Annotated in this window: 55 protein-coding genes and 1 pseudogene (2 of these 56 running past the window's edge); 23 read left to right on the plus strand and 33 right to left on the minus strand. The window is 59.9% G+C overall.

The features are described from left to right. Both IEX75_RS22790 and IEX75_RS22795 read right to left on the minus strand, forming a co-directional pair. On the minus strand, positions 1–372 hold the beginning of the coding sequence (locus IEX75_RS22790; RefSeq protein WP_188798116.1) for an MFS transporter. 966 nt of this gene lie to the left of the window's left edge; 372 of the gene's 1,338 nt are visible here — the first part of the coding sequence; its start codon is at positions 370–372; its stop codon lies beyond the left edge, outside the window. Positions 373–632: 260 nt separating this feature from the next. Then, positions 633–890, minus strand: a complete 258-nt coding sequence (locus IEX75_RS22795) for an XAC0095 family protein (RefSeq protein WP_188798118.1) — start codon at positions 888–890, stop codon at positions 633–635. A gap of 78 nt (positions 891–968) precedes the next feature. On the opposite strand from IEX75_RS22795, the gene IEX75_RS22800 reads away from it, so the two are divergent. The 9 genes from IEX75_RS22800 to IEX75_RS22840 all read left to right on the plus strand — a co-directional run bounded on the left by IEX75_RS22800 (position 969) and on the right by IEX75_RS22840 (position 10,261). Then, on the plus strand, positions 969–1,568 hold the full coding sequence (locus IEX75_RS22800) for a restriction endonuclease subunit S domain-containing protein (protein WP_229721041.1): 600 nt from the start codon (positions 969–971) through the stop codon (positions 1,566–1,568). Positions 1,569–1,583: 15 nt separating this feature from the next. Continuing rightward, positions 1,584–3,092: a type I restriction-modification system subunit M gene (locus tag IEX75_RS22805; protein ID WP_188798120.1), complete on the plus strand. Its 1,509-nt coding sequence runs from the start codon at positions 1,584–1,586 to the stop codon at positions 3,090–3,092. Then, positions 3,085–3,375: a hypothetical protein gene (locus IEX75_RS22810; protein ID WP_188798122.1), complete on the plus strand. Its 291-nt coding sequence runs from the start codon at positions 3,085–3,087 to the stop codon at positions 3,373–3,375. The genes IEX75_RS22805 and IEX75_RS22810 overlap by 8 nt, the downstream gene beginning before the upstream one ends. Before the next feature lie 16 nt (positions 3,376–3,391). After that, a complete protein-coding gene (locus IEX75_RS22815; RefSeq protein ID WP_188798124.1) occupies positions 3,392–4,108 on the plus strand; it encodes a hypothetical protein in 717 nt (238 codons plus the stop codon). Continuing rightward, a complete protein-coding gene (locus IEX75_RS22820) occupies positions 4,105–5,190 on the plus strand; it encodes a virulence RhuM family protein (protein WP_188798125.1) in 1,086 nt (361 codons plus the stop codon). The genes IEX75_RS22815 and IEX75_RS22820 overlap by 4 nt, the downstream gene beginning before the upstream one ends. 178 nt (positions 5,191–5,368) lie before the next feature. Beyond that, the gene (locus IEX75_RS22825) at positions 5,369–8,665 is read left to right on the plus strand and encodes a type I restriction endonuclease subunit R (RefSeq protein WP_188798127.1); all 3,297 of its coding nucleotides are present in this window, start codon (positions 5,369–5,371) and stop codon (positions 8,663–8,665) included. Then, positions 8,662–9,411, plus strand: coding sequence for a M48 family metallopeptidase (locus IEX75_RS22830; protein WP_188798129.1), 750 nt, complete (start codon positions 8,662–8,664; stop codon positions 9,409–9,411). The genes IEX75_RS22825 and IEX75_RS22830 overlap by 4 nt, the downstream gene beginning before the upstream one ends. 76 nt (positions 9,412–9,487) lie before the next feature. Beyond that, the gene (locus IEX75_RS22835) at positions 9,488–9,757 is read left to right on the plus strand and encodes a hypothetical protein (protein ID WP_188798131.1); all 270 of its coding nucleotides are present in this window, start codon (positions 9,488–9,490) and stop codon (positions 9,755–9,757) included. A gap of 48 nt (positions 9,758–9,805) precedes the next feature. After that, positions 9,806–10,261, plus strand: a complete 456-nt coding sequence (locus IEX75_RS22840; RefSeq protein ID WP_188798133.1) for a GNAT family N-acetyltransferase — start codon at positions 9,806–9,808, stop codon at positions 10,259–10,261. An 88-nt stretch (positions 10,262–10,349) separates the two neighbouring features. Here IEX75_RS22840 and IEX75_RS22845 read toward each other — a convergent pair whose 3' ends face one another. The 6 genes from IEX75_RS22845 to IEX75_RS22870 are packed head-to-tail and all read right to left on the minus strand — an operon-like array spanning position 10,350 to position 18,502. Beyond that, positions 10,350–12,827 carry a TonB-dependent receptor gene (locus IEX75_RS22845; RefSeq protein ID WP_188798136.1) on the minus strand — a complete coding sequence of 826 codons (2,478 nt, stop codon included), beginning with the start codon at positions 12,825–12,827 and terminating at the stop codon, positions 10,350–10,352. A gap of 49 nt (positions 12,828–12,876) precedes the next feature. Further along, on the minus strand, positions 12,877–14,055 hold the full coding sequence (locus tag IEX75_RS22850) for an MFS transporter (RefSeq protein WP_188798138.1): 1,179 nt from the start codon (positions 14,053–14,055) through the stop codon (positions 12,877–12,879). Positions 14,056–14,104: 49 nt separating this feature from the next. After that, entirely contained in the window at positions 14,105–14,737 is a 633-nt protein-coding gene (locus IEX75_RS22855; RefSeq protein WP_188798141.1) for a class II aldolase/adducin family protein, read from the minus strand. Positions 14,738–14,742: 5 nt separating this feature from the next. Further along, the gene (locus IEX75_RS22860) at positions 14,743–16,215 is read right to left on the minus strand and encodes an aspartate aminotransferase family protein (protein WP_188798143.1); all 1,473 of its coding nucleotides are present in this window, start codon (positions 16,213–16,215) and stop codon (positions 14,743–14,745) included. Next, on the minus strand, positions 16,212–16,877 hold the full coding sequence (locus tag IEX75_RS22865) for a class II aldolase/adducin family protein (protein ID WP_188798145.1): 666 nt from the start codon (positions 16,875–16,877) through the stop codon (positions 16,212–16,214). Before IEX75_RS22865 ends, IEX75_RS22860 begins: the two co-directional genes overlap by 4 nt. Further along, on the minus strand, positions 16,874–18,502 hold the full coding sequence (locus IEX75_RS22870) for a xylulokinase (protein ID WP_188798147.1): 1,629 nt from the start codon (positions 18,500–18,502) through the stop codon (positions 16,874–16,876). Before IEX75_RS22870 ends, IEX75_RS22865 begins: the two co-directional genes overlap by 4 nt. 115 nt (positions 18,503–18,617) lie before the next feature. Between IEX75_RS22870 and IEX75_RS22875 the strand changes: the two genes are divergently transcribed. Further along, complete coding sequence (locus IEX75_RS22875; RefSeq protein ID WP_188798149.1) at positions 18,618–19,268, plus strand: TetR/AcrR family transcriptional regulator; 651 nt, start codon at positions 18,618–18,620, stop codon at positions 19,266–19,268. Positions 19,269–19,467: 199 nt separating this feature from the next. Here the strand turns inward: IEX75_RS22875 and IEX75_RS22880 are convergent, their stop codons facing one another. The 5 genes from IEX75_RS22880 to IEX75_RS22900 all read right to left on the minus strand — a co-directional run bounded on the left by IEX75_RS22880 (position 19,468) and on the right by IEX75_RS22900 (position 22,974). Further along, complete coding sequence (locus IEX75_RS22880) at positions 19,468–20,277, minus strand: class I SAM-dependent methyltransferase (RefSeq protein WP_188798151.1); 810 nt, start codon at positions 20,275–20,277, stop codon at positions 19,468–19,470. A gap of 429 nt (positions 20,278–20,706) precedes the next feature. Beyond that, positions 20,707–21,048, minus strand: coding sequence for a zinc ribbon domain-containing protein YjdM (locus tag IEX75_RS22885; RefSeq protein ID WP_188798260.1), 342 nt, complete (start codon positions 21,046–21,048; stop codon positions 20,707–20,709). A gap of 500 nt (positions 21,049–21,548) precedes the next feature. Continuing rightward, on the minus strand, positions 21,549–21,908 hold the full coding sequence (locus tag IEX75_RS22890) for a response regulator transcription factor family protein (protein ID WP_188798153.1): 360 nt from the start codon (positions 21,906–21,908) through the stop codon (positions 21,549–21,551). A 69-nt stretch (positions 21,909–21,977) separates the two neighbouring features. Next, complete coding sequence (locus IEX75_RS22895) at positions 21,978–22,781, minus strand: hypothetical protein (protein ID WP_188798155.1); 804 nt, start codon at positions 22,779–22,781, stop codon at positions 21,978–21,980. Next, positions 22,759–22,974 (minus strand): CopG family transcriptional regulator, encoded by a 216-nt coding sequence (locus IEX75_RS22900; RefSeq protein WP_229721042.1) that lies wholly within the window; start codon positions 22,972–22,974, stop codon positions 22,759–22,761. The genes IEX75_RS22895 and IEX75_RS22900 overlap by 23 nt, the downstream gene beginning before the upstream one ends. A 114-nt stretch (positions 22,975–23,088) precedes the next feature. On the opposite strand from IEX75_RS22900, the gene hyfB reads away from it, so the two are divergent. The 7 genes from hyfB to IEX75_RS22935 all read left to right on the plus strand — a co-directional run bounded on the left by hyfB (position 23,089) and on the right by IEX75_RS22935 (position 30,571). Continuing rightward, positions 23,089–25,104 (plus strand): hydrogenase 4 subunit B, encoded by a 2,016-nt coding sequence (gene hyfB / locus IEX75_RS22905; RefSeq protein ID WP_229721043.1) that lies wholly within the window; start codon positions 23,089–23,091, stop codon positions 25,102–25,104. Further along, positions 25,101–26,054, plus strand: coding sequence for a respiratory chain complex I subunit 1 family protein (locus IEX75_RS22910; protein WP_188798157.1), 954 nt, complete (start codon positions 25,101–25,103; stop codon positions 26,052–26,054). Before hyfB ends, IEX75_RS22910 begins: the two co-directional genes overlap by 4 nt. A gap of 3 nt (positions 26,055–26,057) precedes the next feature. Next, positions 26,058–26,723 carry a formate hydrogenlyase gene (locus IEX75_RS22915; RefSeq protein ID WP_188798159.1) on the plus strand — a complete coding sequence of 222 codons (666 nt, stop codon included), beginning with the start codon at positions 26,058–26,060 and terminating at the stop codon, positions 26,721–26,723. 1 nt (position 26,724) lies between these two features. Next, on the plus strand, positions 26,725–28,179 hold the full coding sequence (locus tag IEX75_RS22920; RefSeq protein ID WP_188798162.1) for a hydrogenase 4 subunit F: 1,455 nt from the start codon (positions 26,725–26,727) through the stop codon (positions 28,177–28,179). Between the two features lie 4 nt (positions 28,180–28,183). Further along, positions 28,184–29,728, plus strand: a complete 1,545-nt coding sequence (locus IEX75_RS22925) for a hydrogenase large subunit (protein WP_188798164.1) — start codon at positions 28,184–28,186, stop codon at positions 29,726–29,728. Between the two features lie 7 nt (positions 29,729–29,735). Further along, positions 29,736–30,260, plus strand: coding sequence for an NADH-quinone oxidoreductase subunit B family protein (locus IEX75_RS22930; RefSeq protein ID WP_188798165.1), 525 nt, complete (start codon positions 29,736–29,738; stop codon positions 30,258–30,260). 62 nt (positions 30,261–30,322) lie between these two features. Further along, positions 30,323–30,571, plus strand: a complete 249-nt coding sequence (locus IEX75_RS22935) for a hypothetical protein (RefSeq protein ID WP_188798166.1) — start codon at positions 30,323–30,325, stop codon at positions 30,569–30,571. Between the two features lie 157 nt (positions 30,572–30,728). On the opposite strand, the gene glmS is transcribed toward IEX75_RS22935, so the two are convergent. From glmS to IEX75_RS22960, 5 genes are all read right to left on the minus strand, one after another. Then, a complete protein-coding gene (glmS, locus tag IEX75_RS22940) occupies positions 30,729–32,558 on the minus strand; it encodes a glutamine--fructose-6-phosphate transaminase (isomerizing) (RefSeq protein ID WP_188798167.1) in 1,830 nt (609 codons plus the stop codon). A 202-nt stretch (positions 32,559–32,760) separates the two neighbouring features. Then, positions 32,761–34,131 (minus strand): pyridoxal-phosphate dependent enzyme, encoded by a 1,371-nt coding sequence (locus IEX75_RS22945; RefSeq protein ID WP_188798168.1) that lies wholly within the window; start codon positions 34,129–34,131, stop codon positions 32,761–32,763. Positions 34,132–34,268: 137 nt separating this feature from the next. After that, positions 34,269–34,502, minus strand: coding sequence for an HP1242/YdcH family protein (locus tag IEX75_RS22950; protein WP_188798169.1), 234 nt, complete (start codon positions 34,500–34,502; stop codon positions 34,269–34,271). 311 nt (positions 34,503–34,813) lie between these two features. Beyond that, positions 34,814–35,461, minus strand: a complete 648-nt coding sequence (locus IEX75_RS22955) for a hypothetical protein (protein ID WP_188798170.1) — start codon at positions 35,459–35,461, stop codon at positions 34,814–34,816. Continuing rightward, a complete protein-coding gene (locus tag IEX75_RS22960) occupies positions 35,461–36,153 on the minus strand; it encodes a DUF4398 domain-containing protein (protein WP_188798172.1) in 693 nt (230 codons plus the stop codon). Before IEX75_RS22960 ends, IEX75_RS22955 begins: the two co-directional genes overlap by 1 nt. An 84-nt stretch (positions 36,154–36,237) precedes the next feature. On the opposite strand from IEX75_RS22960, the gene IEX75_RS22965 reads away from it, so the two are divergent. Continuing rightward, positions 36,238–37,353: a PilT/PilU family type 4a pilus ATPase gene (locus tag IEX75_RS22965; protein ID WP_188798174.1), complete on the plus strand. Its 1,116-nt coding sequence runs from the start codon at positions 36,238–36,240 to the stop codon at positions 37,351–37,353. Positions 37,354–37,458: 105 nt separating this feature from the next. On the opposite strand, the gene IEX75_RS22970 is transcribed toward IEX75_RS22965, so the two are convergent. Genes IEX75_RS22970 through grxD form a run of 3 tightly spaced genes read right to left on the minus strand, consistent with a single transcriptional unit; the run spans position 37,459 to position 39,207 of the window. Then, positions 37,459–38,055: a YhgN family NAAT transporter gene (locus IEX75_RS22970; protein ID WP_188798265.1), complete on the minus strand. Its 597-nt coding sequence runs from the start codon at positions 38,053–38,055 to the stop codon at positions 37,459–37,461. A gap of 55 nt (positions 38,056–38,110) precedes the next feature. After that, positions 38,111–38,884 carry an SDR family NAD(P)-dependent oxidoreductase gene (locus tag IEX75_RS22975; RefSeq protein WP_188798176.1) on the minus strand — a complete coding sequence of 258 codons (774 nt, stop codon included), beginning with the start codon at positions 38,882–38,884 and terminating at the stop codon, positions 38,111–38,113. Next, positions 38,881–39,207 (minus strand): Grx4 family monothiol glutaredoxin, encoded by a 327-nt coding sequence (gene grxD / locus IEX75_RS22980; RefSeq protein ID WP_188798178.1) that lies wholly within the window; start codon positions 39,205–39,207, stop codon positions 38,881–38,883. Before grxD ends, IEX75_RS22975 begins: the two co-directional genes overlap by 4 nt. 111 nt (positions 39,208–39,318) lie before the next feature. On the opposite strand from grxD, the gene IEX75_RS22985 reads away from it, so the two are divergent. Continuing rightward, positions 39,319–39,900 (plus strand): superoxide dismutase, encoded by a 582-nt coding sequence (locus IEX75_RS22985; RefSeq protein ID WP_188798180.1) that lies wholly within the window; start codon positions 39,319–39,321, stop codon positions 39,898–39,900. Between the two features lie 172 nt (positions 39,901–40,072). Here IEX75_RS22985 and IEX75_RS22990 read toward each other — a convergent pair whose 3' ends face one another. Next, positions 40,073–41,224 carry a 5-(carboxyamino)imidazole ribonucleotide synthase gene (locus IEX75_RS22990; RefSeq protein WP_188798182.1) on the minus strand — a complete coding sequence of 384 codons (1,152 nt, stop codon included), beginning with the start codon at positions 41,222–41,224 and terminating at the stop codon, positions 40,073–40,075. After that, positions 41,221–41,724 carry a 5-(carboxyamino)imidazole ribonucleotide mutase gene (gene purE / locus IEX75_RS22995; RefSeq protein WP_188798184.1) on the minus strand — a complete coding sequence of 168 codons (504 nt, stop codon included), beginning with the start codon at positions 41,722–41,724 and terminating at the stop codon, positions 41,221–41,223. The genes IEX75_RS22990 and purE overlap by 4 nt, the downstream gene beginning before the upstream one ends. A 67-nt stretch (positions 41,725–41,791) precedes the next feature. Between purE and IEX75_RS23000 the strand changes: the two genes are divergently transcribed. Next, entirely contained in the window at positions 41,792–42,064 is a 273-nt protein-coding gene (locus IEX75_RS23000; RefSeq protein ID WP_188798185.1) for a Trm112 family protein, read from the plus strand. 210 nt (positions 42,065–42,274) lie between these two features. Continuing rightward, positions 42,275–44,581 (plus strand): DUF1631 domain-containing protein, encoded by a 2,307-nt coding sequence (locus IEX75_RS23005; RefSeq protein WP_188798188.1) that lies wholly within the window; start codon positions 42,275–42,277, stop codon positions 44,579–44,581. 137 nt (positions 44,582–44,718) lie between these two features. Here the strand turns inward: IEX75_RS23005 and maiA are convergent, their stop codons facing one another. Then, positions 44,719–45,378: a maleylacetoacetate isomerase gene (gene maiA / locus IEX75_RS23010; RefSeq protein ID WP_188798190.1), complete on the minus strand. Its 660-nt coding sequence runs from the start codon at positions 45,376–45,378 to the stop codon at positions 44,719–44,721. 128 nt (positions 45,379–45,506) lie between these two features. Here maiA and IEX75_RS23015 point away from each other — a divergent pair, with 128 nt between their 5' ends. Then, entirely contained in the window at positions 45,507–46,685 is a 1,179-nt protein-coding gene (locus IEX75_RS23015; protein WP_188798191.1) for a phosphoglycerate kinase, read from the plus strand. 56 nt (positions 46,686–46,741) lie between these two features. Here the strand turns inward: IEX75_RS23015 and IEX75_RS23020 are convergent, their stop codons facing one another. The 8 genes and pseudogenes from IEX75_RS23020 to metF all read right to left on the minus strand — a co-directional run bounded on the left by IEX75_RS23020 (position 46,742) and on the right by metF (position 55,722). After that, positions 46,742–47,335, minus strand: a complete 594-nt coding sequence (locus tag IEX75_RS23020; RefSeq protein WP_188798192.1) for an alpha-ketoglutarate-dependent dioxygenase AlkB — start codon at positions 47,333–47,335, stop codon at positions 46,742–46,744. Between the two features lie 7 nt (positions 47,336–47,342). Then, positions 47,343–50,420 (minus strand): error-prone DNA polymerase, encoded by a 3,078-nt coding sequence (locus IEX75_RS23025; RefSeq protein WP_188798194.1) that lies wholly within the window; start codon positions 50,418–50,420, stop codon positions 47,343–47,345. Further along, on the minus strand, positions 50,417–51,817 hold the full coding sequence (locus IEX75_RS23030) for a Y-family DNA polymerase (protein WP_188798195.1): 1,401 nt from the start codon (positions 51,815–51,817) through the stop codon (positions 50,417–50,419). The genes IEX75_RS23025 and IEX75_RS23030 overlap by 4 nt, the downstream gene beginning before the upstream one ends. A 168-nt stretch (positions 51,818–51,985) precedes the next feature. Further along, positions 51,986–52,585, minus strand: a pseudogene (gene imuA, locus IEX75_RS23035) (translesion DNA synthesis-associated protein ImuA); the annotation flags it as partial. Then, the gene (gene lexA, locus IEX75_RS23040) at positions 52,585–53,205 is read right to left on the minus strand and encodes a transcriptional repressor LexA (RefSeq protein WP_188798197.1); all 621 of its coding nucleotides are present in this window, start codon (positions 53,203–53,205) and stop codon (positions 52,585–52,587) included. The pseudogene imuA and the gene lexA, both read right to left, overlap by 1 nt. A gap of 86 nt (positions 53,206–53,291) precedes the next feature. After that, positions 53,292–54,209, minus strand: a complete 918-nt coding sequence (locus tag IEX75_RS23045) for a branched-chain amino acid transaminase (RefSeq protein ID WP_188798198.1) — start codon at positions 54,207–54,209, stop codon at positions 53,292–53,294. Positions 54,210–54,272: 63 nt separating this feature from the next. Continuing rightward, complete coding sequence (locus IEX75_RS23050) at positions 54,273–54,866, minus strand: DUF4124 domain-containing protein (protein WP_188798199.1); 594 nt, start codon at positions 54,864–54,866, stop codon at positions 54,273–54,275. 31 nt (positions 54,867–54,897) lie between these two features. Then, on the minus strand, positions 54,898–55,722 hold the full coding sequence (gene metF, locus IEX75_RS23055; RefSeq protein WP_188798201.1) for a methylenetetrahydrofolate reductase [NAD(P)H]: 825 nt from the start codon (positions 55,720–55,722) through the stop codon (positions 54,898–54,900). Between the two features lie 210 nt (positions 55,723–55,932). Here metF and IEX75_RS23060 point away from each other — a divergent pair, with 210 nt between their 5' ends. Beyond that, positions 55,933–57,594: an APC family permease gene (locus IEX75_RS23060; RefSeq protein WP_188798203.1), complete on the plus strand. Its 1,662-nt coding sequence runs from the start codon at positions 55,933–55,935 to the stop codon at positions 57,592–57,594. A gap of 17 nt (positions 57,595–57,611) precedes the next feature. Here the strand turns inward: IEX75_RS23060 and IEX75_RS23065 are convergent, their stop codons facing one another. Beyond that, positions 57,612–57,671, minus strand: the 3' end of a protein-coding gene (locus IEX75_RS23065) for a homoserine dehydrogenase family protein (protein WP_188798206.1). 1,023 nt of this gene lie beyond the right edge of the window; 60 of the gene's 1,083 nt are visible here — the last part of the coding sequence; the start codon falls outside the window, past its right edge; it ends in the stop codon at positions 57,612–57,614.

Consider the following 57,671-nt stretch of genomic DNA (forward strand, 5'->3'; position numbering starts at 1 on the left):
GAAGCCCGCCCCCGCGACACCGATAGCCAAGCGAAAGAACAGAAACGTGGCGTAGCTATGCGCAAAGGCAATGCCGAACACCGGCAGCGCACCCATCAGCAACAGCCACGTATAGGTGCGCCGGGGCCCGAAGCGATCGCACAACGGACCGATGATCAGCCGTCCAAACACGGTCACCGCCACCGCGGCGATGCTGATGTTGGCGAGCTGATCCTGGCTCAAATGAAACTCGCCCTTGATCAGCGGCATCAACGGCGCTACCGCAAACCAGGCGAAGAAGCAGACGAAAAACGCCAGCCAACTCAAATGAAACGCACGCATGGATGGCGTGCGCAGACGAAACAGTTCAATCCGCGTAGCTTTGCTCGACATGCCCTACCCCACGCTAAAGACTTGCCCGGCACTGCAAACCCGTCCGTCGCGACAACGCTGATCGGCAGGCCTTTATGCATGACGCGTTGCATCATGCATGCCAGCGGGGTAACTGCCGGTTTTCCTGGGGTTTTTACGTAGGAATTACGCGTTAGGCCACTTCTCCGCGCACCAGTGGAGGGCTAAACGCCGCTTGCTTGCACCGTTGCAGTGCAGCAAGTGGAGCAAGGTGAGGGCGTCGCTGGTGACGCCTCACATACTCAATGCAGCGGAGGGACGTATTTCACGGCGGGCTTGGCCGTGCCCAACACGTCACTGATCTGCATTCCGATCTGCTCGAAAAACCACCCCATCAATTCCTGCCTGATGGAGATGCGCCCGTCGTTTTCGCTTTCGGGGGTCATGCCATAGGTGATCTCTGCCATCAGCCTTAGATGGACGCTGATGCTGGAAAGCTCGCGGAAGCCGTCCTCGGGCAGCAGATAACCGTGCGCTGGCTCTGCGTTGTTATCTTCCATGACTTCCTCTCTTGGTTTCAAAAAAACGCGTCATACATAATGATGCGAATTTAGTTGACGCCCGCGCGAGCGTCAAGCATGATTATTTACATCATGTTGAATGAAGCACAAACAACGTTGGCCCATGTCGCGGAAGTCCGCCTCGGACATCCCTTCCGCGGCGCCATCCCGGAAGTGCCTGATGGCTCAGTCCATGTCGTGCAGATCAGTGACTTGAGCCGAACCGGCCTGAAACATCGCACCGATCTGCTGACCACCGAACTGCCCGGCCGCAAGCAGCCGGACTGGCTGCTCGATCAGGACGTACTCTTCATCGCCCGCGGCGCACATACCTATGCCAGCCTGATCACCGATCCGCCCCCGTGTACGGTGTGCACGCCCCATATCTACATCATCCGCGTCACTCAACCCGATCGCCTGCTGCCGGCCTTCCTCGCCTGGCAGTTGAATCAACCACCGGCGCAGCGCTATTTGCGGCAATCGGCGGAAGGAAGCCGCCAGCTCAGCATTCGGCGCGGCGTGCTTGAACAGACGCCAATCCGCATCCTTCCACTCGCCCAGCAGCATGCAGCCGTCGAACTGGACCGCCTCGCAAACGCCGAGCGCGGCCATCTGGAAACGCTCATCAAAAACCGCGAAACCGAACTCGCGCTGCTGGCCGAGCGCCTGCTTGCGTAACCCCACGGAAAACCCATGAACAACCTCGACATCCGCCAGGACACCATCAACAACGCCGTATGGGCCGCTTGCGACACCTTCCGCGGCACCGTGGATGCCAGCGTGTACAAGGAATACGTGCTGACCATGTTGTTCCTGAAATACGTCTCCGACATGTGGCAGGACCACTACGACGACTACAAGGCCAAATACGGCGACCATCCGGAACTGATCGAGGAAATGCTCAAGACCGAGCGCTTCGTACTGCCGCCGCAAGCCAACTTCTACGCGCTGTACGAGCAGCGCCACCTGCCCGGCAACGGCGAGCGCATCGACAAAGCACTGCATGCCATCGAAGATGCCAACGTCAGCAAATTGCACGACGTATTCCAGGACATCAGCTTCAACGCCAACAAGCTGGGCGAGGAACAACAGAAAAACGACATCCTGCGCCTGCTGCTGGAAGACTTCATCAAACCCGAACTCAACCTGCGCCCCAACCGCGTCGGCCAGCTCGACATCATCGGCAACGCCTACGAATACCTGATCAGCAAATTCGCCGCCGGCGCCGGCAAGAAGGCCGGCGAGTACTACACGCCACCCGAAGTATCCACGCTGATCGCGCGCCTGATGGAGCCCAAGGAAGGCGACGAAATCTGCGACCCCACCTGCGGCTCCGGCTCGCTGCTGATGAAATGCGGACGACTGATCCGCGAACACACCGGCTCGCGCAAATACGCGCTCTCCGGCCAGGAAGCCATCGGCGGCACCTGGGCCATGGCAAAAATGAACATGTTTCTGCACGGCGAGGACAACCACAAGATCGAATGGGGCGACACCCTGCGCAACCCGAAACTGCTGGACGGCAACGGCCTCAAGCATTTCGACATCGTGGTCGCCAATCCGCCGTTCTCGCTTGAAAAGTGGGGCCACGAAAACGCCGACAAGGATCCCTATCACCGCTTCCGCCGCGGCGTGCCACCCCGCACCAAGGGCGACTACGCCTTCATCCTGCACATGATCGAGACCATGAAGCCCAAGACCGGGCGCATGGCCGTGGTCGTACCGCACGGCGTGCTGTTCCGCGGCGCTGCCGAAGGCCGCATCCGCCAACAGCTGATCGACGAAAACCTGCTGGACGTGGTCATCGGCCTGCCGGAAAAACTGTTCTACGGCACCGGCATTCCCGCCGCCATCCTGGTCTTCCGCAAAAAGAAACAGGACGACAACGTACTGTTCATCGACGCCAGCCGCGATTACCAGGACGGCAAGAACCAGAACTACCTGCGCGAGAGCGACCTGCAGCGCATCCAGGACACCGTCAATGCACGCACGAACGTCGACAAGTACGCCTACCTCGCCAGCCCGAAAGACATCGCCGATAACGACTACAACCTCAATATTCCGCGCTACGTCGATACCTTCGAAGAAGAGGAAGAGATCGACCTGATGGCGGTGCGCAAGGAGCGCCAGCAGTTGAAGGCGGAGTTGGTCAAGTTGGAAGAACAGATGGCGGTGTATTTGAAGGAGCTGGGCTATGAATGAGAAACAAGGCCTAGTGGACAGGCACCGCTTCTTTGAAGAGCTTCGCCAAGCGGCCAGTACGAGCAAAACATCATGGTCAGAGCAATCACTGGCCGGCGTGTCGATGTACCAGTCCTGTCACCACGTCACAGCTGTGATCCAACGAACCCCATCGAGCTCTCCGGCACCCGCCGACAACCATTTCGAGGATGTCCTCGATATGGTCAACGGACCCGACTTGACCATTTCGAGGACATCCTCGAAATGGTCGGCATGCCGCCTCAAAAAAGGTCTAGGAATCTGAGACCATGGGGATATCCGTGGCCGAAGCAAAAGCTGTCGTCGCCGAGTTCCGCAGAGAGTATCCTGCGGTCGAGGCCGTTACCTTTGTTGTGAAAGAAACCCAGGAGGACATCTATGGGCCACAAGCCACTAAAGAAAACGTCGGAGTCATCCTCGGCGGCTACTTCCCAGGAACCGTCGACCGAGCAGGTCGTTTTTCTGGAGGACGATGTGATTTACCCGTTGCCTCCCTACATTCTTTATCGGACTTACGACGATCCCTCCATCACGAGCTACTGGGACACTTTGCACTCAACACTTTCACTCCCGAAGAAAAACGAGCAGTCCTGACCGCCATAGCTAATACCCGTTCCCAAGAGGGAATCGCTCCTATCTGGGAGCAGGTCGATAAGAACTACGCTTGTTTCTCAACTCGTTATTCACCAGATGAAGCAGAGCTGCGCAAGGCCGAAGAGGTCTATGCCACCGCGTGCGAATACATCCGCTCAGATCGCCGTACTGATATTGGCGCAGGCTTAAAATCACTACGCGAAACCTGCATCGAACGCACCCGCCCGATGCTGGCTACCGATCTTGCTCGCATTACTGAAATGGTCGCCGAAGGGCTGCGAGACCGCACCCGCTCGCAGCAGACGTTTCCACGCGAACCGAGCGCTCAATTTTTTATGGCAGAGAATACGGAGCGTGTGCTTTTCGGCAAAAAAGGAAGCCATCTCAAGGAATTGAATCAATGACCCAGCGCAAATCCGGCCAGCCACCCAAACTTGCGTCCACCTGCACCGAGACCGCCATACCGACTGGCCAGGGCGAACTGGTCTTGTACGCAACCGATGACGGGGCGGCCCAGTTCTACCTTCGTGCGGAGGGCGAAACCGTTTGGCTGACCCAATTGGAACTGGCCGAGCTATTCCAGACATCTGTCCCCAACATCAATATCCATATAAAAAACGTGCTGGCCGAAGGGGAACTCCAGCCAGGGGCAACTATTAAAGAAGACTTAATAGTTCGCGACGAGGGCAGCCGCCAGATTCGCCGCCCGCTCAAGCTCTACAACCTCGACATGATCCTGGCCATCGGCTACCGCGTGAAATCCCCGCGCAGCACCCAGTTCCGCCAGTGGGCCACCACCCACCTCAAGGAATACCTGGTCAAGGGCTTCGTGCTGGACGACCAGCGCTTGAAAGACCCGGGCAGCTGGGATTACTTCGATGAGCTACTGGAACGCATCCGCGACATCCGCACCTCGGAGAAGCGCTTCTACCAGAAGGTGCGCGACGTCTTCGCCCTGTCGGTGGATTATCGCGATGACGAAGACGCCACCGGCCAGTTCTTTGCCATCGTGCAGAACAAGATGCTGTTCGCTGTTACACAGAAAACCGCCGCGGAGATCGTGGTGGAGCGCGCTGATCCCACCCAGCCCAATATGGCCCTCACCAGTTGGAGCGCCCACCGCATGCGCAAGACGGACGTGATCGCTGCGAAGAACTACCTTACCCAGCCCGAGCTTCAAGCATTGAACCGCATCGCCTCGATGTTTCTGGACTATGCCGAAGACAGGGCCTCACAACGTCAAGACATGCACATGGATGACTGGCGTCAGTACGTGGATCGCTTCGTGGAATTCAATGAACGGCCGCTGCTGAAAAATGCCGGCAGTATCAGTAGCGAGCAGATGCAAAAGATTGCGCACGAACGGTATGAGCTGTTCGATGCCAAGCGCAAGCAAGCCGAGGCGCTAGCAGCGGACGCAGAGGACATCAGGGAATTAGAAGAAATGGACAAAAAAAGTAGCAAGGGAAGCAAGCATGGTTCCTAGAGGCTGGCACACCAAGACGATCGCGGATTTTTGCGAATTTCAGAACGGTAACGCTTTTGGCCCCGACGGCCGAACGATACCTTGAGGCCTTACGCAGCGAAAAATCCTCTCTCATGCAACAACTTCTGACCGGCAAACGCCGCGTCCACATGCCCGTGCAAGCCGAGACCATCCCCGCATGAACGACAGCGCCGCCCCCGACACTCGCGAACAACTCAGCGCGCACATACCCGCGCTGCACCTGCTGGTGAACCTGGGCTGGCGCTATCTGCGCAGCGCTGATGCGCTGGCGCTGCGCAGCAATACGCGCGAAGTGCTGTTGAAACCGCGGCTGATCGAAGCGTTGCAAACCCGCCGCTTTGAGTACAAGGGCAAAAGCTATCTGCTATCCCCCAGCGCCATTGACCAGATCGTGCGCGAACTGTCATCGCTACCGCTGGGCGATGGACTGCCGGCCGCCAACGAGCGCCTGTATCAATTGCTGGCACTGGGCATCACCGTCACCGAGTTCATGCCGGACGGCAAGAAGCATCAGCCCACCATTCCGATCATCGAATGGAAAGAAGCTTCCGCAAACCTTTGGGATATCACTGAAGAATGCGAGGTGCTTTCGGCGCAAGGCACGCATCGCCGTACGCCGGATATCGTGGCCTACGTCAACGGCCTGCCGCTAGTGGTGATCGAAGCCAAGCGTCCGGAGTCGGGGCACGCCGGCAAACCGATGGTCAACGAAGGCATCAGCCAGCACCTACGCAACCAGCGTCAGGATGAAATTCCGCAACTGTATTCGTATGCGCAGCTGTTGCTGGCGATCAGCATGACCGATGGCCGCTACGGCACCACGCTGACGCCGGCCAAGTTCTGGGCACGCTGGCGCGAAGAAGAGTGGGACGACCGACATCTGCACGTCATCAAAAATCAGCCGCTGTCCTCCGAACAACGCACCGCGTTGCTGGCGAACAAACCCGCCTCGCTGCGTCGAGACTGCGAAGCGCTGTGGTCACAACCGATGCTGCCGACGGAGCAGGATCGATTGTTGGCGGGGCTGCTGACTCCCGCTCGCCTGTTGGAATTTCTGCGCGGCTTCGTGCTGTTCGACCGCAAGACCGGCAAGATCGTCGGGCGTTATCAGCAGTTTTTCGGTATTCGCGCCTTAATGGCGCGCATTCGCCAGACGCGTCCGGATGGCGGACGCGAGGGCGGCGTGTTGTGGCATACCACCGGCTCGGGCAAAAGCTTCACCATGGTGTTTCTCACCAAGGCGCTGTTGCTGGATGAGGCGTTGCAGGAATGCCGTGTGGTGGTGGTGACCGATCGCATCGATCTGGAAGCGCAGTTGTCGCGCAACTTCATCACCGGTGGTGCGTTCGGTTCGGCCATCGCGACGAAAAAGGAAGGTGAACGCAGCAAGGCCACCACCGGCCGCGACCTGGCCCGGCGCATTGGCCAAGGCACCGAGCGCATTACCTTCTCGCTGGTGCAGAAATTCAATACGGCTTCCAAGCTGCCGGAATGCCATAACGATTCCGCCGACCTAATCGTGTTGGTGGACGAAGGACATCGCAGCCATGGCGGCGAGACGCATGAACGCATGCGCAAGGCGCTGCCGAAAGCAGCGTACCTCGCCTTTACCGGTACACCACTGCTCAAAAACGAAAAGGCCGCCAACAAATTCGGCCCGATCGTGCACGCCTATTCGATGCAGCGCGCGGTGGAAGATGAAACCGTGGCGCCGCTCTTGTACGAGGAACGCATACCGGAACTGGATATCAACGAGACCGCCGTCAACCGCTGGTTCGACAAGATCACCGCCGGCTTGTCAGAAGCGCAGAGCGCCGATCTGAAAAAGAAGTTCGCCAGCAAGCAGGCCATTTACGGTGCGGCGAACCGCATCGAGCTGATTGCCTGGGACATCGCCACGCATTTCGACCAGAACGTCAAGCAGCTGCAGCCTGGGCTGAAAGGCCAGGTGGCCACCGACAGCAAATGGGACGCGGTGCGCTACCAGCGCGCGCTGGACGAAACCGGCTTGGTGAGCAGTGCCGTGGTGATGTCGCCCCCCGACACTCGCGAGGGCAACAGCCAGGTGGATGAAGACACGCTGCCCGAGGTGCAGAAGTGGTGGAAGCAAACGATCACGGATCGCAAGCGCCATCCTGATAAATACGAGAAGGATGTCATCGAGGATTTCAGCACCGACGGCGAACCCGATCTGCTGATCGTGGTCGACAAGCTGCTGACCGGCTTCGACGAGCCGCGCAATGCCGTGCTCTATATCGACAAGCCACTGAAGGACCACAACCTGATTCAGGCCGTGGCGCGCGTGAATCGCCTGCACGATACGAAACGCTACGGCGTACTGGTGGATTACCGTGGCATTTTGCCGGAGCTGGATACCGCCATCCGTGCCTACCAGGATCTGGAAGCGCAGACCCAGGGTGGTTTCGATGTCGCGGATATCCAGGGGCTGTATCGCTCCTTCAGCACCGAATACAAACGGCTGCCTGCGCTGCACGCCCGGCTATGGTCGTTCTTCAAAGGCGTGGCCAATCGCCATGACACCGAACAATTCCGGCAGATACTCAGCCCGCGATTTGTCCCGGATGGGGAAGGCGGCGAGTACGACGAGCGCCAGAAGTTGCGCGATGATTTCTCCGTCGCCTTGACCGAGTTCGGCTTGTGCTTGCAGACGGCTTTGTCGTCACGCAGCTTCTTCGAGGATGGCCATTTTTCCGAAGACACCATCCGCCAGTACAAGCAGGATTTGAAGCGTCTTTCCGATATACGGCAGATGGTGCGCCGGGATGCCATGGAAACCGTGGATTACAGCGTCTACGAGGAACAGATCCGGCGGCTGGTGGACAAACAGGTGATCGGCAAGGAAATACGCGAGCCGGAAGGGGTTTATGTGGTGCACGAACTCGGCCGAAAAGAAACGCCGGAGGAGTGGTCGGAGGAAAAGACCCGCAACGAAACCGACCTGATCAAGACACGGCTGCGCAAGACGATCGAGCAAGACCTGGCCGACGATCCCTACGCGCAAAAGGTATTTGGCGAACTGCTGCGCCGGGCCATCGCCGAAGCCGAAGCGATGTTCGATCATCCGCTGAAGCAATATGCCTTGTTCAAGAAATTCGAAGCGCAGATGGAATCCGGGCAGGTGCCGGGCGTTCCGCAGCCATTGGAGAACCAGCCCAGGGCGCGGGCGTACTACGGTGTGCTGCGCCTGGTGCTGGGCGACGCCATGGACCCGACCGATGATGCCACGGTCGACCGCTTCGTCAGTCTTGCACTGGATATCGATACGGCCGTGCGCGATGCCGTCGCCGAGAATTCCCTGAATCCTCAAAGCATCGAAGCCGCCATCCACCAAAGCCTGCTGCCGCGCCTGTTCGCCCTGATGGGCCTGGACAATGCCCGTGCTGCGGTCGATCACATCGTACAGGTCGTGCGAACCGAACTCAGTCGCCGATGAAAACGTCGGTGGCGCCCAGCGAACGGCTCGTTCTCGCTTACGGTGACCGCAAGATCGCCTTTGACATACGCCGTTCTGCAGCACGTAAACGACGAAGTATTGCGATCCACGTCGAGCCGGATGGCAAAGTACGGGTCGATGCTCCGATGGATGCAACATCGCCGGCCATCCGAAAAGCACTCACGCGCCGGCTCGGCTGGGTTCATCACCAGCTCACGGACATCGAAAACCGCCGCCGCTGGGTCATGCCCAGGGAATACGTCAGTGGGGAGACCGTTCTCTATCTCGGGCGGCGCTATCGCCTGAAAGTAATTGACGCTGAAGATCACCCGCTTACCCGGCTCCGTGGCGGTTATCTGGAAGTGCATGTGGGCGATCGATCACCATCATGGGTTCGCGACGAACTCGATCGATGGTGTCGCGATCGCGCCAAGCATGTTCTGACAGAGCGGCTCACCAACATGGCAGGTCAGCTGCGATGGGTACGAGAAATCCCGCCCGTGACGATTCGAAGCATGATGCGGCAATGGGGCAGCTGTTCGCCGAAAGGGCGCATCGCCCTCAATGTAGCCTTGATCTGCGCACCCGCCGAGTGCGTGGATTACGTGCTCTTGCACGAACTCTGCCACCTGAAGGTTCGTAGCCACAGAGCGCCGTTCTACCGCCTGCTGGAGGCACACATGCCTGACTGGCGCCGCGTCAAGACACGCCTGGACAATATGGCTGATCAGATACTGAGAAATTAGGATCTATTGACATCGAGCTGCCACCAATACGCAGCGCGTAGGCTGGGGTGCAAACCCTGATATATCCCCACGTTTTTTGCGTTATCCCAGCGAAAAAGCTGGGGTTCAGGTCAATATTGTTTCAGCGCGAACCGTCATTCCGGCGAAGGCCGGAATCCATCGCCAGTACGAAGCATGGATTCCGGCCTTCGCCGGAATGACCACTGGCTTCGAAACAAACTTCATGCAAACCCAGGACTTCTCTGGCATAACGGGGAAAAATGTGGGCATATCTCAGAGTGCAAACCCCAACATTCTCGTCCCGATCAACATGGCGATGTTTGGATTTACACTCAATCTACGCTGAAATCATGTGACCGTATCGCGGTACCGCACCGATGGTTAGAGGGGATGCATGGACATTCGCGTAGACGATCTTTCAAGTGCCTCGACCCAGGCGCTTTTGCATCTACACCTGGCAGGCATGCATTCGAATTCGCCACCCGGGCAAGTGTTCGCACTCGACCTCTCTGGCCTGACGTCACCGAACGTCACGGTGTGGAGCGTGTGGAATGGTGACGACATCTGCGGCATCGGGGCGCTGAAACAGCTCGATGCAAGCTCGGGCGAAATAAAGTCGATGCGCACGCATCCGGATTATCTGCGGCGCGGCGTAGCGGCTGCACTGCTGGAACACATCATCGATGAGGCGCGAGTGCGCGGCTTGCACCGGCTATGCCTGGAAACCGGTAGTGGTCCAGCGTTTGAAGCGGCGCTTTCTCTTTATCGGCGACGCGGCTTCGTTAATGGTGAAGCCTTCTCCGATTATCAAAAGAGCGACTTCAATCAGTTTCTGCATTTGGCGTTATAGCTTCGTGCTCAAACGCACATGTACGGCGACGGCCGTCATTCCCGCTTTCGCGGGAATGACGGCCAAGGAAAAATATCTCGCCAGAATGTTAGAACTTCGCCCTCAACTCCACCCCAAAGGTGCGCGGTGGCGTGATGGTGGCATACGGCGTCCCGAAATCATTGGTGCTGTCATTACCGATGCTGACCACATAGCGCTTGTTGAACATATTGTTGACGTACACGCCAACGCCCCAGCGCTCATCCGGCGTATGCCAATCCAGTCGTGCATCGGTGCGCTGCGTGGCCGTGCCCACACTGAACAACGGTGTGCTCAAACACGTGCCTTGAACACCGGAGTCGGCATTGCAGCGCGTGCGGCCACGGTACGCGTACTGCATGTTGAGTTCCAGGTTGCCGTGGTAGACGTCGAACCAGGTGTAGTCAAAGCCGGCCGTGGCCGAGAAGAACGGTTCGCCGGTCGGCTGGCCATCCAGGCTCACGCCGGAGGTCGAGGTGCCGTGGGTATAGGTGCTGTCGATATACGCGCTGGTGAAGTTCAATCGCAGCGCCTGCACCGGTTGCCACTGCGCTTCGACATCCAAGCCATGCGCATGCTGATCGCTGGTCATCACCGTATAGAACGGCACCCCCGAACCATTGAAGTTCGAGTTGAGCACGGACGACTGCAAATTCGAATAGCGGTAGTAGTAGGCTGACGCGTTGAGCAGCAGGTTGTATTCGGGGAAGACCGCTTTCACGCCGGTTTCGTAGTTCCACACCTTTTCCGGTGCATACAGTGAGCCCACCTGCAGGCTGTTGTAACCGCCCGCCTTGTAACCCTTGGTGGCCGAGATATACGCCATGAGGTCGGGGGTGAACTTGTAGCTCAGCACCGCGCGGGGGCTGAAGTCATGCCAGCTGTGCCGGGTCGCTACCCATTGGCCGACTGCATTGGGAAAGATGATGTTGCTGCCGAAGGCACCCAGCGCCTGCTGGGCTTGCGGCGGAAGGAGATCATAGATGCCGCTGGCGACAAGTGCAGCCACCGTCTGGTCAAACGCCGTCGCCTGACGCGGTGGTGTGTACCAGGTGAAGTCTTTCTGATCTTCGGTATAGCGCAAGCCGGTGGTCAGATCGAGCTGATCGTTGAGGTGCCAGATCACGTCGCCGAAGGCCGCATATGCCTTGAACTTGCCGACGTTGTTGATCTCTTCCCGCCACGGATCGCCCAGCAGGCTATACGGCAACCCGAGGGCCTGCAGGCCTTGGGTAATCTCAGTCAACGGCAAGCCGAGCCCGTCCACGTTCTGCGCCAAGGTATCGAGGCTGCTTGTGTTGGTGTTCACCTGGCTGGTCTGGCGTGCCTGCTCCGAGTAGAAACTGACGCCGGAAACCCAATCCATCAGGTCGTTGTCACCCGCCAGCTTGAACTCCTGGTAGTAGCTGTTGTTGTGCTCGATGTTCGCCGTATCCAGATAGCTGACGACGTGATCGGTGCCGTCGTTGTCTTCGTCGTTGAAAGTGTTGAAGTGACGCCAGGCAGTGGTCGACGTAAAGCTGCCCCAGGAGAACGAGTGATCGACGATCAAGGTCGAGCCATCGAAATGCCGCCATTCGCGCGCCTGGATGGCATCGTTGTAGAGTGGTGCGGTAAGCGGATTCAGATACGTGGCGGGATTGGGCGGATAAGGCGGGCGCTCGTTGGTGTCGCTGGAGAGCGGTATCAGGCCAACGGCCGGGCGTGGCGGCTGATCCAGGCGCTCGTGATCCCACGACCACAGCACGCGCGTATCCGGGGTGATGTTCCAGCGGTACACGACGCGGGTGCCCCAGTCGTCGTTCTTGCCGTAGTGCTGGCCGTTGGCCTGGTCGCGGATCCAGCCGTCGCTCTGGTTGTCGAGCACGCTGATGCGCAGGGCCATGTCCTTGTTGAGCGGGATGTTGACCAGCGCATCCTCATAGCGCTCGCCCTCGTTGCCATAGCGCAGCACCACTTTGCCCTCGAACTTGTCGGTGGGCTCGTTGGTGACGATGGAGATCGCGCCACCTGCTGCATTCCGGCCGAATAGCGTGCCTTGCGGGCCCTTCAGCACTTCGATGCGATCGATGTCGTTGAAGGCGAGCAAGGCGCCACCGGAACGCGCCGCATAAACACCATCGATATACACACCCACGGCCGATTCGGTACCGATGCCGAAGTCGCTGGTGCTGATGCCGCGCAACGAATAGTTGGGCTGCGTCGGTTGACTGCCGTCCACCACCAGGCCCGGTACGAACAACGAGATCTTGCTCAGATCGGTGGCCGCTTGAGTGTTGATCTGCTGCGCGGTGAGGATCTGCAGCGCTATCGGCACCTGTTCCATCTGCTGAGTGCGGCTTTGGGCTGTCACCGTGATGTTGCCGAGCTGCTGGGCTTTGGCGGCATTAGCTGTCTGCTGGCCCGCTTTTTTCGCCGCGGTGGTGTTGCCGGTATCCTGCCCTGTCCCATCGGCCATGGCCGGTGCTGCTGCAAACAACCACAATGCCGCGCCGCCATAAAGCGCATGGCGCAGAGTCGCGGACAACTTACGTGGACGCATCTTCATGTTATCTCCCCTCATCGTGGCATCGCGATGAACGCGCGATGCGTATCGTCTATTTGACGCTCCCCTCACCCGACAAAGCCCCGTGCCTGGAGAGCACACCAAGCTTCACCAACAACACTGCCAGCACGACACATGCCGAAAAACAGGCCGCCAACAGCGGCACATGCCGCACGTCGTTGCCATGCACGGTCAACGACGTCACCAAAGGCCCAAACCCGCTGCCCACCAGCTGTGCCGGCGGCACCAACATGGCAATGCGCCCGCGCGGATCGATATCGAAAGCTAGCCGGATGTGGAACGGCATCTGGAACAGCCACAGGAAGCCGAACACCGCGCACAGCACTGCAAAGGCCAACGTACTGTGCGCAGGCAACCGATACATGGTCATGCCTAGGGCGGCGAGGGCCAGCGCGCTCACGATCAAGGCTTGCGACACTTTTCCCCAGCGCACGCTCAAGGATGCCGCACCACCGCCGACGATCTGCATGATCAGCACGAGTGCTGCAAGCGTGTTGATCGACATGCCGATACCGGCAGCGTTCGCCACCGGCTCGAGATAAGCCCACAGCGCTCCGATGGCGCTCATATGCAGAAAAGGCACCAGCAACGAGAAAAACCCCGTCCATGAAACGATGGATGGCTGGATGTCTTCCGCATGCATGCCCAATTTTGCAGGCAGGTGCGAAGCAACCAACCACGGCAGCACGCAAAGTATGGCAAGCAGCACGAAGGGCTCGCCCCAACCCAGCGACGCGATGGATACCTTGGCGAGCACCAAGGCGGCAGCTGCCTGCACCGCCGTCTGCAGCGTGAGGAAAACACCTGCCAGTCGATCCGGTTTCGGCGAGCGGATGATGATCATCGTCGCGATCCAGAACAAACAGGCTTCGGCAAGCCCGGCCGCAACGCGCCACGCTATGCAGACCAGGTCACCGCGCGCCGTCAACGTCATTAGATTGATGGCGATCAGCAACACACTCGCCACCAGCGCCACCGTGCGAAGGTGATTCAGAGGCAACCATTTCTCGGCGATGATGGTGCCGATGCCCAATGCGAAGATCTCCCCCATGGCCACCATGCCGACGCCTTCCATCGAAATTCTCTGCTGGTCCACCAGCGCTCCCAGCAGCGCCGGCTGCAAGCCGAGCACCAGCAGCGCGACGCAGCCGATGATCAACGCAGCAGCAGTTTCGGAAGACTTGAAGTGCACCGAGACCGATGTATTCATGGATGTGTTCCGCCAAGGCATGTTTGGCATCGCGACATGACGCTCCCCCTCAGTAACCTTTCACTTCTTCCGGCAGTAGTCCTTGCGCGAAACGTTGCGCGGCTCGCTTTTGATCCTTCTTCAACCGTCCGTTGGCAATGTGGCAAACCCACCATGGCAGCGTGTGCAGGGGCATACCTGTCGCCTTGGCGAGTACATAGGCTTTGGCGCATTTCTCCAGCAATTCGGCGTTGAGCACGAGGCGGTGCACGGTGTTGCCGAATACCGAGACGTCGTGCTCGCCGGCCCATACGTTGCCACCGGTCGCAAGAGTTGGCTGCGCACGCGCCTGCAGATCATCGGTGTGATGAAACATCGGCACGACCGTGGCGCCCAGGTGCCTGGCCTGCTCATCAAACAGCTGCGGAAGCTGGCCACCGAAGCTGCCGAGCATGCGCCCGAATACACCGCCTCCTAGCGCAATGGCTCCCACATCGGCGCGTGCGGCGTAAACGGCAGCGTGTCTTGCATGTTCAAGGCTCGGTTGGGTGGATAGCGACACGCGCACCGGTTCGTCGTCCGCTGTGGCGATCAGCATGTCGCCTGCATCGGGCAAGCGGACGGAAACACTGCCACCTGCGCCAAGCAGATGCTTCTCATCCAAGCGTCGCATGGCATCGAGGAGAAGGTTCTCAAGCGCCATGGCTATCACACCAGTTTGAATACGTCTTCGAAACGATTAAGCGCGTCGTCGATCACATCGTCGGTGTCCGCGAGACTGGTGTAGATACGGCTGCCCGCCAAAGTGATCACCCCGTGCGCGGTATAGGCCGCCCCCATTTCCTCCATCATGTGCTTGCGCGCTTTCGCTTCGTTCTTCGCGCGAACGAGCTTGAGCAGGTTGCTGGTATCCAACAGCATCACGCCGGATGTCTGCAGATGCACGATAGAGCCCATGTTGTAGGCAACATAAGGCAGGCCGAAGCGTTCGATGATCTGTTCCAGACCTTGCCGCAAACGATCACCGGCACGGCCTGCCTTCACCGCAGCTTGCGTGCGTTGCATCTCGAGCAGGGCGTAGTAGCCGGCCGCGCATGACAAGGGATTGGCGGTGAGCGTGCCACCCACGAACGCACGCTTGGAGGTGGTGCCGATGCCGCCGACCAGCATCATCATGATGTCGCGCCGACCGCCGATGCCGCCCGCCATGGGGTAGCCGCCGGTAAGGCATTTGCCGAGTATGGTCAGGTCGGGCTTGATGCCGAAATAGCCCTGCGCACCGCCCATGCCGGCGCGAAAACCGGTGACCACTTCATCGAAGATCAGCAGCGCATTGAATTCATCGCACAGCTTGCGTAGCTGGGCATTGAAATCCCGCGTTGCCGGTCTGGTGCCGCTTTCCGGGCCGAACGGCTCCACGATGATGGCCGCCGTGCCGCCGCGCAGGCGGTTCCACATCAGCTTGCGGCGTACGGCATCCAGATCATTCGGCAAGCTTTCCTGCGTTGTGGCGGTGGCACCGCGCGGAATGCCGATGGCCTCCATGCGGCCGGTGTTCGGCAGTCGCATGCCGTACACCATCTGGTCGCTCCAGCCGTGATAACCGCCGCCGATCTTGATCACGCGTTTCTTGCCGGTATAGGCGCGCGCCAGGCGGATCGCGCCCATCACGGCTTCCGTGCCGGAGCCCATCATGCGCAGCATCTCGACGCCTGGCATGACCTGGCACACCAGCTCCGCGAGTTTTACTTCGTATTCGTGCAGCAGTCCGGTGATGGGGCTGCACTCATGCAACAGCGTTTGCACTTGCGCGAGCACGGGCTGGTAATTGGAGCCGAGCAACGTCGGTCCGCCGGCTTGCAGAAAGTCGATATAGCGATTGCCGTCCACGTCTGTCATATGCGCGTCGCGCGCGTCGCGGATCGCCAGCGGGAACGGATAGTTGAACGCCAGGTTGTGCTGCACGCCGCCCGGAATGACTTGCTTGGCCTGCTCGGAGAGGCGCTTGGAACCCTGGCAGCGGGTTTCGAAATAATCGAGCACCTTGGCCATCGCATCGCGGCGGATCGGCCGGATGGGCTGCTTCACCAGCGCATCAAAACGCCGATAGAGCGAATCGGTATCCGGCCATTGGGAAATCGCGCTGTCGGCGATGTCGACGGACGCATTGTGGAAGTTCATACGACCATTTCCTGGATGGGTTGAGCATCAAGCGTCGCCAGCAGATGCTGTAACGCGGCCTGCTGCGATGACAGCTGCTCGGCGCGTGCGGCAATGCGCGTGCGCAGGTAGTCGAGCGTCAGCCTTTCGAGTGCCGAGATGGCGCGCAATGCACGCTCAGCGCTGGTGCCACAGCAGATGGCGCCGTGTGTGCGTAGCAGATAAGCGTTGATATCGGGCTGCAATGCCTTGGCGAGCTTGCTCGACAGCCACGCCGTGCCCGACGGCGCATAACCCACCACTCGCACTTCATGGCCGAGCAAGGCGCGATCTTCATCGCCACTCACCGGCACGGGTTGCCCAAGCAAGGTGCACGCACTCGCAATCGGCTGATGCGTATGGATGCTGGCGCAGCAATCCGTACGGGTACGCAACAACTTGGCGTGCATCCCCGTTTCCACCGAGGGCTTGCGATCACCGTCTACTTTGGCCAGATCACGCAACTTCAACACGCAAACATCTTCCGCCGTCATCTGGTAATAGTCCGTGGCGGATGGCGTGACGACGATGTGCTCATCGTCGACTTTCAACGCAAGGTTGCCGCCGGTCGCGGCAAAGTAACCGTGATCGGCCAACATCACGCTCATCTCGACCACTTGCTGGCGCGCACGTTGGAATTTCATCGCGGCGTACTCTGGCTATGGTTGATACGGCGATAAAGGGGCGCGAGGCGCCGATGCAGCTCCTTGAATGTGCCAAAGCGATCGTCATACAACTGACGCATGGCCTCGCGCGGTTCGAATCGCCACTTGCGCCGGCACAGATCCGGCACGTCGTTGAACGACAACTTGCCCAGACCGATACCTGCGATAAAAGCAGCGCCCAGGGCATTGGCCTGAATCGGCGCAACCGGTTGCTCGATCACCATGCCGGTGACATCCGCCATGATCTGGCACCACACGTTCGACTGGCCGCCACCACCCACCACGGTCATCGGCGCGCCTTTGTCGCAGCCGACGAAAGCCAGCATGGGCTCCAGCATCCAGCGCGTGTTCAAGGCCACGCCTTCGAGAAACGCGCGAATCATGTCTTCTCGCGTGTGTTCCAGCGAGAGATTGAACAGGCCGGCGCGCAGGTGACGATCATCCACCGGCGTGCGCTCGCCCTGCAGCCATGGCAGATAGATCAGCCCGCGCGCACCGGCCGGGACGCGATCGGCGATGTGATCGAGCAGGGGGTAGACGTCCGGCCGCGATTCATCCGGCGTCAGTTCGTCCGCATGAAAAAGGATGCGATCGCGCAACATGGTGAGGTTGCTGCAGGCCGCCGATTGCACGGCCATGGCCAGATAGCGATCTTTTCTCGCGCACGGCACCGAAGCGATGAACGCACCGAGATTCGTGTGCTTTTCCGGCACATGGGCGGCGATCCAGGAGGATGTACCGAGATACAGATGCAGCTCGCGATCACGCACCGTGCCGGCGCCGATCGCCGCGGCGGAGTTGTCGACGGCACCGGCAACGACGCGTGTTGAAGGCGAAAGCCCAAGCAATGCCGCGACGTCTGGCATCAACGGGCCGATGACATCGGTGGATGGCAGCAGCTCCGGCAAACGCGCGCTGTCAACCTCCAGGACGCGCAGCAGTCCTTCGTCATAGCGTATGCGCGAAAGATCGCGGTTATCGGTCGCCCAGGTGGTGAGCGCTGAGTCGTAAGTTGCGCAGAAACGGCCGGTGAGCCGCAGATTCATGAAATCGAGCGGACCGAGAAACTTGTGCGTGCGGTCGAACAGCGTTCTGTCGTGATCGCGCAGCCACGCAATATGCCCGGCTTGATCCTTGCCGGACAGCGATGGCGCGCCGCCTGTAAGCCGCAACCAGCGCACCAGTTTCAGTGGTCCATAACCTTGGATGTTGAGCCATTTGTTGCGTGCACGGCGCCGGATGGCATCGGAGCCACGCATATCCAGCCATAACATGGCGCGCGCAAGCGTGTTCCCATGCTCGTCCACCGGCACGGTGCATTCGTGCAACGCGGAACAGCAAACTGCCATCACGCGGCTGCGAAGCCGTGCATCCGTTGCCAGCAATTCCTGCGCGGCGCCGAGAAACGCCTGCCACCAGTCCTCGGCATCTTGCTCTACGCCATATTCGCCAACAAGATGCAGGGGAACCGGCCGAAACGCCCAGGCCTGCACGCTGCCGTCGAGCGCCACCAGCGCGCATTTGCAGCCCGACGTGCCCAGATCGACCGCCAAGACCAGGCGCTCGTCGCTGGAAGACACGGCAGCCTGTTGCACGCTCGGCATCGTCTATCATCCCCAAAAAGCTAGTTATAGCTACAATATAGTTATAGCTATAATTGGCGCAAGCCCTCCCCGTCGGACCACCGCAGTGCCCTCCAAGCCCAGCCCCAGCCGCCGCGTGGCAAAACGCCCCAAGCTCGCCCTGAGCCCTAAAGTGAAGCCTGCACAGTCGCGCGCGGCAGAGACCTACGAACAGCTGCTTACCGTCACGGCGCAGGTGCTTGCGGACGTCGGTTTCGAACTACTCACCACCAATCTGGTGTGCGAGCGCGCGAAATTGTCGCCACCGGCGCTCTATCGCTACTTCCCCAACAAGTACGCGTTGCTGCACGAATTGGGGTTGCGCCTGATGGGGAAACAGAATGCGTTGATTCACCAGTGGCTGACGCCTGCTGCATTCGGCTCGGCGAAAAAACTGGAAGACGCGATCACGGGACTTTTGCTGGAAACCTACGACGTCACGCGCGAAACCACCGCCGGCATCTGGATCATGCGCGCCTTGCGTGCCATACCCATGCTTCAGGACGTTCGGCTCGAATCGGCCAGGGAGGTGGCCGAGCAGGTCACCGCGCAACTGCGCCAGGCATTTCCGAAAGCTGCGAAAGAAGATCTGGAACTCATCAGCCGCGTCGCCGACAGCATGTCGTACGCCGCGCTGGAAATGCTGTTCGATGATCCGTCACTGGACGCAGCGTCGGTGATGCGCCTGGTTGCTGCCAGCCTCGCTAGCCATGTAGCGCGCCTGCAGGGCAAGCAAGGCCGCGCGTAGCGATGCTGTGATGTCTTGTGACATCAGCGCCAGTTGCGACCGGTGCGACGTGCCAGGGATATGCGTACCAGGTTGTCGACTTGATGCCACCCGAATCGGCGCCGCGCGATGAGGCGCAGCACCAGGCGGATGAATGACAAACCTTTCCGATGCGGTGGCCGCCCAATCGTCAGCCGATTGGGCACGCCCTCCGGCTCGATCATGGCTCAGCTTTGGCTAAAGACGACGGCTTACGGAACTTCAACACAAACTTGTCCGTATGCCCTTTGATGTCCGGCGCGAAGATCGGCTTGTCGTGTCCATCTTGTGGATTGCTGAGCACGTCGCTTTGCGCCTCCAGCACGAAACCTGCCGCCTTTGCCTGGGCAATGACGGTCGCCGGGTCGATGCGATGCAGCGTATGGGCGTCACGTCCGCCTGAGCCCGGTGCAGCTGCATGATCGACGATGATGAAAACACCACCGGGCTTCAGCGCCTTGAACGCAGCAGCGTCGAGGTTGGCGGCTTGTTCGGGACCGGTGCTGCCGTCGACGCTGAACACGCTGACGGCGCCGTAGACATCGTGGTAATTCTGCGACGTCCACACGACATCCAACGGCGCGCCGACATCGAACCGGTCATAGGGCCGGATGAGCAGACTGGTGTTGCCGCTATAAGCAGGATCGACCGCCAATGCCCGAATGGACTTGAGCCTCTCCGGCGGAGCTTTGCTGGCATAGGCCTCAGGAACAACGGCATACACATGGCCCTTGATGCCGACGACCTTGCTGAAAAGGCGGGTGAAATAGCCGCCACCCGGCATGACGTCAGCAACCCGGTCGCCCGGCTTGATGCCGGCGAAGGCGATCAATGCGGCCGGCCTGCGATCGTTGTCGACCTGCTTGTCCGCGGCCGGCCGCGTGTTGTCGGAAATGGCATGGGCCACATAAGCCGGCGGAGACGATGCCTGGGCATGCACCAGTGCCGCAGTGCCGAGGAAGAGAAACGCAAGTGCTGAACATGTCTTCATACGTTGCCACGCCTCCATGAAATACGGATGTACCAGTGCGCCAACAGCTTATCCATCGCGTGCGAGTTGGGTGAAAACCCAACATCAGGGATGTAAGCGCACATGGATGTTGAGGTCTGCGCCCAACCGGATCAGTCAAAGCATCCCTAGAGACTAGCTACTACATGGCACGTGTAAAGGTCGCCAACGCTTATTTCAGATATTGCAATTTGAAATGGTCTTTGCGTTGGATTTCGGCCTTCGCCCACCGCAGTCTGGCGAAATATCCCTGGAGACCCTTGATACATTGCACTGGCGCATATCAGCCATTTTTTTGTATTTCTGCGGTACCAACTTGGCTTGGATCAAGTGATCGCACTGGATGCATGATCTTGCAGGCGACGCAAGTGGCTCTGTATGTCGCCTGCACCCCAGACAACGCTTTTCAAGTCAGGCTTTTTTGAGGAAACAGACCTTAAGTACCAGACCTTTGATCTTGTCGGAGTTGCCCTCGATATGTTCCGAGTCGCCGTCGACCAGTCGAATATTGCGGATGACGGTCCCCTGCTTGAGAGGAATGGAGGAGCCCTTGACCTTCAGGTCCTTGATGACGACAACCGAATCGCCACTATGGAGCGCATTGCCATGAACATCGCGCACGACTGTGGCGGCCTCTTCGGTTTTGGCCAGCACCTTCGGCCATTCGTGTCCGCAATCGGGGCAGATATAGACGGTCTCATCCGGGTACGTGTTTTCCATGCCGCAACGTGGACAGGCTGGGATATCGTGCATTTCCATGGGGTAGTCTCCTTCTAACTTAAGGAACAGATAAAACGATTTCGCGCCATCGTTGCTTGCGTGACTGGATGCCGACGGTCCACGATCAGCTTCTCTTGCAAAACACTACATCCATTCGTAGGACGCGGCCCGCACAAAGTATTCACGTGCAGTGGGACTAAGCCACGGAAAGGCGCGGTCAATGGCCTGATCGGCTGATTTGCAACCGGCCGGTAAATCGCCATGTTGCCAATGCGTCGCGCTGCAAGCATGAGCCCAGATATTCCGCGCCACGATCCGGTCTGTCTCGGATAGGCATTCATGGGTCAACACAGCTTCCAGGAAGCGCCAAGGCGCTGACCAGTCGGTAAAGCCTTCTACAATGCTGACAATGTTTGATGGGGACATTAATTAGAACCTATCGAGTTGCTATGACGTACCGCCATAGCACTCTCTGCTTCGTTTCACACGCGGATGAGGAAGGTTTCAATCCTGGAAAGTAGCGGATGCTTGCGCTAACCGGACGTCTGTCCGATCACACATGCCAGGCAATGACGCAATTCGACTACGCCTACCGGCTTAATCAACGTGATGTCACCCCGAAACGCGATGGGCTTGACCGATCCTGTCACGACGTCTTGCTCCAGTAGCAGCACGATCGGGATGGCACAGTGACGAAACAAACCCACCAGGGTCTTTACTTCGCTATACGGAAGATGTGCATCGACAATCGCTGCGCGATGATGAGCCACCAGCATCGCGTGCATGGCCGAATCCAGACCCGCTGCAGCGTGCACGACATAACCACTTTGCCGCAGGTCATTTTCCAGCGCCTGGCGAAAGGCCGTATCGTCGTCCACGATCAAGACCGACATGGCTTTAGCTTCCGGTCTTGGAAAAAGGCATCAGGGCGTTAGAACCGACGGGATTCATGACATGTGTCGTCATTTCCGTCGTTTTTGCCGACTCAACGAGTGAAAGCGCGATGGCGGCGCCAGATGCGCCCGCACGGTTTCAAAGAGCGGACTGGCTTCTGACGGGCGTTCCAAGTGACGTCCCACGGACGCGGCGGCTAATTGGGCAACTTCCATGGGAAGCGGCACGGAGGTCTCCGGCCAGAATCCCAACTCCAGAGCGCCCAGTCGTGCCGCACTATCCAGATGCGGCAACACCTCGTTATAGGTAGCGCGGCGTAGATCGTTGTCCGTGGCGTTGCCAGGCGATGCGATGATGATGCGGCATGCGGTTTGGTTGGTGCTCTTCAAATAGGCACCGTACGCCGTCAAGCAACCGGAATACAGGGAACGGTAGCGCAACGCGTCCGACCCTGAGCTTTGTCCCGCTTGGTGCTCTACCACAGCGACCGCGAAGCGCAGCGGCAGTCGGCGGATGAGCGTCGCCAATGTGCTTTCGGCCGCATTCGGCTCGCGGACGGGGAGGCACAACTGGGGCGCCACGTCGTGAAGCCAGGATGCGATCGGCGTGCGAAGGGACGCAGGGCCGTCACCGCGACGCAACGGCTGCAACATCGTCAACGACTGCGTAAGCATGGACCAGGCGGCTGACACAGTCGGCCAGCACAGGATCTGCACGTCGATGCGCCGGTCTTGCGCACTCGCGCTGTATTCGCCAAGAAACGCCACGTGTTCCGGCCGTAAATCGGCCATTGCCTGCAAAACACTGGGGGTACTTTTCGCCGCCGAGGATGGCGGCCGGTGCGTGGGTTTATCCGTTGCTGACACGGTCATTGGGTTCTTCCGGGAGGGCCTCGTCCTCGGCATGCCAAGGGCGGCCGGAGGTGCGTTCGATGTATTCGCGGATCAGTCGGCGGACGACCTGGGACGGCGTCGCGTCCTCGACCGCGCACAGGCGCTCGAAGACCGCCTTCTTGCGCGGGTCGATCAGGATCGTGAGGCGGGCGGTACGATTTTCGATTGCCATAGGAGTATTCTCCAACTTACACATGAATCAATCTACATGATAATCAAATTATCATTAAACGCACATAATGTGTATTCGTGATGTTTGCGGCGTCATGACAGGGGGATCGAGCACGTGAATGAGCTGGCCGCCGCATCACCGACGGTGACCGCCGCACTCGGCCTGGTGCTGGCCTGGTTGCTCGTGGGCGGGCTCGGTTTGGTGCGTCCGAACAAGACCGGCTGGATCGCCCACGTCTTGTTTCCATTGGGTGCCGTTATCGCACTCGGCGTTGCTGCGATCGGCACCACGACGTGGCTGCCTGCCTTCGTGACGCAGCAGATGGTGTTGCCGCTCGGACTTCCGGACTTGCCATTTCATGTGCGGCTGGATGCGCTGTCGGGATTTTTCCTGGTGCTGCTGGGCGTAGCCGGTACGGGCATTTCGATCTTCTCGGCTGGCTATTTCCGCGCGGGCGAAGGCACGGCGCCGGGCCTTTTGTGTCTGCAGTACCACGTGTTTCTCGCCAGCATGGCGATGGTCACGCTGGCTGACGATGCTTATCTGTTCATGGTCGCCTGGGAAACCATGGCGCTGAGTTCCTATTTCCTCGTCACCACCCAACATCGCTTGCCCGAGATCCGACGCGCCGGTTTTCTCTACTTGTTGATGGCTCACGTCGGCGCGCTCGGGATTCTGCTGTGCTTTGGCGTCTTGCATGGCGGCAGTTGGTCCATGACGTTCGACGCCATGCGTGCCGGCACGCTCACGCCGTTCTGGATGAGCATGGCGTTCCTGTTGGCCCTGTTCGGGTTCGGCGCCAAGGCGGGGCTGGTGCCGCTGCACGTATGGTTGCCTGAAGCGCACCCGGCAGCACCATCGCCGGTGTCGGCGATGATGAGTGGCCTGATGCTCAAGACGGCGATCTACGGCCTGTTACGCGTGGGCCTGGATGTGCTGCCTATTGGCCCCTGGTGGTGGGGCACGCTCACGCTTGCGTTGGGTCTGGGCACGGCACTCTACGGCGTCGTCTTTGCGGCGGTGCAGACCGACATGAAGCGGCTGTTGGCGTATTCGTCGATCGAAAATATCGGTCTGATCATGGCAGGCATCGGCCTGGTCCTGATCTGCCGCTGCTTCGATATGCATGTGCTGGCTGCGTTGGCGTTGGCCGCGGTGCTGATCCACAGCTTCAACCACGCGCTCTTCAAAAGTTTGTTGTTCCTGGCGACCGGTTCGGTGATGCACGCGACCGGTGAACGCAGCCTGGGCAAGCTGGGTGGATTGATTCGACGCATGCCATGGGTCGCGGCTTTTGCTCTTGTCGGCGCGCTTGCGATTGCCGGGTTGCCTCCGCTCAACGGCTTTATCTCCGAATGGCTGCTGTTGCAGGCCTTTCTGCAAACGCCTCACATCCCCCATGCCTTCCTCAACATGATCGTTCCGCTGGGTGCGGCGGTCGTATCGTTGGCAGCGGCGCTGGCTGGTTACGTGATGGTCAAGTTCTATGGCGTGATCTTTCTTGGCCAGCATCGCGAGAACACGCTAGTCACAGCCCACGACGCCAGTGGCCTTGAACGAATCGGGCTGGCCTGGTTGGCGCTGGTCTGCATCCTGATCGGCGCATTCCCTCAAATCGCGTTAGATGCCGTGGGGCATGTCACGCAGCTTTTGGTAGGCGCTGCCGCGCAACGTGGACCGTCGTGGTGGTGGATCACGCCGGTGGCGACCCATCAGGTGTCCTACAGCGGCTTGTGGTTCTGGATGGGATTGCTGGTTGTGACGGGTGTGACATTTATTTTCGTACGACGCTTTTATCGCGGGCGTGTCCGCCGAACGGCAGCGTGGGATTGTGGCTATCCTTGGCAGACACCACGCATGCAGGATTCCGCGGAAGGGTTTGGTCAACCCATCCGTCATCTCTTTGGTCCGATCTTCAAGATCGAGCGTGAATTGCCTCGACCTTCCGACGCCGCGCCACGGTATCGCATCCAGATCGATGATCGCGTCTGGCTGGCGTGCTACCAGCCGCTCGGCCGCGTGCTTCAACGTGTCACGGAAAACCTCGCCGTGCTGCAAGGGGGGCGGCTGGCCGTCTACCTGCTTTACAGCTTCCTCACCTTGATCGTCCTCTTGGTATGCGTGCTATGACGACGGCCGTTTATCTCTGGCAAGTCGGCGTATGTCTGGTAGCCACCGGCCTGGCACCGTTGTTCGCCGGCTGGGTGGGGCAATGCCGGGCGATGCTTCAGAATCGCGCCGCACCACCCGTGTGGCAGCCCTATCGCATGCTGCGAAAGCTGTTCCACAAGGAGGCCACCTTGGCCACCGATGCCTCCTGGCTTTTCCGCAGCGCCCCCTACGTCGTGTTTGCCGTCATGGTCCTGGCCGCCGCGATCATTCCTTCGCTGACGACACAGCTCCCGGTGGCGCGTGTCGCGGATGCGATTGCATTGGTGGGATTGTTCGCAACCGCGCGTGTCTTCATGGCGCTGGCCGCGATGGATATCGGCACGGCCTTTGGCACCCTGGGGGCACGACGCGAAATGATGATGGGCTTCCTCACCGAGCCCGCGTTGCTGATGGTGTTGTTCAATGCCTTCCTGATGGCCGGGACGACGGCTCTGCCGGCGATCGTGCAAAGCACGCTCACGCCATCGCACGCGATGCTCCATCCCAGCCTGGCCTTTGCCGCTGTCGCCTTTGTGATGGTGCTGCTGGCTGAAAATGCACGATTGCCGATCGACAACCCGTCCACCCATCTTGAACTGACGATGATCCACGAGGCGATGGTGCTGGAATATTCCGCGCGCCATCTGGCATTGATGGAGTGGGCCTCGTGGCTGAAGCTGTTCAACTACGCCTGCATTGGTTTCACACTGTTCATGCCTTGGGGCATCGCCACACAGAGTGTCAGCGTCGGAGGCATGGCATTCGCACTGCTAGCTCTCGTCGCCAAATTGTTGGTCGCGGGGAGCGCCTTAGCTCTCTTCGAAACGACGTCGGCAAAATTACGCCTGTTCCGTGCGCCAGAGTTCCTCACGATGGCGTTTCTATTGGCCGTTCTCGGTTTGCTCGTGCACCTCTTGCTGGAAGGCTGAGCCATGCCTGCACCGACCTTTGCCACTCAAGTACTGCAAACGCTTGCCGGTGCGCTGCTGTTGATCGCCTTTGCCATGCTGGCCGAACGGCGAAGCCGTCGCCTGGTCACGCTGCTCATCTGGCAAGGGGCGGTGTTGGTCACATCCACGCTGCTGGTCGCGGTGACCGCGCATCTTTCTCACCTGTTCTTTTCCGCGATGCTCACCTTGGTGCTGAAAGTCGGCGTACTGCCGTGGATTCTGCTGCGATTGATGCATCGACTCGGCATTGAGCGCGACAACGAGCCGCTGGTGAATGTACCGACGTTGATGTTGGTCGGCCTAGGAGCGGTCATTTTTGCCTTCGGCCTGGCGCAGCCGATCACGGCGCTCGCCACGACCGTCATCCGGCAAACCTTGGGGATCGCGTTAGCCGTGATTCTGCTGGCGCTGCTGATGATCCTTGCACGCCGGAAGGCGTTTACGCAGGTGATTGGATTCCTGGCCTTGGAGAATGGTTTGTTCTTTGCCGCGACCACCACCACCTACGGCATGCCGATGGTGGTGGAGTTGGGCATTGCACTGGATGTGTTGGTTGGCGTCTTCATCTTCGGCGTCTTCTTTTTTCATATCCGGGAACAGTTCGACAGCCTGGACCTGCATCATCTCGAATCGCTCAAGGAGGATTGACGTGGAGATTGCACTGGTCGTGGGTTTCCCCCTGATCGGCGCGGCGCTGCTGGCCGTGATCGGTGCGCAGCGCTATGCCGCCGAGGTCAATGTGGCGATCAGCTTGGCGACTTTGCTGGCGGCGGCTGCGCTGGTCATCCGCGTCATCCGGGGCGGCGCGATGAGCGCGTTCGACGAGCAATGCTTTATCGATCCGTTCAACGTGTTCCTGGTGGCACTGACGGCACTGGTCGGTTTCACCACCTCGGTGTTCTCACGCCCCTACATGCGTATCGAAGCGGCACACGGGCACGTGACCACAGGACGGCTTCGGCTTTACCACAGCATGTACCAGTTGTTCATGACCGCCATGCTGGTGGCCCTGACCACCAACAACCTGGGGTTTCTCTGGGTGGCCATGGAAGCGGCCACGTTGTCGACCGTGTTGTTGGTGTCGTTGTATCGCACCCGAGCCAGCATCGAAGCAGCGTGGAAGTATTTCATTCTCTGTGGCGTCGGCATCGCCCTGGCGCTGTTCGGCACGATCCTGGTGTACGTGGCCGCCGAAGGACGGTTGGGCGGCAACGGCATGACCGCGCTGTTGTGGACGCATCTCAATGCGGTCAAGGGTCAGTTGGAACCGACGGTGATCGGACTGGCCTTCGTGTTTCTGTTGGTGGGTTACGGTACCAAGGTGGGATTGGCACCGCTGCACAACTGGCTGCCCGACGCCCATGCGGAAGGTCCCACGCCCGTTTCGGCCGTCTTGTCGGGACTTCTTCTCAACGTGGCGCTCTATGCGGTCCTGCGCTGCAAGATCATCACGGACGGCGCACTGCATTCGGCGTTGCCTGGCCGCATGCTGATGGGCTTCGGCCTGCTTTCCACAGTGTGGGCAACGTTCTTTCTCTGGCGCCAACGCGATATCAAGCGGCTGTTCGCGTACTCGTCCATTGAGCATATGGGCATCATGACCTTCGCCTTCGGCATGGGCGGTCCGATCGCGAGCTTCGCGGGACTCCTGCACATGACCGTGCACTCGTTGACGAAATCGGCCATCTTTTTCGCAGCCGGACACGCGACGCAAACAGCCGGTACGCAACGCATGGACGGTATACGAGGATTGCTTGCCGTCCATCCGAGTGTGGGCTGGGGATTGATGCTCGGCGCGCTGGCCATTCTCGGCATGCCGCCATTTGGTGTCTTTGCCAGCGAGTATCTGGTGCTGACAACGGCGATGCGCGATCACCCGTGGGCCACGCCGATCCTGCTCATCGCGCTCGCCATCGCTTTCGCGGCGATCTTCGGGCGCATGCAACCGATGGTGTTCGGTGACACGCAGGCACCACCGCTACCGCATCCACCGTCGCTGCTACCGGTCTTCGTTCACTTGATTCTCGTGCTGGCTCTGGGGATCTGGATTCCTCCCGCACTTGCACAGTGGTACCGCCTGGCGGCTCACTTATTCACGGAGTGATGGCATGTCACTAGACGTTATGACACGTGAAGGCATGCCACTGCCCGCGAACGTCCCCGCGCGGCGACTGATCGTGGACGCCCATCAATGGACCGCCGTCGCCCAACAGTTGCACGAGGCCGGCGCGTACCTGCTCGCGTTGTGGGGCACCGACGAACGGGATCGCAGTGGCTTGTTCCGCGTTTTCGCGGCCTTTCTCGCGTCGGACCACGTGGTGGTGCTCCAGCATGCGATGGCAGGCGATCGTCCGGTCTATCCCTCGCTGGGTCGGTGGTATCCCGTCGCGATCCGTTTGCAACGCGCCATCTACGATCTGCTCGGTCTGGAATCGGATGACGGCGATACACGGCCTTGGCTACGCCATAGCGGTTGGCCAGAAGATCGTTTTCCTTTACGCAAGGACGTCAGTGCTGCCGCCACCTATCCGAATAGGCCACGACCGTATCCGTTTGTGCCGGTCAACGGAGAGGGCGTGCATGAAATTCCGGTCGGCCCGATTCACGCGGGCACTATCGAACCGGGTCATTTTCGGTTTTCCGTGGTGGGCGAAAAGGTACTGCGCCTGGAAGAGCGTCTTGGCTATACCCACAAAGGTGTCGCCAAGCGTTTCGAAGCATTGTCTTTGCTGGACGGCCACCGGCTCGCTGCCCGCGTCAGCGGCGATAGTGCCGTGGCCTTTTCATGGGCCTACTGCGCGGCGGTGGAGGCCATCACGGGTACCACCGTGTCGCCGCGCACAGCCTATCTGCGCGCACTGGCGCTTGAGCGGGAACGTATCGCCAACCATTTGGGCGATTTGGGAGCCCTTGGCAACGACGCCGGACTCGCCTTCGGCCTGATGCAGTTTTCGGCGCTGAAAGAGCGCTTGCTGCGTTTGAATCAAGACGTCTTCAATCAGCGCTACCTGATGGACTATGTCATCCCGGGGGGTGTGCAGTCGGATGTGGGACCACGCTTGATTCGCCTGTTATTGGACGAAGCCGCAGACATCGAACGCGATGTAGTAGCGTTGCGCGCGATCTACGACGAACACACAGGACTACAGGATCGCTTCAAGGACGCCGGACAACTCACCCCGTCGATCGCGAAAGCACAGGGGGCGCTTGGACTGGTGGCGCGCGCCTCCGGCATCGAGCGAGATCTGCGCGTGAGCATGCCTTGGGCGCCTTACGACGATCTGCGTCCTGCCTGGGTGTTGCGGGTCGAAGGTGATGTCGCGGCACGGGTCCAGGTGCGTTTCGATGAAGTCATGGAATCCCTGCGACTCAGTCGGCTCCTGCTCGAAAAATTGCCTCGGGGTTCGGTATCGACGGCGATCCTTGCCGTCAAGGCAGAGCGGATCGGCCTCGGTGTCATTGAAGGCTGGCGCGGACCGGTAATGGTAGCGCTCGAAGCGGAGGAATCGTTTGCGATCCGCCGTTGTCACGTACATGACCCCTCCTGGCAGAACTGGCCGCTGATCGAGCATGCGATTATCGGCAACATCGTGCCGGATTTTCCGCTTATCAATAAGTCGTTCAACCTTTCCTACAGCGGCCACGACGGGTGAACCCATCATGCTCGATATCCTGAAGCGTATCCGCCGTACCGGGATGCTCAGCGAGGCGTTGCCGGAGCTGGGCGAGCACGAGGTCCATGTTCAACGTATTCATGCGCGCCTTCATCGCGTGTTCGGGCGCGCATTGCGCATCCGCCACATAGATGCCGGCTCCTGCAACGGCTGCGAACTGGAAATCCAGGCGCTCACCAATCCGTATTACAACCTCGAAGGTGCGGGCATTGCTTTTGTAGCGAGCCCGAGGCATGCCGATGTACTTCTGGTAACCGGCCCGGTGTCCGTCAACATGGAAGAAGCGCTAACGCGGGCCTATGACGTCATGCCCGATCCCAAATGGGTGATCGCGGTCGGCGATTGCGGTGCTTGCGGCGGGATTTTCGGGGCCAGCTACGCCTCCCGTGGACGCGTGAGCGACGTCATTCCAGTCGACGCAACGGTATCAGGCTGTCCACCGACACCTCAGGCATTGCTACATGGCTTGCTACTTATCACGCGTCATCCAAAGCCACCAAGGGGCACATGAAATAGACGCGACCACACGGGGCGTTCCAGTGACTTCCTAGATCGATGACAGGAGATCGGGAATTGGCAGCAACCTTTACATGGTTAATAGTCATCGTTGACAGCGTCACGGCGATCGTATTTCTTCGTATCGGTCACGTGACCGCGTATCGCGCCCTGACGATCACGGGTGCCGCGCTCATGGGTGCAACCGTATTCGTGCTCAGTGCGAATCTTTTCGACAATTCCGACCTGGCTTCATGGGGCTACGTCCTGGGCGGCGTGGCCTGCTTCATCGGCTTGTGGTTGATTGCCCGCCCATCGAAACGATAGGCCTTGGATGGAGTTACTTGATCACACCACGGGATGACGACCCAACAAGTGATCCATTGCCTTCTTGAGATTGCCACCCAGAAATCTTCCGGATCATCTGGATGGCTAATCGCACGAAGGCCCGCTGCTACACCTTAAGCGGATACCCCGTTGGAAACTATTCTACCGTCACCGACTTCGCCAGATTTCTCGGCTGGTCCACATCCGTGCCACGCAATACTGCAACGTGATACGCAAGCAACTGCAACGGTACGGTGAACACGGCGGGCGCGATGAAATCGCCGCCACCGTCGATGGTAAGGACGGCACCGCGAGCAGGATTGCCATCGAAATGTGCCTTGGCATCGGCAAATACGATTAACTCACCGCCGCGTGCGCGGACTTCTTGCAGGTTGGATTTGAGCTTGTCGAGTAGCGGGCCGTTCGGTGCGACGGCGACTACTGGCATGTCTTCGTCGACCAGGGCAAGCGGGCCATGTTTCAGTTCGCCAGCAGCGTAAGCTTCGGCGTGAATGTAGGAGATTTCCTTGAGTTTGAGCGAGCCTTCCAGCGCCACGGGATAGTGCGCGCCGCGGCCGAGGAAGAGTGCATGGTGGCGATGCACGAAGCGTTCGGCCAGTTCGATGACTTGTGGCTCGAGCTTCAAGGCTTCGTCGAGGACGCGCGGCAGGCGTAGCAGTTGCTCGGTGAGATCGCGATAGCGTGCCTCGTCCAAGCCCTGCTGTTTGGCCAGGTGCAGGGTGAGTAGCGCGAGTCCGGCGAGCTGGGTGGTGAAGGCTTTGGTGGAAGCGACACCGATTTCGGGGCCGGCGCGTGTCATCAGTTTCAGATCGGCTTCGCGCGTGACGGATGACTCCGGCACGTTGCAGATGGCGAGTGTGCCGAGGTAGCCGCGGCGGCGCGATTCGCGCATGGCGGCGAGTGTGTCGGCGGTTTCTCCGGACTGGGAAATGGCGACGAACAAGGTGCCCTGCGGCACCACGGTTTCGCGGTAACGGTATTCGCTGGCGACTTCTACATTGACGGGAAGGCGTGCGTAATCTTCGATCCAGTATTTGGCGACAAGACCGGCGTGATAGCTGGTGCCGCAGGCGACGATATGCACGCCCTTTGCCTTGGCCAGCAGTTCATCACCGCCAACGCCGAAGATGTTGGGCAACACACCGTGCGCACCGATGCGTGCTTCGAGCGTATCGGCCACGGCACGCGGCTGCTCGAAGATTTCTTTCTGCATGTAGTGGCGATATTCGCCGCGTTCCACCGCGTCGGCGGAGAGTTCGCTCTCATGGATGCCGCGATCGGCCGGCTTGCCGTCCAGGGTGTAGACCTGTACACCTTCTCGGCTGATTTCGACGACGTCGTCTTCTTCCAGATAGATGATCTTGTTGGTCACCTGCACCAGCGCTTGTGCGTCGGAGCCAAGAAAGTTCTCGCCAATGCCTACGCCAACCAGCAGTGGCGCGCCGCGGCGTGCGCCAATGATTTTGCCCGGTTCATTGCGGCTGATGACGGCAATAGCGTAGGCGCCTTCGAGGTTGCGCACGGTGGCAAGCACGGCTTCGCGCAGCGTCATGCCTTTGGAAAGGTTCTGGTCGATCAGTGCGGCCATCACTTCCGTATCGGTTTCGGAGGTGAAGGTGTATCCCTTTGTTTGCAGTTCCGCGCGCAGTGGTGCGTAGTTCTCGATGATGCCGTTATGCACCAGCGTGATGGATCCGATCATGTGCGGATGTGCGTTCAGCTCGTTGGGCACGCCATGCGTCGCCCAGCGCGTGTGCGCGATGCCGGTACCACCCGGGAAAGGGTTGGCGAGGTACAGCGACTCCATCTCGCGCACCTTGCCTTTGGCGCGGACGCGGCGCACTTCGCCGCTTTCCAGTACGGCCAGGCCAGCCGAATCATAGCCGCGGTATTCCAGCGCCTTGAGGCCGGCGATCAGCAGGGGCGCAACATCGCGCTGGGCAGTGGCGGCAACGATTCCACACATGGTCGATTTCCTATAAGCGAGCTACGTGAAGGCGGCGACTTTGACGAGCAGCCGTTTCGACAGGCTTTCGGCCTTTGGGTTCACTGCTGACGAGACTACGTCTCGCCTTCGCGTGATGGAAGGCGTTGTTGGTATTTGCATCGAGACAAATTGACAGGGATCAACGCTGCCCATCTTTGCCGGAAGGGCAGTGAGAAAATCGTCAATGCACTTTGCGGCGCAGGTAGTTGAGCAAGTCGATACGGGTGATCAGGCCCAGAAACTGCTCGCCATCCATCACGATGGCGACGTGGCCGCGCTCGAACACGGGCAGCAATGCTTCGATCGGTGAGCGCACGTCGAGTATTTGCAGGTCGCTCATCATGGCGGTGGCAACGCTGTCGCGAAAACGCGCTTCGTCAGCGTGCACGTGCATCAGCACGTCGGATTCGTCGAGGATGCCGATGATGCGATGGCCGTCCATTACCGGCAGCTGCGAGATGTCGTACAACTTCATGCGCGTGTACGCGGTCATCAGCAGTTCGTTGGGGCCGATCACCACGGTGTCGCGGCGTGAGAACGGACGTAGCAGCAGATCACGCAAATCGCCGTGCTGCTCGCGTTCGATGAAGCCGTTGTCGAGCATCCAGTAGTCGTTGTACATCTTCGACAGGTACTTGTTACCGGTGTCGCACACCAGTGTCACGACGCGCTTGGGTTCGGTTTGTTCGCGGCAGTATTTCAGTGCGGCGGACAGCAGGGTACCGGTGGAAGAACCGCCCAATATGCCTTCTTTCGCCAGCAATTCGCGCGCGGCGAGGAAGCTTTCCTTGTCGGAGATGGGATAGGCTTTTTTGACGCGCGAGAAGTCGCTGATGGTAGGCAGGAAATCTTCGCCAATGCCTTCCACCATCCAGCTGCCGGTCTTGGTGGAGAGCACACCTTCATTGATGTATTGGGCGAGGATGGAGCCGACCGGATCGGCCAGCACGATCTCGGTGTTGGGCGAGGTCTTGGCGAAGTACTGCGACAATCCCGTCATGGTGCCGGAGGACCCACAGCCCACGACCACCGCATCGACCTTGCCATCCATCTGCTTGAGAATTTCCGGCCCGGTGGCTTCGATGTGCGCACGCGGGTTGTCGGGGTTGCCAAACTGGTTGATGAAGTACGCACCTGGCGTTTCGCGCGCGATGCGCTCGGCCATGTCCTGGTAATACTCAGGGTGCCCCTTCGCGACGTCGGAACGGGTAAGCACGACCTCGGCGCCCATCGCCTTGAGGTTGAAGATTTTCTCGCGACTCATCTTGTCGGGTACCACAAGAATGAGACGATAGCCCTTGGCTTGAGCGACCAGCGCCAGCCCCAACCCAGTGTTGCCGGCAGTGCCTTCCACCAGGGTGGCGCCCGGTTTGATTTTCCCAGCTTTTTCCGCGCCTTCGATCATCGACAAACCGATGCGGTCCTTGACCGAGCCGCCCGGGTTCGCGCTTTCCAGTTTCAGGAACAGCTCGCAACGCCCGGTATCCAGGCGCTGTGCGCGCACCATGGGGGTGTTTCCGATCAGTTCGAGGACGCTGGCGTTGACCGACATGAAGGCTCCGTAGGCGGGGCTGGGATATGAAGGGCAATCATAACGGAGCGAGGCGTAAACGCGGCTTGCAACGAGGTGTTTCCGGAAAACAAAAACCCCGGAACGTTTCCGCTCCGGGGCTTTTTTGATTCGTACGCTCAATGAATATGCTGTCGAGCGTGATAGTCGTCCCACATGCGCTGCAGGCGTTCTTTGATTTGTAACTTTTCTTTTTTCATCGAACTGAGGGTCATGTCGTCAACAGGGAGTACGCCGATTTCGGCATTGTCCACCTTGCTGTTGAGCTCCGTGTGCTTTTGATAGAGCCGACGAAACTCGGCGTCGGCTTTTTTCAGGGCTTCGACAGCGTCACGCTGCTGATCTTCGAACATGATCCAACCTCCTCGCAGTAAAACTGCAGTCGCCCGCATGGGGCGCTTGAGAACAAAAGCAAACCACGCGCACAACCAAAATCCGCCTCCCTGATGCAGGGAACGGATGCAGGAATGTGGACAGGTAGGCGCATGATTCAGTCGGTAGGCCGCGGCAGCTGAAGGGCCGCAGCGACATCGACCCTACTCCCCACTTCGTGGGGGCACAAGGCCCCCTCGGGAGGGCGCATGGGAGCGTGGGATGTAGTCAAAAACCCGTAAAACGGGTCGGGCCGGACGGCCCCTTCCCCGTTGGGAAGGAGCCGTTTTGATTACTTGCCCCCGCCCGAGCTATTGCTTGGCGAGGACTGATCCTGCATCTGCGAACGCAGCGCCTTGGCGGCCTTGGCAGCCAGGTCGGCCTGGCGTCTAGCGGCGGCTGCCACCCTGCTTTGCGCCGCCGCCAGCTTGCGAGCCTGCTCGGCTTCGGCTTTGGCCTGGGCTGCCTGATCCGCGGCTTCCTGGCCTTGCGCCTGCAGCCGCATGGTCTCCTGCTGAGAGATCTGATACTGCATGCGTTGGATGTCGAGCTGCTGCTGCGCGGAGGTGGCGTCGATACGGCTGCGCTCCAGCTGCAGTTGGGCGTTTTCCTGGTCGAGCTGGTTGAGCTGACGCTGGGACGCCTGTAACTGGGCTTCGGCCTTGGCCTGGTCGACCCGGCGCTGGGCGATGTACAGCGCATGCGGCCGCTCGCGCGAACTAGCCTGGGTCAGCTGGCTGATGGCTTCCCGGGCCAGGGCCTGGTCGGCCTGGGCATAGGTGCCCAGGGTCGGGTCGGCGGCCAGCTGATTCAAGTTATTGGTAAGTCGGTCGACATCCATGTCGTCCTTGCGCGCTTGTACAGCGGCACTGGCGAACACGGCCAATAGCGACACGGCGATGATCGACAAACGGTGCTTCTTGAACATGATGTTCTTCATTACTGGCCTCCCGAATTCTGCTGGCCAGCGTCAGGCACGGTCTGGAAACCGCCCTGCCCGGGTTGCTGTTGCTGTTGTGGATTGCCCAGTACCGAGGAGGAAGGCGCCGGCATTTCCTGCATCGGGGCTTGCTGCGGCAGCGGAGAGCTGGTGGCTGGCGCGGGTGCGCTGGACGAGGGAGCCGGATTGCCGTCGTCCTGGCCGTTGCCCTGACCATTATCCTGCTGCTGGGTGGCAGCCATCTGCGCAGCCAGTTGAGCTTTCTGCTGCTGGTAGTGCTGGTCGTTTTCCGACTGCGCTTCGGCGTTCTGCGAACGCAAGCGACTATTTGCGTCGGTTTTTGACTGAATTTGGGCACGTGCCGCGGCGAGCTGCGCCTTGGTACGCGCCAGGGTGGCATCCGCGCGCGACTCGTCAGCCAGGTCGGCCGCTTGATCGTATTTGCGGTTGGCCATGGCCTGCTGGGCTTGCTGGAACTTGTCCTGCGCAAAGCCGAAATCGACCGGATCGTAATCAGGCGCACCCGCGTCGCGAGCACTTTGCAACTGCGCTTGTGCTTGATTCATCAGGTTATCTGGCGGGGGTACGCTGGCGCACCCGCCCAGGGTCAACGACACGGTCAGCAGCAGTACTGAAGCCGCCGTCGGGATGCGTCGCTTACGCACCGTCAACGGGGAAAATATGTGGACCATCACTCATTCCTCTCGGAGCGTCACGGCGTATTGTGGTCGGGCATAATCCTTGAATGCAATGCGCAAAAAACTGGGGTCTTTAAGGTGGATATCGGTTACTTCCTCAAATTGATGGTGGACAAGGGCGCGTCGGATATGTTTCTGACGACCGGCGCCCCGGTGAACATCAAGGTCGAGGGCAAGCTCTACCCGCTCGGCAATACCGGGCTACCCAGCGGCATGGTGAAAAAAATCGCCTATTCGCTCATGGATGAGGGACAGGTGCCGCAGTTCGAGCGTGATCTGGAACTCAATATGGCCTTGGCGGTAAAAGAGGCCGGCCGTTTTCGTATCAATGTATTCAAGCAACGCGGTGAAGTGGGCATGGTGATCCGCGCGATCAAGAGCGAGATCCCCAGCATCGAACAGTTGCAACTGCCGCCCATCTTCCGCGACCTGATCATGGAGCCGCGCGGCCTGATCCTGGTGGTGGGTGCCACGGGTTCCGGCAAGTCGACCACGCTGGCGGCCATGCTCGACCATCGCAACAGCCATTCGTCTGGGCACATCCTCACCATCGAGGATCCGATCGAATACCTGCATCGCCACAAGAAGTCGATCGTCAACCAGCGCGAAGTCGGCCTGGATACGCACACCTATCACGAGGCCCTGCGCAACGCGATGCGTGAGGCGCCGGACGTGATCATGATCGGTGAGATTCGCGACACCGATACGATGGAAGCGGCGATCTCGTTCTCCGAAACCGGGCACTTGTGCTTGGCGACGCTGCACTCCAACAACGCCGACCAGACGCTGGAACGCATCCTCAACTTCTTCCCCGAATCGGCGCACAAGAACGTGCTGATGAACCTGGCCCTGAACTTGCGCGCAGTGATCAGCCAGCGCCTGGTCAGCGGCAAGGACGGACGCCGCCTGCCCGCCGTGGAAGTGCTGCTCAACACGCCGCTGATCCGCGACATGATCCGCCGTGGCCAGATCCATGAAGTGAAAGAGGCCATGGATCGCAGTCTGCAGGAAGGCATGCAGACCTTCGACCAGTCGTTGTACAAGCTGTACAAAGCCGGCCGTATCGAACTGGAAGAAGCACTGGCCAAGGCCGACTCGCGCGATGGCCTGGCGTTGAAGATTCGTTTGTCCGAAGGCGGCAATTCGGAGACGGCGGAACTGGTAGGGAACGATCCGTACGGGTTGGGGTTTTAAACCCCGCCCTTTAAACCCACGAAAGCTGGGCAATCCATGCGCAATATCTTGCCTCGGCGTTAGCTGAGGCCCTTTGCATGAGATTTTCTCAAGACACCGCGCGGCTCAAACCGTCAGGTGCAAATACGCCGCGATGCCACCCAGGAACATCTGCACCGACAGAGCAATCAGCAGCATGCCCATCACCCGCTCCAGCGCAGTGAGCACGCTTTCGCCCAGCCAGCGGAACAGATAGGTAGAGCTCAACAGAATCACTGCCGTGGCCAGCCATGCGCATAGCAAGGCAATGGCCCAATCCGCAGTGCGGCCAGGTTGGGTGTTGGTGAGCAGCAGCAAGGCGGCCATGGCCGATGGACCGGCTACGCCGGGAATCGCCATTGGCACGATAAAAGGCTCACCCTCGCCAGCCTGCCCGAAGATGCCACCTTCGGCCGGAGGAAACACCATGCGAATGCCGATCAAAAACAGTACGATGCCGCCGGCGATGCTGATCGATTCCTCACGCAGTTGCAGCAGCTTGAGTATCAGCTGACCACCCATCAGGAATACCAGCAAGACGGCCAAGGCGATCAACAACTCGCGCACCATCACCGCACGGCGGCGCTTGGGTGGCACATCCTTCAGCAGACTGAGGAAGATGGGAATGTTGCCAAGCGGATCCATGATGAGGAACAGCAGGATCGCCGCCGACAAGGTGGTCATCTGCGTTTGCATGCATTCCCCTTTTTATTGCTTGTACGCGGCACGTGGCCGATGATCATGCCACGCGCAGATCGAGCACACCGCCACGTGTGGCGGCAGCTTTATCACTTAGTAGATACACCACGGCATCCGCCGTGGCATCGGGCAATGGATGCTGCAGCGTGTCTTCACCGAAATAAGCGGTACGGCGCAAGGTGGTACGCATCGGCGCGGGCAGCAATGCATGCACGCGGAAGCTGCCTTCGTCGTGTTCCTCATGCAGGATCGCCACGAAGCGTTCCAACGCCGCCTTCGACACGCCGTATGCACCCCAATGCGCGCGTCGCACCAGATCAGGGTTGTCCAGCACGAACACCGCTGCGCTATCGGGCGCAGTGGTGAGCAATGGCAAGCAAGCCTGGGTGAGCGCAAACGGTGCGGAAACGTTGACGTGCAAGCTGCGCAACCATGCATCCGGCTTGTGCATGGCCACCGGCATCAAACCGGCGAAGCTTGCCGCGGCATGCACGATGCCGTCGAGCCGGCCGAGATCACGCTGCAAACCTTCGGCAAATGCTTCGTAATCGCGCGGTGTAGCGGTTTCCATATCAAGCGGATGGATCACCGGCTCGGGCAAACCGTCGCGTGTCATCGCATCGTAAAGTTGTTCGAGTTGCCGCTTGCGCTTGCCGGTGATCACCACGGTAGCGCCGGCACGTGCGGCGGCTCGCGCCACGGCACTGCCCAATCCACCATAGGCGCCGGTGACCAGCACCACGCGGCCATCGAGTTCATTGGCCGCGAGCGTCCAGGTTGAGGGCAAGCGATGCAGCGGCAGGTTCAAGCTCATGCGTGGTGTTCCCCGGCCACGTCGCATGCCATGCGCGCCAGCTCGCCGGAGGCTTTCAGATCTTCCACGATGTCGCAGCCGCCGATCAGTTCGCCCTGGATGAAAAGCTGGGGGAAGGTCGGCCAGTTGGCGTAGTGCGGCAGCGCTGCACGGATCTCCGGATCGGCCAGCACATTCACCGCATGGAACATCGCGCCCGCTTCCGTCAGTGCCTGTGCCGCACGCGCAGAGAAGCCGCACATCGGAAACTCCGGCGTGCCTTTCATGAAAAGCACGATAGGGTGCTCGGCCAGCACCGCCTTGATTCGCTCGTTGACGTCCATAACTCGGGTTTCATCACTACAATGCAGCCAGCTTAGTAGTGTACCAGCCGTCCCGGCAGCCAGCCGGCCAGGCGGAACCGTCATCCTCAGCCAACGCCCCAGGAGTTACCCATGGCGATCGAACTTCCCCCCCTGCCCTATGAAAAGAATGCGCTAGAGCCGAACATCTCGGCCGAGACGCTGGAGTTCCATCACGACAAGCACCACCAGGCTTACGTGACCAACCTCAACAACTTGATCAAGGGCACCGAGTTCGAGAACGCCTCGCTGGAAGACATCGTCAAGAAGTCGTCCGGCGGCGTGTTCAACAACGCAGCGCAAACCTGGAACCACACGTTCTACTGGCACTCCATGCGCTCACCGAAGAGCGACAACAAGCCGGCCGGCAAACTGGCCGATGCGATCGACAAGGCGTTCGGTTCCTTCGACAAGTTCAAGGAAGAATTCAAGAAGTCCGCCGTTGGCAACTTCGGCTCGGGCTGGACCTGGCTGGTGCAGCGTCCGGATGGTTCGCTGGGCATCGTCAACACGTCCAATGCCGCCACGCCGATCACCGGTAGCGACAAGCCGCTGTTCACCATCGATGTGTGGGAGCACGCCTACTACATCGATTACCGCAATGCGCGCCCCAGCTATGTGGACAAATTCTGGGATCTGGTGAACTGGGATTTTGCGGCGAAGAATCTGGGTTGATCAGATAAATTGCCTTTTGCGTTTACCTCCTCTCCCCTTCGGGGAGAGGATTGAGGTGAGGGGGCACGCTCGCGACGATCTTCCTTACGAGGCGTGCTTCGTACCACCGTCTTCGCGAGATTGGCCCCTCATCCGCCCTTCGGGCACCTTCTCCCCGAAAGGGAGAAGGGAATCAACGAAGTGCGCGTAACGCAGGTGCTGCCTGCTCCTCCCGCTTCAACACACGCGCAATCTCGCCCACTCGCGCCGCCAAGGTTTTCGCATCCTGCGCACATACCGTGGCATGCCCCACTTTGCGTCCCGGGCGCGATTGCTTGCCGTAGTCGTGCCAATGCCCATCAATGGCACGGAGCACCGGCGCGGCATCCGGTAGCACACCGATCCAATTGAACATGGCGGAGAAACCGCTTGCGGAAGTATCGCCGAGCGGCAAACCGAGCACGGCGCGCACATGGTTTTCGAACTGACTGGTGATAGCGCCTTCGATGGTCCAGTGACCGGAGTTGTGCACGCGCGGCGCCATTTCGTTGCCAAGCAATTCGCCGTCTTTGACGAACAGCTCCAGCGCGAACACGCCCACGTAATCCAGATGTTCGGCCAGCGTGCGCGCCAAGGCTTCGGCACGCGATTGCAGCGCGCCCACTTCCGGCGCCGGTGCAAGGCTCATGCTCAGCACACCATCGGTATGCCAATTCTGCGTGAGCGGCCATACGCGAAAATCGCCGTCGCGCGAACGTACCGCCAGCACGGAAAGCTCGCGCTTGAACGGCACGAAGGCTTCGAGAATCAAACCGTGTGCATTGGCGCCAAGCGTTTCCCACGCCGCATCGGCGTCGGAGAGCTGCTTGATGCGGAACTGCCCTTTACCGTCGTAACCAAGGCGCCGTGTCTTGAGGATGGATGGCGCATCGATCTTGGCCAAGGCGCGGTCCAGACCCTCGCGGGTATCAACCGCCTCGAACGCGGGCGTCTGCAAACCGCATTCGCGGAACAGCGTTTTTTCGGCCAGACGATCCTGCGCCACCGCCAAGGCACGCGGATTCGGGAATACCGCCACACGCTCGGCCAACCAGTGTGCGGTGTCAGCCGGGACGTTTTCGAAATCGAAGGTCACAACGTCGACCTCGGCCGCAAATTTCTCCAGCGCGGCGAAGTCGCTCCAATCGGCGAGGCGCAACGGTGCCACCTGCCCGGCGCAAGCGTCCGCCGCGCTATCCACGACCAGCGTGTTGACACCTAGCGGCGCTGCGGCAAGAGCCAGCATGCGGGCGAGCTGTCCGCCGCCTAAAATGCCCAGTACAGGTTGTTTCTGACGTGCGGTCACTGACGGGGGTCCGGGTTATCCAGGACGGTCTGCGTCTGGCGCGCGCGGTAGGCTTCCACTGCCTTGGCGATAGCCGGATCGTGCAAGGCCAACACCGACGCGGCGAGCAGGGCGGCGTTGCAAGCACCGGCACGGCCGATCGCCAGCGTGCCAACCGGAATACCAGCCGGCATCTGCGCGATGGAAAGCAGGGAATCCATACCGTTCAGGGCCTTGGACTGCACCGGCACGCCGAACACGGGGAGACGGGTCTTGGCTGCCAGCATGCCCGGCAGATGGGCTGCGCCGCCGGCACCGGCGATGATCACCTGGATGCCACGCGATACGGCTTGCTCGGCGTACTGGAACAGGAGATCCGGCGTGCGATGTGCAGAGACCACCCGCACTTCATGCGGCACGCCGAGCGCCTCGAGCATTTCGGCCGCGTGCATCATGGTTTCCCAATCCGAACGCGATCCCATCACCACACCAACCCGCGGCGCTGAAGCTGTTTCCGTCATGGTCCGGTCGTCCAAAAGGGGCTATTGTACGGACTTCGCCGCATTGCAACGATACCTACTGTTTCCTATGGATAAACGCCTGCTCGACATCCTCTGCTGCCCGGTAAGCAAGACACCGGTGCGCCCCCTGAGCGGCAACGAACTTGCTGCTCTGAACCGGGCCATCGACGGCGGTCAGGTACTCAACGTTGCCGGGGGAGCGATCCAGAACCGGGTGGCAGAGGGCTTGATCACGGTCGACCGCAAGGTGATCTATCGGGTCGAGGATGGCATCCCAGTCATGCTGCCTGAGGAAGGCATCGGGATCACCCAGTTCACGGACTTTCCCGCCGCGGCGTAAGAACCTGCCAGCCCGTTCAGCTACCTTCACGCCAGCTGGACGCACAGTACACAAAAGCATGACTTAGGACATGGCGGTGAAACCGGTTTTCGCTTATGTTCCAGCTATCGGCGGCATCCCTGTCGCGACCCTCCGCGGTCGTCAGAGGCGATTAGCTGCCTTTTACGGCAGTCAACACCGGCCTAGCCAGCCAACCACAGGGGTGTGGCGATGAAAGAAGCCAACGATTCCTCCAACGTCGTCAATCTTGGCCAGCGGCTGGACCCATCCAGCGGACGCGGAGGCGACCTGTTGAACGCTGTCCGGAACATCTCCTCCCGCCGCTTGCAGCAGTACATCGGCAACATGTTCGAACACGTCGACGACGCCCTGTTCGACCTGGCTGAAAAGGCGGAGAACAACGCCGCGCAGATGCATTACTTCGACGGTATGCGCGAGGTGCGCAAGCGTCGGCCGATCGTCGAGCGCGCCTTCCTGGCGCTGGTATCGCGCGAGTTGAACGATTTTGCCAGCGGCAATCACTCCCCTGTCGCCAGTCCGACCACCAACAGTGTGCCAACGCCGGCACCTGGCTCAGTCGAACTCTCACTGGTGGCCGACAACGAATTGGAAGAGTCGCTGGCCATCACCAGCATGATCGGTAAGAACGAGTCGCGCCTGTCGCGCGATCTGTTCGCCGTCAACCAGCGCCTGTCGGTGATTTGCGGCGGCACGCGCATTGAAGACGCCACCAACCCGATCGGCCCAGCCTTGCTCGCCCAGGCGTTCCGCCAGGCGATGCGTGAGCTCAACGCCGACATGCGTGTGAAGCTGATCATCTACAAGCTGTTCGATCGCTACGTGATGTCGGCGCTGGAAGAGTTGTACCAGGAAGTCAACGCCGAACTGATGCGCGCGGGTGTGCTGCCGCAGTTGCGTCATGAAGTGGTGCGCAGTGGCGGTGCGGGTGCCGGTGCTGCTGCGGGTGGTACGGCGGCGGCCTCGGGCGAGATCCCGCAACCTTTGCCCGCCGACGACAGCGAAGCCTCGGCCGAACTGTTGCAAACACTGCGTACTTTGTTCAGCGCGCGCCGCGCCCATCCTAATGTGCCGCTATCGGCGATGACCGCAGGCCCGCTGCCCACCGCCAACGAATTGATCGGCGCACTGAGCGTGCTGCAAAGCCAGGCTGCGATGCTGCCGATGCCGCAGCCGGCGGCCCCGCACGTCAGCTCGGTAGATATCGCCGAGCAAGTGCTGCATCTGAAAGAACAATTGATGTCGCAGCTCGGCTCGCTGCGTGGCCAGCGTCCAGGGCAGATCGCCACCATCGATGAAGACACCATCGATCTGGTTGGCATGCTGTTCGAATTCATCCTCGAAGACCGCAACCTGCCGCCACAGATGCAGGTGCTGCTGGCACGTTTGCAGATTCCGTATCTCAAGGCCGCCATTCTCGACCGCAAGCTGTTCGCGCATCGCCAGCATCCGGCGCGTCGCCTGCTGGATGGCCTGGCCGACGCAGCCAAGAGCTGGTCCGAAGAGTCCGACCGCGACGGCCGCCTGCACGACACCATCAAGGCGATCGTCGAACGCCTGCTGCAGGAATTCGACGATGACATGACGATCTTCGATCGCCTGTCAGCCGAACTGCAGCAATTCCAGGAATCCAACCGTCGCCGTGCCGAACTGGCCGAACAACGTGTGGCCGAATCCACGCGTGGCCGCGAAAAGCTGGAGCAAGCGCGCCGCCGCGCGGCGCGCGAAATCCTCAATCGCATCGGCGACCACGTGCTGCCGCCGCTGATCCACGGCGTGCTGTCGCGTGCGTGGGCGAACTATTTGGTGCTCACCATCCTGCGCAAGGGCGAGGATTCGAACGACTTCCGCGAAGCGCTGCGCTTCGTCGACGCCTTCATTGCCAGCACCAAGCCGACTCGCACACCGGAAGCCAAGCGCGATCTGCGCCAGTTGTTGCCCGGCATCGAGCGAGCCCTGCGCAAGGGTTTGGCGAACGTCGCCTTCCAGGACGCCGACATCGAGAGGTTGCTTGCCCAGCTTCACGCCTACTATCGCCATCAGCTCGGCGAAGCGCCGTCCACACCAGCACAACCGCAAACCGCTGAAGCTGCGCCCGCGCCGCTGCCGATTCCGGAAAGTATCCAGCCGATTGCCGAAAGCGTGGACGACCTGGACGATGTGGCGACCGAGCCCGCCGAAGACGCCATTGCGCCGGATGTACGCGAGCAACTGGAACAGGTGAAAGTGCTCAAGCCTGGCATCTGGCTGGAGTTCATCGGCCAGGACGACCATTTCGAACGCGCCAAGCTGTCGTGGATCAGCCCGATGAGCGGACGCTATCTGTTCGTCAACCGCCGCGGATTGAAGGTGGGAGATTACTCGCCTTATGAATTGGCGATGGTGATGGCGGAAGGCCGTGCACGCATCCTGGCCTCCAATGCCCTGTTCGATCGTGCGATGGATGCGATCGTGGATCGCCTGAGCCACGAAGAGGTTCGTCCGGGCGAATCACCCTGATTCGCGTCGAATCTCGCTCTCCTGTTTAAACTGTGAAAAAACATGGAAGAGGCTCGGCTACTGCCGAGCCTCTTTTTTTTCAGGGACAGCCGTATGCGTGCACCAGAATGGCAACACCCCGGTTCATTTCGCCGAATTTATTTGGGCGCATCAGGTTGTTGTTCCGGCATGGCCGTCTTGAACGCATCCAGCTCCATGCATGCCGCGTCGATGCGCAAGATCGTCGGATAATCCTCCAACGGGGTCTTCCATCGCCGCGCGTTGTACACCTGCGGCACCAGGCAAAGATCAGCCAGGCCCGGCGTATCACCATGACAATAGCGACCCGTCTCCTTGCTGTTCGCCAGCACGGTTTCCAAAGCCTGGAATCCGGCGGCAATCCAGTGGCGCATCCAGATGCTTTTCTGTTCGTCATCGGCACCGAATTGCGAGCCAATCTGCTGCAACACGCGCAGATTGCCGATGGGATGGATATCGCAACCAACGATTTGTGCCATGGCACGCACGCGCGCCTTGCCAGCGGCATCCGCCGGCAACAACGGCGGGTGCGGATGGGTTTCATCCAGGTATTCAGCGATGGCCATGGACTGCGTCATCACCTTGTCTCCATCGACCAGCACCGGTACTAGCTGCTGCGGATTGAGCGCCACATACTCTGGCGAGTGTTGTTCACCACCGTCGCGAACCAGATGCACAGCCCTGGTTTCGTAATGCAAGCCCTTTAGATTCAGTGCGATGCGCACGCGGAAGGCCGCGCTGGAACGCCAATAACTGTAAAGCACGAGGCTGGATGACATAGTCATTCCATAGAACTGAAACCTTGAGTGTAAACCTGCACCGTTTGCATCGCCGCGAGGCGGGCAGGAAAATAGCCTGTTCCGGCCTCCGGGCCTGACCTTCTTCCATAGCTGCCAGGAGTTTTCCCGTGACCATCACCCGCATGAGCGACCTCGATCTGCGCGGCAAGCGCGTGCTGATCCGCGAAGACTTGAACGTGCCGATCGAGAACGGCCGCATCACCTCCACGCAACGCCTGGATGCCTCGCTGCCCACCATCAAGGCTGCGCGCGATGCCGGCGCCAAGGTGATGGTGATGTCGCATTTGGGACGTCCAAAGGAAGGCCAGTTCGACGAGGAATCCTCCCTCAAGCCGGTGGCCGCATGGCTGGGTGAACATCTCGGCAAGCCTGTGCGCCTGATCGCCGATTATCTTGATGGCGTGGATGTCGCCGACGGCGAAGTAGTGGTACTGGAAAACTGCCGCATGAATGTCGGCGAAGGCAAGGATGATGAAGCGCTGACGAAGAAGTATGCCGCGCTGTGCGACGTGTTCGTGATGGATGCCTTCGGCACCGCGCATCGCGCGCAAGCTTCCACGCATGGCGTGATCAAGTTTGCCCCCATCGCAGCGGCCGGCCCGCTGCTGTGCGACGAACTCGATGCGCTCGGCAAAGCGCTGGAACAGCCCGCACATCCACTGCTTGCCATCGTCGCGGGCTCCAAGGTTTCGACCAAACTCACGCTGCTGGAAAACCTGATTGGCAAGGTTGATCAGCTGATCGTCGGTGGTGGCATCGCCAACACCTTTATCGCCGCCGCAGGCCACGGCGTCGGCAATTCGTTGTACGAACCCGATCTGATTCCTGCCGCGAAGAAAGTACTGGCCGATGCCAAGCGCCGTGGCGCCGAGGTGCCGATGCCGGTCGACGTGGTGGTGGCGCCGGAGTTCTCTGCGCATGCACCAGCCACAGTGAAAGCAGTGGACCAGGTGAAGGACGACGAGATGATTCTGGACATTGGTCCGGAAACTGCCAAGCAGTACGCCGAGCTGATTGCCAAAGCCGGCACCGTGGTATGGAACGGCCCTGTGGGCGTGTTCGAGTTCGACGCCTTCGGCAAGGGCACGGAAGTGCTGGCGCATGCGGTTGCCGATTCGAAGGCGTTTTCCATTGCCGGTGGCGGCGACACGCTGGCGGCAGTGGATAAATACGGCATCGAAGACAAGGTTTCCTACATCTCCACCGGTGGTGGTGCGTTCCTGGAATTCCTGGAAGGCAAGGAGCTACCTGCAGTAGCAGCGTTGAAGGCGCGGGCAGCAAAGTAAACCCATAACTTCACACTGCCGTCATTCCCGCGAAAACGGGAATGACGGCAGTGTAGTTACCAGGTTTTATCGGCTTTCTCCGGCCGCACCCGAAACGCTACGCTGATTCTCGGCCCCACTGGGCACCGCAGCTTGGGAATGCCGTGGTCATAATGCCATTGCGCATTCCAGCCCATTAGCAACAGGCTGCCTGCCTCCAACTCCAGCTCGGTCTTTAGCCTTGGTGGCTTCTTGCGCTGAATCACCATGGTCCGTGTCGCTCCCAATGACAGCAACACGATCGGTCGATGCGGTACCAATTCGTGCAACTTGTCGTTATGCAGCGCTACGCTGTCATGTTCGTCGCGATAGCAGTTAAGCCCAATGCTATTGAACGGCACATCCACGTGTTGCTTGACCACCGCCAAGGCATCGCGCAATACGCTCGGCAGCGCAGAACTGGCGATGTCGTAATGACAATGCAAGCGCGGCACGCCCACCAAACGCTCGTACATCATGCGCGAGCTTTCATGCCAGTCACCGTGGTTAAGTAAGGTATCGAACCAGGCTTTGGCTAATGCAGGTGTGATGATGTCCGGGTAATAGGTGATCGGCCCGGTCTGATCCTCGACAATCCTTTGTACACCCTGTTCGAAAAGTAGTGCTTGCATAAAACCCTCAATGAAAATCCCGCGAGCGAGCATCGAGGTCCGCCAGCATGCTGCTGAGATCGCGTAGTCGCCGTGCAATCAGATGGCTTACGCCATCAACCGCTTCCCAGCGACCTTCGATTGCGAGCAAGCGCGCTTCCAGATAAGGACGGCGCTGGGTTTGCGCGATGTGATTCCACACCACGACGTTTACATGGCCGAACTCATCCTCGATGGTGATGAAGGTGACGCCGCTGGCGGTCTGCGGTTGCTGGCGTTGTGTGACCAACCCCACCGTGCGCACCTGCGTGGCATGCGGCAATTTCTGCAGGCTGCGCGAATCCAGGTATCGATCGGCGCGCAGACGGCTACGCAGCAGCTTCAATGGATGCGGCCCAAGGCTCAATCCACTGTGTGCGTAATCGGCCGTCATGTTTTCGACGATCGTGGGCAGCGGTAGCACGATGTCCTGTTCGTTCGGGCTAGTGCGACCGAATAGAGGCAGCTGAGATTCAACGCCCGAAGTAAGCCATAGCGCACGATGGCGATGACCTGCCAGGCCACGCAAGGCGCCTGCGTCGGCGAGCAGATCCTGGTGACGCGAGTCCAGTTCGGCGCGTGTGCAAAGATCAACGACATCACGAAACGGCCCAAGCTTGCGTGCGGCGGAAATACGTTGCGCCACTTTTTCGCTGCAACCACGCAATTGGCGCAAACCAAGTCGCAAAGCGAATCCCTTCTTGCTGCGTGCATCAGGCTCCAGTGTGCAATCCCAATCGCTATAGCGAACATCCATCGGACGCACACCGATGCCATGGCGCTGCGCATCCTGCACGATTTGACTGGGGCCATAGAAACCCATCGGTTGCGCGTTGAGCAGTGCGCAGGCAAACATGGCTGGCTCATGGCATTTCAGCCAACTGCTTGCATAAGCAATGTTGGCGAAGCTGGCGGCGTGGCTTTCTGGAAAGCCGTAGCTGCCGAAGCCTTTTATCTGGTTGAAGATCTGTTCGGCGAATTCCTGCGTATAACCTCTTGCCAACATGCCGGTAACGAGCTTTTCGTGATGTTTCTCCATGTCGCCGTAACGTTTCCATGCCCCCATGGCGCGACGCAATTCATCCGCGTCGCCTGCCGTGTAACCGGCCGCCACCATGGCCAGCTTCATCACTTGCTCCTGAAACAGCGGCACGCCTTTGGTACGCTCAAGTACCGGCTCCAGCTCTTTCGATGGATAGGCGACAGGTTCTTCGCCGCTTCGACGTCTCAAATAGGGATGCACCATGTCGCCCTGGATAGGACCGGGTCTCACGATCGCGATCTGGATGACCAGGTCGTAATAACTGGCTGGCTTGAGCCGCGGCAACATCGCCATTTGCGCGCGGCTTTCGATCTGGAATACGCCGATGGTTTCGGCGCGCTGGATCATCGCGTACGTTGCTTTATCGTTGGGCTCGATCGTGGCAATGCTCAACGCCTTATCGCGATAGGTCTTCACAAGATCGAAGCATTTGCGCAGGCAAGTCAGCATGCCGAGCGCCAGGCAATCGACCTTGAGCAAGCCCATGGTGTCTAGATCATCCTTGTCCCACTGGATGATCGTGCGATCCGGCATGGTTGCGTTTTCCACCGGCACCAATTCATGCAGCGGTGCATCGTGAATCACGAAACCGCCCACGTGCTGGCTTAAATGACGCGGCTTACCGAGCAGCTGCTTGGTCAGCGCAAGCAGCCTGCGCATGACAGGTACATCGGGATCGAACCCCTGTTCGCGCAAACGGTCCGGCAGAGAAGCATCGCCTAGACGGAAGAAGCAACGGCCAAGCTTGTCGATCTGGTCTTCGGGCAGCCCTAACGCCTTGGCCACATCGCGCACGGCGCTTTTGGAGCGGTAGCTAATGACGGTGGCTGCGATCGCGGCACGTTCGCGGCCATATTTCCTGTAGACGTACTGGATAACATCTTCGCGTCGCTCGTGCTCGAAATCGACATCAATGTCGGGTGGTTCATCGCGCTCCACGGAAATGAAACGCTCTGCCAGCAGCGTAACCTTTTCCGGATCGGCATCTGTCACGCCCAACGTAAAGCACACGATGGAATTAGCTGCCGAACCACGTCCCTGGCAAAGAATGTGCTGACTGCGCGCATAACGAACGATGTCATGAACGGTGAGAAAAAACGCCGCGTATTTTTTCCTCTCGATCAGTTGCAGCTCATGCTCGATAGTAGCCTGATGCAGGGCTGGCACACCTTGCGGCCAGCGCCATGCCGAACCTTCGGCAACGAGGTGACGTAGCCATTGCATGGGCGTATAGCCTTCCGGCACCAGTTCCTTCGGATACTGGTACTGCAAATCCTTTTTTAAATTGAACGTGCAACGCTTGGCGATGCGTACGCTCTCTTCCAGCAATGCCTTGGGATAAATCTTTTCCAGCACCGAACGCCGGCGAAGATGCCGCTCGCCATTGCGAAACAACACGGAACCAGCTTCAGCAATGGTCATGTGATGCCGTATCGCTGTCATCGTGTGCTGCAGCGGCAGGCAACGACGCATATGCATGTGCACATCGCCACTTGCTACGCGCGGTAGCTGCAGCGCTTCGCCCAGCGCCTCGAGTTCAGTAAAACGCGCTGCATCGTCACAGTCGCGATGCAACTCCACCGCCAGCCAGGAACGATTACCGAAGGTGTGTTTCACCCAGGCCCCATGTTCGTGATTAGGTTCCCGTTCGGGAATCCAAAGCACCAACGTGCCCGGCGCACCGTCTGCAATGTCTGCCCGGGTCAAGCGATATTCGCCTTTTTCGGAGCCCCTCCGACCTCGCGTAATCAGCTGGCACAGCGAGACATAGCCTTGCTTGCTTTCCGCCAGCAGCACCAGCCTGGGGCCATCGGCGAACTGGATTTCCGTGCCGACGATCAGTGGCATTTTCGTATCGCGCGAAGCCTCCCACGCGCGCACGATGCCGGCGAGAGAGCATTCGTCGGTGATCGCCAGCGCGGTATAACCGCAATCGGTGGCACGCTCAAATAATTCGCGCGCGCTGGAGGCGCCGCGCTGGAATGAAAAATCCGACAGGCAATGGAGTTCGGCGTAGTCCGTCATGCGAACCATCCATGCAGCATCCAGCCGCATTGTTCGTCCGGCGCGCAATACACCCAGGCGCGTTGACCTTGTTCCGTTTCGACGATGTAGTAATCCCTGCGTACCGCATCGCCGTCCCACCAGCCGGTTTCTATGCGCTCGGGACCGGCGAGTATGCGTAGCATGCCGCGCAAAGGGATGGGTTTAGGCAGCAGCCACGTGGGGCGTGTGCGTGGCTCAATAAAATTGTCATCCAGGATGGTGGTGCACTGCGAATGCTCGGGGCGCGGATCGATCGTGGCGCCCCAGCGATATACCGCGCGATCACCCAGCCGTGCACGCAAGCGCTCGCGCAATTGCTCAAACGGCAACGCATTGGCGGGACGTTCGTCGAACAGATCGCGGCCGGCAGGCACGAAACCAGGTAGATCGTTGGCCATCAAACGCAGCGATAACACGGGTGCAGGCAGTTGTACTTGTTCCAAGCGGCCACGCGTCGCTTCGAACAGAACGTTGGCATCACGCTCAGGCAAGAGCATACCCACTGGCACTTCGGTCGCCTTGCCTCCCCGATGTTCCAACTGCAAGGCAAAGCGTTGCACGCCGCCATCGCGTCCAGAGAGATATGCCGCAAGGTCGCTGGTCATACGTTTGATGGGAAACACCAGCGCAGCGATGTTTTCTACTTCGTGCGAAAGCTCGATGCGCCAATCCACGGCATCGGGTGGCACATAGAGTTCCAGTCCGGCTGGTGCATCGCCCAGCAGGCGATCGATGGTTTGCAACAGTTCAGCGCCGAAGCGGCGTTGCAAACCATCGCGCGGCATGCACAAGAGCTGGCCGAGGCGGCGGATGCCCATGCGTGACAGCGCATCCACTGCATGCTCGGGCAAATGACTTTTCACCAAAGGCACCGCCTCGAGTGCACGTTGCATGACCTCCCTCGTCAGCACGGCCTGCCCATCCTTGATGCTGGCGAGCACCTGTGCAGCATGCGGCGTCGGCGCAGCAGCGATGTCATGGCGAAAACCAAGTGCAGAGAGATCGCTACGCAGACTGCGCTCAATCGTCTGCCATTCGCCCAACAGACTGCGACTACGGCTGATTTCCAGCACAATGGCCTGCGGCAGCAGCGCCACTTGCGAGCTGTAGCGGTACGCCACGCCGGCCAGAAAACGCTGCCAGCGATCCGCTTCTGCAGCGTCATAAGGCATGGCTTCGAATTGCGCCAGCAACGCTTGTGCGGCAGTCAGACGTTGGCCGACGTACAAACCTGCATCTTGTGCCGATGCATTGGCTGCAACGACGCAGCGTGCATTCGCGGGGCCATCCACCAGCACCAGCGGGACATCATCGGATCGTCGGCGGAGGACGCCATCGAGCGCCAAGTGTGGAAGTGTGATGCAAACCCAAAGCATAAGCAGCCACCCTTACTCCCCTCTGCTTATGGGCAAGAAGCGAATTCCTCGCTCCTCAAACTCGAGCATGTCCATTTGCTCTCCACACGTATCTGCTTTCGTGGGAATAACGGCAGTGTGGGGCGCTTTATCGCGACAACCTGGCGCTTTGATGTGCGGCTCAAAAGGAATCGCCTGCGTCGGCGCATTGCCACCACGGCATTTGCGTACCCAGATCGACGGTTGCGGCCATGCGGCGAGTTCCAATCGCAATGCGGCCGGCGACGCATTCGCCAGATAACGACGATCGCGAAACACGAAAGCTAGCGCACGCCCGGTATCCGCCGCCACTTGCAGACGACGCAGACTGCGATCATCAGCTTGCTGCGGCCACGCCAACACGGCGGCGCAACTACCGGAACGCAAACATTGTTCGGCAGCCCACAGCACGTGTTTCTCGTCCGCATCGACGATTTCCACGCGCTGCAGACTCACGCCTTGCTGCCGCCAGCCCATGGCGCATGGTGCATACGGCGGCGCGATCAGCATGACAGGACGCTGGCCTTGCGTGAGTCGCGCGAGCGTTGGCAGCACCAAGCGCAATTCGCCGATGCCGTCGGCCGGCAGCAGGATTTCCGTGAGCGAAGCTTCCGGCCAGCCGTGTGCCGGCAGTACTGCATCCAGCATCAGCCAACCGGTGGGTTGTCCGCCTTCGACCGGTGCCGTCGAACGACCGCGCCAGACCTGCCGGGCCTCGAGCAGGTTCGACAAAGCCACGACCGTGCCCATTAGCTGCCCCTCACCAGACCTGCGAACAGTCCTTCGATGGCAAAGTCTTCAGTGGGATCGGGGTCGATCGGCTGATAGCCGGGGCTGTTCGGCAGCAGGCGGATCACATCGCCTTTCCAATACAGCCGCTTGATAGTGAAGCGATCGCCCGCCACGCGAGCTGCGACCACTTGGCCATGCCGTGCGATCGGCGTGGCGTGGACGGCTACCAAGTCGCCATCCAGGATGCCTTCGTCGCGCATGGAGTCGCCCACCACCCTCACCAGGTAATCCGGCTTCAGGCGGAACAACCATCGCGAGACACGCAGGCTGCGTTCCACGCGCGATTCGGAAAAGATCGGCTCGCCAGCCGCGACGCGGCCGATCAGGGGAAGTTCGAGGGTATCGGCAGCGAGCGGATCGGTTTCCTGCACCAACCGAATGCCACGTGTTCGGTTGGGCTCGATCACCAATCGGCCTTTGGCTTCCAGCGAACGCACGTGCTTGAGCACCGCGCTCACGCTGGGAATACCCATCGCCTGGCCGATTTCCTCCAGCGTAGGCACTTCCCCACTCTGCTCCAGCCGCTCACGGATGAAGGCGAGGATGTTGGACTGGCGGCTGGTGAGCTGAAGGGTCATGGCGCACATCTTTTCACCTTTTTAGGTGAAAATGAAGTGTCCGCAGTTAGCACCCTCCCCGGCTTGGCGAGGAGGGCCTTACAAGGTCAAACCGGCTCCAGCCAGCCCCACTTGTCCTGCGTTTTGCCGTTGAATAGCCCGAAGTACAGCTCCTGCAGGCGGCGGGTGAGGCGACCGGCCTTGCCGCTACCCACCTGCTTGCCGTCGATCTCGCGAATGGGAGTGATTTCGGCGGCGGTGCCGCACATCAGCACTTCGTCGGCCAGGTACAGGTATTCGCGTGGAATGTCGCGCTCCACCACTTCGATGCCGTCTTCGCGCGCCAGCACCTTGATGGTGTCGCGGGTGATGCCGGCGAGAATGGAGGCGCTGGCGGGCGTGGTGTGCAGCGCGCCGTCGAATACCAGGAACAGGTTTTCGCCAGCACCTTCGCTGAGCAGGCCACCAGCAGCCAGGGCGATGCCTTCGCCAAAGCCGAGACGACGCGCTTCACGTGCGATCAACTGGCCCGAAAGGTAATTGCCGCCAGCTTTCGCGCCCGCCGGAATGGTGTTCGGCGCAAAACGCTGCCAGCTCGATACACAGGCAGTGATGCCAACTTCCAGCGCCTCCGGCCCGAGGTATGGGCCCATCGGCCAAGTGGCCACGGCGATGTCGATCGGTGTTTCGGCGGAAAGCCCGAAACCGCCCAGACCACGATAAGCCACCGGGCGCAAGTAGGCAGCGGAGTAACCGTTCTTGCGGATGACGTCGCGGCACGCAGCAGCCAGTTCTTCCTGCGCATACGGCAGCACCATGTCGTAGATCTTGGCCGAGTGATACAGGCGCTTTAAGTGATCGGTGAGACGGAAGATCGCCGCGCCTTCCGGCGTGACATAGCTGCGTATCCCTTCGAACACCGAGGAGCCGTAATGCAAGGCGTGCGACATCACATGCGCGGTGGCATCTTTCCACGGCTTGATCTCGCCGTTCTGCCAAATCCATTCGGGATACTGTTGGGCCATGGGGGATCTCCGGTGGGGATCGCCCATGATAGCGTGCCGAATCTTTCGACACCTTTCGTTCGTTTAGCCACCTTGTGGGAGTAACCACACGCAGCCCGAACGATGCACCACGTCGAAACGGGTTTGCGCGGTGGCGCCACTGCCATCGTCGGATTCGGTCTGCACGATCAGCGCTTCACCATGCGCAGGCGTTTGGTTGGGTGAGGCTGATAACGAAAGCGAAGATGCATCCGCTTCATCATCATCGCTGGAAGTCGAAGAGGCGTTGGGAATGCTTTTCACCTCGACGAGTGGTCGCGACATCAGGCGGATGAAATAGCGGATATCCGCGACGACTTCGTCTTTCCCATCGCCGTTCCATAATGTCAGGCCGGCAAGACGGTTGGGATTGCGTTCGGCGAAAGCATCAGTCACGGCTTGCTTGAGCTGTTTCATATCTGCAGCGCACGTCACCGCGGGGGCTTGCGAAGGTTGAGTCGGAGCCGATGTACTCGTCACAGGTGCTGGCATCACAGGCTTGGCATTCACGTCAGTGCAAACGCGATCCGTAAAGACGGGAATGCCATCCGCGCCCATGCAACGATGGATATCGCCCTGCGCTTTGACGGCAGAGATAGGCAACAACAACAGCAGCAGGAGCAAGGCGAGGGAACGCATCGGGCAAGCATAGCCCGATGCGTGACACGCATCAGTGGAGCTGATCAAGCACTGCGCGCGTCGCTTTCGTCCGGTTCAGCGTATAGAAATGCAGGCCCGGCGCACCGCCTTCCAGCAGGCGGCGGCACAGTTGCGCCACCACTTCCGCGCCCATCGCACGGATGGATTCTACGTCGTCGTAATACGCCTGCATGCGCTTGGCGATCCAACGGGGAATCTCTGCACCGCAAGCATCGGAGAAACGCTTGAGCTGCGCGTAATTGGAAATGGGCATGATGCCCGGCACGATCGGTACCGACACACCCAGGCGGCGTGCGTCATCGACGAAACGGAAATACGCATCGGCATTGAAGAAGTACTGCGTGATGGCGCCGTTCGCGCCAGCGTCGATCTTCGCCTTGAAATGCTTGAGATCGGTTTGGACGTCTTCCGCCTGGGGATGCATCTCTGGGTACGCCGCCACTTCCACATGGAAATGATCGCCGCAGTGTTCGCGGATGAAGTGCACCAGTTCGGCGGCATAACGGAAATCACCTGGCGAGGCCATACCCGAGGGCAGATCGCCACGCAGCGCTACGAGGCGCCGGTAACCGGCGGCTCGATAGGCATCGAGAAGATCAGCAATTTCTTTGCGGGTGCCGCCCATGCAGGACAGATGTGGGGCCACATCCAAACCATGCTGCTGATGCAGCCGCGCGACCGTTTCGCTGGTGTAGCTCAGAGTGGAGCCGCCGGCACCGAAGGTGACAGAGACGTACTCGGGCTTGAGCGCTTTCAGCTCCTTGGCAGTCTTGTCGAGCTGGGCGCGCTGTTCGTCAGTCTTGGGCGGAAAGAATTCGAAGCTGATGGCCGGCATGGCTTGGGTCCTTGACGTCAGACCGACAGTATATATCTCTTATTCGAGATGAAAAGATATATTCGCGCATAAGCACGCGCCGACTCGCCAAGGCGAGACTTTCGGTATGGGCGGCTAACCTCGGCACGGCTGACACTACACACACCGGTCTGTCATCATCGCTGGATTGTGTCGCCTCAGGCGGCCGTTCTTGGCTTCAGGGAGTACTCGATGTCTTCTTCCAACGCGATCCGCCGCGATGTGGGGCCGTTTGCCCTCATGCTTACCGGCCTGGGTTCGATCATCGGCTCCGGTTGGCTGTTCGGCGCATGGAAGGCAGCCGGTCTGGCCGGTCCGGGCGCCATCTGGGCGTGGGTGCTGGGTGCGGCGATCATCATGACCATCGCGCTGACTTACGCAGAACTGGGCGCGATGTTCCCCGAATCAGGTGGCATGGTGCGCTACGGCCATTATTCGCATGGTTCGCTGGTGGGCTTTATCGCTGCGTGGGCGAACTGGATCGCGATCGTGTCGGTGATTCCGGTGGAGGCCGAGGCCTCGGTGCAATACATGGCCTCATGGCCGTGGACGTGGGCACAGGATCTGTATCACGTCAGCAACGGGGTCGGCGAGCTGAGCCCTAACGGCCTCGCCATCGCAGCGGTGCTGGTGGTCATCTACTTCCTGCTCAACTTCTGGAGTGTGAAGTTGTTTGCGCACTCCAATACGGCGATCACCGTATTCAAGCTGGTGGTGCCGGCAGCCACTGGCCTGGCGCTGATTGCCAGTGGCTTTCACTCCGAAAATTTCTCGGTGGGCATCCATGGCGGTAGCCATGCGATCGATTTCCCCGCTGTGCTCACGGCTGTCGCGACGGCCGGCATCGTCTTCAGCTTCAATGGCTTCCAGAGCCCGGTAAATTTGGCCGGCGAAGCGCGCAATCCAGGTCGCAGCATCCCATTTGCCGTGGTGGGCTCGATCCTGCTGGCGACCGTGATCTATGTGATTCTGCAGGTCGCCTACCTCGGCGCAGTGCCGCAGGAAATGCTGGCAAAGACAGGCTGGCACGGCATCGATTTCCGTTCGCCGTTTGCGGAGCTCGCCATCATCGTCAACCTGCACTGGCTGGCGATGCTGTTGTATGTGGATGCCTTTATCAGCCCCAGCGGCACTGGCATGACCTACACCGCCACCACGGCGCGCATGATTTACGGCATGGAACGCAACGGTACGCTGCCGAAGATTCTCGGCCAGGTGCATCCGAGATGGGGTGTACCGCGTCCGGCGATGTGGTTCAACCTGGTGGTGTCGTTCCTGTTCCTGTTCTTCTTCCGCGGCTGGGGCACGCTGGCGGCGGTGATTTCGGTGGCGACGATCATTTCCTATCTCACCGGTCCGGTAAGCGTAATGACGCTGCGCCGTACAGCGACGGAATTGCATCGCCCGTTGCGCGTGGCAGGATTGCCGGTACTCGCTGGCGTCGCCTTCATCATGGCAACCGAGCTGTTGTATTGGGCGAAGTGGCCGCTGACCGGCGAAATCATTCTGCTCATGGTGGTGGCGTTGCCGGTGTATCTCTATTACCAGGCAAAAGCTGGCTGGCATGATTTCGGCCGCCACCTGAAAGGTGCATGCTGGCTGATCGTTTATCTGCCTACCGTTGCCATGGTGTCGTGGCTGGGCAGCACGACCTTTGGTGGCCGCGGTTATCTGTCTTACGGCATCGATCTTGCTGTCGTCGCCGTGATCGGCTTGGTGTTCTATCTGTGGGGCGTGAAGTCCGGTTGGCGCACGCCGGCAGTAGAAGCGGCGCGCGACAGTGCGCACGCACATCCGGATCTGCCACTGGTGCCGCCGGACGAGGAAACTGCCGAAAGCATCGCACGCAGCTAACTAACGCGCTTTGCGCGTCAACCCAACGCCAGAATATCGCCGAGCAAAGCCTGGGCGGTGACTTCGGGACCGGCTCC

This window comes from Dyella nitratireducens, assembly GCF_014642835.1.
Lineage (GTDB): Bacteria > Pseudomonadota > Gammaproteobacteria > Xanthomonadales > Rhodanobacteraceae > Dyella_B > Dyella_B nitratireducens.

Coding starts and splice junctions, on each gene's coding strand:
- IEX75_RS22795 (WP_188798118.1), bottom strand. CDS start 890: ATGGAAGATAACAACGCAGAGCCAGCGCACGGTTATCTGCTGCCCGAG.
- IEX75_RS22800 (WP_229721041.1), top strand. CDS start 969: ATGATTATTTACATCATGTTGAATGAAGCACAAACAACGTTGGCCCAT.
- IEX75_RS22805 (WP_188798120.1), top strand. CDS start 1,584: ATGAACAACCTCGACATCCGCCAGGACACCATCAACAACGCCGTATGG.
- IEX75_RS22810 (WP_188798122.1), top strand. CDS start 3,085: ATGAATGAGAAACAAGGCCTAGTGGACAGGCACCGCTTCTTTGAAGAG.
- IEX75_RS22820 (WP_188798125.1), top strand. CDS start 4,105: ATGACCCAGCGCAAATCCGGCCAGCCACCCAAACTTGCGTCCACCTGC.
- IEX75_RS22825 (WP_188798127.1), top strand. CDS start 5,369: ATGAACGACAGCGCCGCCCCCGACACTCGCGAACAACTCAGCGCGCAC.
- IEX75_RS22830 (WP_188798129.1), top strand. CDS start 8,662: ATGAAAACGTCGGTGGCGCCCAGCGAACGGCTCGTTCTCGCTTACGGT.
- IEX75_RS22840 (WP_188798133.1), top strand. CDS start 9,806: ATGGACATTCGCGTAGACGATCTTTCAAGTGCCTCGACCCAGGCGCTT.
- IEX75_RS22845 (WP_188798136.1), bottom strand. CDS start 12,827: ATGAAGATGCGTCCACGTAAGTTGTCCGCGACTCTGCGCCATGCGCTT.
- IEX75_RS22850 (WP_188798138.1), bottom strand. CDS start 14,055: ATGAATACATCGGTCTCGGTGCACTTCAAGTCTTCCGAAACTGCTGCT.
- IEX75_RS22855 (WP_188798141.1), bottom strand. CDS start 14,737: ATGGCGCTTGAGAACCTTCTCCTCGATGCCATGCGACGCTTGGATGAG.
- IEX75_RS22860 (WP_188798143.1), bottom strand. CDS start 16,215: ATGAACTTCCACAATGCGTCCGTCGACATCGCCGACAGCGCGATTTCC.
- IEX75_RS22865 (WP_188798145.1), bottom strand. CDS start 16,877: ATGAAATTCCAACGTGCGCGCCAGCAAGTGGTCGAGATGAGCGTGATG.
- IEX75_RS22870 (WP_188798147.1), bottom strand. CDS start 18,502: ATGCCGAGCGTGCAACAGGCTGCCGTGTCTTCCAGCGACGAGCGCCTG.
- IEX75_RS22880 (WP_188798151.1), bottom strand. CDS start 20,277: ATGAAGACATGTTCAGCACTTGCGTTTCTCTTCCTCGGCACTGCGGCA.
- IEX75_RS22885 (WP_188798260.1), bottom strand. CDS start 21,048: ATGCACGATATCCCAGCCTGTCCACGTTGCGGCATGGAAAACACGTAC.
- IEX75_RS22890 (WP_188798153.1), bottom strand. CDS start 21,908: ATGTCGGTCTTGATCGTGGACGACGATACGGCCTTTCGCCAGGCGCTG.
- IEX75_RS22895 (WP_188798155.1), bottom strand. CDS start 22,781: ATGACCGTGTCAGCAACGGATAAACCCACGCACCGGCCGCCATCCTCG.
- IEX75_RS22900 (WP_229721042.1), bottom strand. CDS start 22,974: ATGGCAATCGAAAATCGTACCGCCCGCCTCACGATCCTGATCGACCCG.
- IEX75_RS22910 (WP_188798157.1), top strand. CDS start 25,101: ATGACGACGGCCGTTTATCTCTGGCAAGTCGGCGTATGTCTGGTAGCC.
- IEX75_RS22915 (WP_188798159.1), top strand. CDS start 26,058: ATGCCTGCACCGACCTTTGCCACTCAAGTACTGCAAACGCTTGCCGGT.
- IEX75_RS22925 (WP_188798164.1), top strand. CDS start 28,184: ATGTCACTAGACGTTATGACACGTGAAGGCATGCCACTGCCCGCGAAC.
- IEX75_RS22930 (WP_188798165.1), top strand. CDS start 29,736: ATGCTCGATATCCTGAAGCGTATCCGCCGTACCGGGATGCTCAGCGAG.
- glmS (WP_188798167.1), bottom strand. CDS start 32,558: ATGTGTGGAATCGTTGCCGCCACTGCCCAGCGCGATGTTGCGCCCCTG.
- IEX75_RS22945 (WP_188798168.1), bottom strand. CDS start 34,131: ATGTCGGTCAACGCCAGCGTCCTCGAACTGATCGGAAACACCCCCATG.
- IEX75_RS22950 (WP_188798169.1), bottom strand. CDS start 34,502: ATGTTCGAAGATCAGCAGCGTGACGCTGTCGAAGCCCTGAAAAAAGCC.
- IEX75_RS22955 (WP_188798170.1), bottom strand. CDS start 35,461: ATGAAGAACATCATGTTCAAGAAGCACCGTTTGTCGATCATCGCCGTG.
- IEX75_RS22960 (WP_188798172.1), bottom strand. CDS start 36,153: ATGGTCCACATATTTTCCCCGTTGACGGTGCGTAAGCGACGCATCCCG.
- IEX75_RS22970 (WP_188798265.1), bottom strand. CDS start 38,055: ATGACCACCTTGTCGGCGGCGATCCTGCTGTTCCTCATCATGGATCCG.
- IEX75_RS22975 (WP_188798176.1), bottom strand. CDS start 38,884: ATGAGCTTGAACCTGCCGCTGCATCGCTTGCCCTCAACCTGGACGCTC.
- grxD (WP_188798178.1), bottom strand. CDS start 39,207: ATGGACGTCAACGAGCGAATCAAGGCGGTGCTGGCCGAGCACCCTATC.
- IEX75_RS22985 (WP_188798180.1), top strand. CDS start 39,319: ATGGCGATCGAACTTCCCCCCCTGCCCTATGAAAAGAATGCGCTAGAG.
- purE (WP_188798184.1), bottom strand. CDS start 41,724: ATGACGGAAACAGCTTCAGCGCCGCGGGTTGGTGTGGTGATGGGATCG.
- IEX75_RS23000 (WP_188798185.1), top strand. CDS start 41,792: ATGGATAAACGCCTGCTCGACATCCTCTGCTGCCCGGTAAGCAAGACA.
- IEX75_RS23005 (WP_188798188.1), top strand. CDS start 42,275: ATGAAAGAAGCCAACGATTCCTCCAACGTCGTCAATCTTGGCCAGCGG.
- maiA (WP_188798190.1), bottom strand. CDS start 45,378: ATGTCATCCAGCCTCGTGCTTTACAGTTATTGGCGTTCCAGCGCGGCC.
- IEX75_RS23020 (WP_188798192.1), bottom strand. CDS start 47,335: ATGCAAGCACTACTTTTCGAACAGGGTGTACAAAGGATTGTCGAGGAT.
- IEX75_RS23025 (WP_188798194.1), bottom strand. CDS start 50,420: ATGACGGACTACGCCGAACTCCATTGCCTGTCGGATTTTTCATTCCAG.
- IEX75_RS23030 (WP_188798195.1), bottom strand. CDS start 51,817: ATGCTTTGGGTTTGCATCACACTTCCACACTTGGCGCTCGATGGCGTC.
- lexA (WP_188798197.1), bottom strand. CDS start 53,205: ATGACCCTTCAGCTCACCAGCCGCCAGTCCAACATCCTCGCCTTCATC.
- IEX75_RS23045 (WP_188798198.1), bottom strand. CDS start 54,209: ATGGCCCAACAGTATCCCGAATGGATTTGGCAGAACGGCGAGATCAAG.
- IEX75_RS23050 (WP_188798199.1), bottom strand. CDS start 54,866: ATGCGTTCCCTCGCCTTGCTCCTGCTGCTGTTGTTGTTGCCTATCTCT.
- metF (WP_188798201.1), bottom strand. CDS start 55,722: ATGCCGGCCATCAGCTTCGAATTCTTTCCGCCCAAGACTGACGAACAG.
- IEX75_RS23060 (WP_188798203.1), top strand. CDS start 55,933: ATGTCTTCTTCCAACGCGATCCGCCGCGATGTGGGGCCGTTTGCCCTC.